At 73.2% G+C, this 56,388-nt stretch carries 48 protein-coding genes and 4 pseudogenes (1 of these 52 cut by a window edge); 18 read left to right on the top strand and 34 right to left on the bottom strand.

Annotated features, from left to right (window positions below):
- Positions 1 to 573 precede the first annotated feature (573 nt).
- The gene (locus Dsi01nite_RS00925) at positions 574 to 1,695 is read right to left on the bottom strand and encodes an FAD-dependent monooxygenase (RefSeq protein WP_203844029.1); all 1,122 of its coding nucleotides are present in this window, start codon (positions 1,693 to 1,695) and stop codon (positions 574 to 576) included.
- Between the two features lie 74 nt (positions 1,696 to 1,769).
- Here Dsi01nite_RS00925 and Dsi01nite_RS00930 point away from each other — a divergent pair, with 74 nt between their 5' ends.
- The gene (locus Dsi01nite_RS00930) at positions 1,770 to 2,378 is read left to right on the top strand and encodes a TetR/AcrR family transcriptional regulator (protein ID WP_239135596.1); all 609 of its coding nucleotides are present in this window, start codon (positions 1,770 to 1,772) and stop codon (positions 2,376 to 2,378) included.
- 222 nt (positions 2,379 to 2,600) lie between these two features.
- Positions 2,601 to 2,786, top strand: coding sequence for an antitoxin (locus Dsi01nite_RS00935; protein ID WP_203844031.1), 186 nt, complete (start codon positions 2,601 to 2,603; stop codon positions 2,784 to 2,786).
- Positions 2,787 to 2,909: 123 nt separating this feature from the next.
- Here Dsi01nite_RS00935 and Dsi01nite_RS00940 read toward each other — a convergent pair whose 3' ends face one another.
- A complete protein-coding gene (locus Dsi01nite_RS00940) occupies positions 2,910 to 3,416 on the bottom strand; it encodes a DUF1360 domain-containing protein (RefSeq protein WP_203844032.1) in 507 nt (168 codons plus the stop codon).
- A 140-nt stretch (positions 3,417 to 3,556) separates the two neighbouring features.
- Between Dsi01nite_RS00940 and Dsi01nite_RS57040 the strand changes: the two are divergent.
- Positions 3,557 to 4,999: pseudogene (locus tag Dsi01nite_RS57040) on the top strand (DEAD/DEAH box helicase); the annotation flags it as partial.
- A 742-nt stretch (positions 5,000 to 5,741) separates the two neighbouring features.
- Here Dsi01nite_RS57040 and Dsi01nite_RS00950 read toward each other — a convergent pair.
- Positions 5,742 to 6,143: a hypothetical protein gene (locus Dsi01nite_RS00950; RefSeq protein ID WP_203844034.1), complete on the bottom strand. Its 402-nt coding sequence runs from the start codon at positions 6,141 to 6,143 to the stop codon at positions 5,742 to 5,744.
- A 4-nt stretch (positions 6,144 to 6,147) separates the two neighbouring features.
- Complete coding sequence (locus Dsi01nite_RS00955) at positions 6,148 to 6,564, bottom strand: hypothetical protein (protein WP_203844035.1); 417 nt, start codon at positions 6,562 to 6,564, stop codon at positions 6,148 to 6,150.
- Between the two features lie 199 nt (positions 6,565 to 6,763).
- Between Dsi01nite_RS00955 and Dsi01nite_RS00960 the strand changes: the two genes are divergently transcribed.
- Complete coding sequence (locus Dsi01nite_RS00960) at positions 6,764 to 8,011, top strand: sensor domain-containing phosphodiesterase (protein ID WP_203844036.1); 1,248 nt, start codon at positions 6,764 to 6,766, stop codon at positions 8,009 to 8,011.
- Here Dsi01nite_RS00960 and Dsi01nite_RS58810 read toward each other — a convergent pair.
- Positions 7,933 to 8,532 (bottom strand): annotated as a pseudogene (locus Dsi01nite_RS58810) (cellulose-binding protein); the annotation flags it as partial. The gene Dsi01nite_RS00960 and the pseudogene Dsi01nite_RS58810 sit on opposite strands and share 79 nt — an antisense overlap.
- Before the next feature lie 165 nt (positions 8,533 to 8,697).
- Positions 8,698 to 9,798, bottom strand: a pseudogene (locus Dsi01nite_RS57045) (lytic polysaccharide monooxygenase); the annotation flags it as partial.
- 202 nt (positions 9,799 to 10,000) lie between these two features.
- Here Dsi01nite_RS57045 and Dsi01nite_RS00970 point away from each other — a divergent pair.
- On the top strand, positions 10,001 to 12,835 hold the full coding sequence (locus Dsi01nite_RS00970; protein WP_203844038.1) for a tetratricopeptide repeat protein: 2,835 nt from the start codon (positions 10,001 to 10,003) through the stop codon (positions 12,833 to 12,835).
- Positions 12,836 to 12,964: 129 nt separating this feature from the next.
- On the opposite strand, the gene Dsi01nite_RS00975 is transcribed toward Dsi01nite_RS00970, so the two are convergent.
- On the bottom strand, positions 12,965 to 15,910 hold the full coding sequence (locus tag Dsi01nite_RS00975; RefSeq protein ID WP_203844039.1) for a glycosyl hydrolase: 2,946 nt from the start codon (positions 15,908 to 15,910) through the stop codon (positions 12,965 to 12,967).
- A gap of 125 nt (positions 15,911 to 16,035) precedes the next feature.
- Positions 16,036 to 16,611: a TetR/AcrR family transcriptional regulator gene (locus tag Dsi01nite_RS00980; RefSeq protein WP_203844040.1), complete on the bottom strand. Its 576-nt coding sequence runs from the start codon at positions 16,609 to 16,611 to the stop codon at positions 16,036 to 16,038.
- 55 nt (positions 16,612 to 16,666) lie between these two features.
- Between Dsi01nite_RS00980 and Dsi01nite_RS00985 the strand changes: the two genes are divergently transcribed.
- Positions 16,667 to 17,164 (top strand): FBP domain-containing protein, encoded by a 498-nt coding sequence (locus Dsi01nite_RS00985; RefSeq protein ID WP_203844041.1) that lies wholly within the window; start codon positions 16,667 to 16,669, stop codon positions 17,162 to 17,164.
- A gap of 19 nt (positions 17,165 to 17,183) precedes the next feature.
- Here Dsi01nite_RS00985 and Dsi01nite_RS00990 read toward each other — a convergent pair whose 3' ends face one another.
- The 8 genes from Dsi01nite_RS00990 to Dsi01nite_RS01025 form a co-directional block, all read right to left on the bottom strand.
- Positions 17,184 to 18,170 (bottom strand): magnesium transporter CorA family protein, encoded by a 987-nt coding sequence (locus Dsi01nite_RS00990; RefSeq protein ID WP_203844042.1) that lies wholly within the window; start codon positions 18,168 to 18,170, stop codon positions 17,184 to 17,186.
- A gap of 165 nt (positions 18,171 to 18,335) precedes the next feature.
- Entirely contained in the window at positions 18,336 to 20,261 is a 1,926-nt protein-coding gene (locus Dsi01nite_RS00995) for a response regulator (RefSeq protein ID WP_203844043.1), read from the bottom strand.
- On the bottom strand, positions 20,243 to 21,289 hold the full coding sequence (cheB, locus tag Dsi01nite_RS01000) for a chemotaxis-specific protein-glutamate methyltransferase CheB (protein WP_203844044.1): 1,047 nt from the start codon (positions 21,287 to 21,289) through the stop codon (positions 20,243 to 20,245). The genes Dsi01nite_RS00995 and cheB overlap by 19 nt, the downstream gene beginning before the upstream one ends.
- On the bottom strand, positions 21,286 to 23,373 hold the full coding sequence (locus tag Dsi01nite_RS01005) for a hybrid sensor histidine kinase/response regulator (RefSeq protein ID WP_239135597.1): 2,088 nt from the start codon (positions 23,371 to 23,373) through the stop codon (positions 21,286 to 21,288). Before Dsi01nite_RS01005 ends, cheB begins: the two co-directional genes overlap by 4 nt.
- Complete coding sequence (locus tag Dsi01nite_RS01010) at positions 23,370 to 24,848, bottom strand: methyl-accepting chemotaxis protein (RefSeq protein ID WP_203844045.1); 1,479 nt, start codon at positions 24,846 to 24,848, stop codon at positions 23,370 to 23,372. Before Dsi01nite_RS01010 ends, Dsi01nite_RS01005 begins: the two co-directional genes overlap by 4 nt.
- Positions 24,845 to 25,468, bottom strand: coding sequence for a chemotaxis protein CheW (locus Dsi01nite_RS01015; protein ID WP_239135598.1), 624 nt, complete (start codon positions 25,466 to 25,468; stop codon positions 24,845 to 24,847). Before Dsi01nite_RS01015 ends, Dsi01nite_RS01010 begins: the two co-directional genes overlap by 4 nt.
- Entirely contained in the window at positions 25,465 to 26,838 is a 1,374-nt protein-coding gene (locus Dsi01nite_RS01020; protein WP_203844046.1) for a CheR family methyltransferase, read from the bottom strand. Before Dsi01nite_RS01020 ends, Dsi01nite_RS01015 begins: the two co-directional genes overlap by 4 nt.
- On the bottom strand, positions 26,828 to 27,256 hold the full coding sequence (locus Dsi01nite_RS01025) for a chemotaxis protein CheW (RefSeq protein ID WP_203844047.1): 429 nt from the start codon (positions 27,254 to 27,256) through the stop codon (positions 26,828 to 26,830). The genes Dsi01nite_RS01020 and Dsi01nite_RS01025 overlap by 11 nt, the downstream gene beginning before the upstream one ends.
- 76 nt (positions 27,257 to 27,332) lie before the next feature.
- On the opposite strand from Dsi01nite_RS01025, the gene Dsi01nite_RS01030 reads away from it, so the two are divergent.
- The gene (locus tag Dsi01nite_RS01030) at positions 27,333 to 28,475 is read left to right on the top strand and encodes a DNA polymerase III subunit beta (protein ID WP_203844048.1); all 1,143 of its coding nucleotides are present in this window, start codon (positions 27,333 to 27,335) and stop codon (positions 28,473 to 28,475) included.
- Between the two features lie 1,004 nt (positions 28,476 to 29,479).
- Here the strand turns inward: Dsi01nite_RS01030 and Dsi01nite_RS01035 are convergent.
- The 4 genes from Dsi01nite_RS01035 to Dsi01nite_RS58680 are packed head-to-tail and all read right to left on the bottom strand — an operon-like array spanning position 29,480 to position 33,396.
- On the bottom strand, positions 29,480 to 30,094 hold the full coding sequence (locus Dsi01nite_RS01035; RefSeq protein ID WP_203844049.1) for a TetR/AcrR family transcriptional regulator: 615 nt from the start codon (positions 30,092 to 30,094) through the stop codon (positions 29,480 to 29,482).
- A gap of 10 nt (positions 30,095 to 30,104) precedes the next feature.
- Positions 30,105 to 30,875, bottom strand: coding sequence for a D-Ala-D-Ala carboxypeptidase family metallohydrolase (locus Dsi01nite_RS01040; protein WP_203844050.1), 771 nt, complete (start codon positions 30,873 to 30,875; stop codon positions 30,105 to 30,107).
- Positions 30,863 to 32,905: a hypothetical protein gene (locus Dsi01nite_RS01045; RefSeq protein WP_203844051.1), complete on the bottom strand. Its 2,043-nt coding sequence runs from the start codon at positions 32,903 to 32,905 to the stop codon at positions 30,863 to 30,865. The genes Dsi01nite_RS01040 and Dsi01nite_RS01045 overlap by 13 nt, the downstream gene beginning before the upstream one ends.
- Positions 32,902 to 33,396: a PadR family transcriptional regulator gene (locus Dsi01nite_RS58680; protein WP_308441998.1), complete on the bottom strand. Its 495-nt coding sequence runs from the start codon at positions 33,394 to 33,396 to the stop codon at positions 32,902 to 32,904. Before Dsi01nite_RS58680 ends, Dsi01nite_RS01045 begins: the two co-directional genes overlap by 4 nt.
- A gap of 199 nt (positions 33,397 to 33,595) precedes the next feature.
- Here Dsi01nite_RS58680 and Dsi01nite_RS01055 point away from each other — a divergent pair, with 199 nt between their 5' ends.
- Together Dsi01nite_RS01055 and Dsi01nite_RS01060 are read left to right on the top strand one after the other, a co-directional pair.
- Entirely contained in the window at positions 33,596 to 34,972 is a 1,377-nt protein-coding gene (locus Dsi01nite_RS01055; protein ID WP_203844052.1) for a hypothetical protein, read from the top strand.
- Positions 34,969 to 36,099, top strand: coding sequence for an ARPP-2 domain-containing protein (locus Dsi01nite_RS01060; RefSeq protein WP_203844053.1), 1,131 nt, complete (start codon positions 34,969 to 34,971; stop codon positions 36,097 to 36,099). Before Dsi01nite_RS01055 ends, Dsi01nite_RS01060 begins: the two co-directional genes overlap by 4 nt.
- 361 nt (positions 36,100 to 36,460) lie before the next feature.
- On the opposite strand, the gene Dsi01nite_RS01065 is transcribed toward Dsi01nite_RS01060, so the two are convergent.
- From Dsi01nite_RS01065 to Dsi01nite_RS01075, 3 genes are read right to left on the bottom strand one after another with little or no spacing between them, the layout of a single operon-like run.
- Positions 36,461 to 36,772 (bottom strand): Dabb family protein, encoded by a 312-nt coding sequence (locus Dsi01nite_RS01065; protein ID WP_203844054.1) that lies wholly within the window; start codon positions 36,770 to 36,772, stop codon positions 36,461 to 36,463.
- A gap of 20 nt (positions 36,773 to 36,792) precedes the next feature.
- Positions 36,793 to 37,344 carry a GNAT family N-acetyltransferase gene (locus Dsi01nite_RS01070; RefSeq protein WP_203844055.1) on the bottom strand — a complete coding sequence of 184 codons (552 nt, stop codon included), beginning with the start codon at positions 37,342 to 37,344 and terminating at the stop codon, positions 36,793 to 36,795.
- Positions 37,344 to 37,850, bottom strand: a complete 507-nt coding sequence (locus tag Dsi01nite_RS01075; protein WP_203844056.1) for a MarR family winged helix-turn-helix transcriptional regulator — start codon at positions 37,848 to 37,850, stop codon at positions 37,344 to 37,346. Before Dsi01nite_RS01075 ends, Dsi01nite_RS01070 begins: the two co-directional genes overlap by 1 nt.
- A gap of 91 nt (positions 37,851 to 37,941) precedes the next feature.
- Between Dsi01nite_RS01075 and Dsi01nite_RS01080 the strand changes: the two genes are divergently transcribed.
- Entirely contained in the window at positions 37,942 to 38,388 is a 447-nt protein-coding gene (locus Dsi01nite_RS01080) for a response regulator (protein ID WP_203844057.1), read from the top strand.
- On the opposite strand, the gene Dsi01nite_RS01085 is transcribed toward Dsi01nite_RS01080, so the two are convergent.
- The 3 genes from Dsi01nite_RS01085 to Dsi01nite_RS01095 are packed head-to-tail and all read right to left on the bottom strand — an operon-like array spanning position 38,375 to position 40,949.
- Complete coding sequence (locus tag Dsi01nite_RS01085; protein WP_203844058.1) at positions 38,375 to 38,926, bottom strand: GerMN domain-containing protein; 552 nt, start codon at positions 38,924 to 38,926, stop codon at positions 38,375 to 38,377. The genes Dsi01nite_RS01080 and Dsi01nite_RS01085 overlap by 14 nt on opposite strands.
- Entirely contained in the window at positions 38,923 to 40,278 is a 1,356-nt protein-coding gene (locus Dsi01nite_RS01090) for a HAMP domain-containing sensor histidine kinase (RefSeq protein ID WP_203844059.1), read from the bottom strand. The genes Dsi01nite_RS01085 and Dsi01nite_RS01090 overlap by 4 nt, the downstream gene beginning before the upstream one ends.
- On the bottom strand, positions 40,275 to 40,949 hold the full coding sequence (locus Dsi01nite_RS01095) for a response regulator transcription factor (RefSeq protein ID WP_203844060.1): 675 nt from the start codon (positions 40,947 to 40,949) through the stop codon (positions 40,275 to 40,277). The genes Dsi01nite_RS01090 and Dsi01nite_RS01095 overlap by 4 nt, the downstream gene beginning before the upstream one ends.
- An 89-nt stretch (positions 40,950 to 41,038) precedes the next feature.
- On the opposite strand from Dsi01nite_RS01095, the gene Dsi01nite_RS01100 reads away from it, so the two are divergent.
- From Dsi01nite_RS01100 to Dsi01nite_RS01110, 3 genes are all read left to right on the top strand, one after another.
- Entirely contained in the window at positions 41,039 to 41,356 is a 318-nt protein-coding gene (locus Dsi01nite_RS01100; protein WP_203844061.1) for an STAS domain-containing protein, read from the top strand.
- Positions 41,357 to 41,420: 64 nt separating this feature from the next.
- The gene (locus Dsi01nite_RS01105; protein ID WP_203844062.1) at positions 41,421 to 42,113 is read left to right on the top strand and encodes an STAS domain-containing protein; all 693 of its coding nucleotides are present in this window, start codon (positions 41,421 to 41,423) and stop codon (positions 42,111 to 42,113) included.
- Between the two features lie 119 nt (positions 42,114 to 42,232).
- Positions 42,233 to 43,153: a sugar phosphate isomerase/epimerase family protein gene (locus Dsi01nite_RS01110; protein ID WP_203844063.1), complete on the top strand. Its 921-nt coding sequence runs from the start codon at positions 42,233 to 42,235 to the stop codon at positions 43,151 to 43,153.
- Between the two features lies 1 nt (position 43,154).
- Here the strand turns inward: Dsi01nite_RS01110 and Dsi01nite_RS01115 are convergent, their stop codons facing one another.
- Positions 43,155 to 43,895 carry a hypothetical protein gene (locus tag Dsi01nite_RS01115; RefSeq protein ID WP_203844064.1) on the bottom strand — a complete coding sequence of 247 codons (741 nt, stop codon included), beginning with the start codon at positions 43,893 to 43,895 and terminating at the stop codon, positions 43,155 to 43,157.
- Between the two features lie 99 nt (positions 43,896 to 43,994).
- Here Dsi01nite_RS01115 and Dsi01nite_RS01120 point away from each other — a divergent pair, with 99 nt between their 5' ends.
- The 3 genes from Dsi01nite_RS01120 to Dsi01nite_RS01130 are packed head-to-tail and all read left to right on the top strand — an operon-like array spanning position 43,995 to position 46,330.
- The gene (locus Dsi01nite_RS01120; RefSeq protein WP_203844065.1) at positions 43,995 to 44,435 is read left to right on the top strand and encodes a hypothetical protein; all 441 of its coding nucleotides are present in this window, start codon (positions 43,995 to 43,997) and stop codon (positions 44,433 to 44,435) included.
- A gap of 44 nt (positions 44,436 to 44,479) precedes the next feature.
- Complete coding sequence (gene ligD / locus Dsi01nite_RS01125) at positions 44,480 to 45,814, top strand: non-homologous end-joining DNA ligase LigD (protein ID WP_239135599.1); 1,335 nt, start codon at positions 44,480 to 44,482, stop codon at positions 45,812 to 45,814.
- 21 nt (positions 45,815 to 45,835) lie between these two features.
- The gene (locus Dsi01nite_RS01130; protein WP_203844066.1) at positions 45,836 to 46,330 is read left to right on the top strand and encodes a DinB family protein; all 495 of its coding nucleotides are present in this window, start codon (positions 45,836 to 45,838) and stop codon (positions 46,328 to 46,330) included.
- A gap of 9 nt (positions 46,331 to 46,339) precedes the next feature.
- Here the strand turns inward: Dsi01nite_RS01130 and Dsi01nite_RS01135 are convergent, their stop codons facing one another.
- Together Dsi01nite_RS01135 and Dsi01nite_RS01140 are read right to left on the bottom strand one after the other, a co-directional pair.
- Positions 46,340 to 47,248: an aminoglycoside phosphotransferase family protein gene (locus Dsi01nite_RS01135; protein ID WP_203844067.1), complete on the bottom strand. Its 909-nt coding sequence runs from the start codon at positions 47,246 to 47,248 to the stop codon at positions 46,340 to 46,342.
- Between the two features lie 173 nt (positions 47,249 to 47,421).
- Positions 47,422 to 49,062, bottom strand: coding sequence for an FAD-binding dehydrogenase (locus tag Dsi01nite_RS01140; RefSeq protein WP_203844068.1), 1,641 nt, complete (start codon positions 49,060 to 49,062; stop codon positions 47,422 to 47,424).
- Positions 49,063 to 49,180: 118 nt separating this feature from the next.
- Here Dsi01nite_RS01140 and Dsi01nite_RS59255 point away from each other — a divergent pair.
- A pseudogene (locus Dsi01nite_RS59255) lies at positions 49,181 to 49,633 on the top strand (RsbRD N-terminal domain-containing protein); the annotation flags it as partial.
- A gap of 393 nt (positions 49,634 to 50,026) precedes the next feature.
- On the top strand, positions 50,027 to 50,611 hold the full coding sequence (locus Dsi01nite_RS59260; protein ID WP_505661186.1) for a PucR family transcriptional regulator: 585 nt from the start codon (positions 50,027 to 50,029) through the stop codon (positions 50,609 to 50,611).
- Between the two features lie 57 nt (positions 50,612 to 50,668).
- Here Dsi01nite_RS59260 and Dsi01nite_RS01150 read toward each other — a convergent pair whose 3' ends face one another.
- The 5 genes from Dsi01nite_RS01150 to Dsi01nite_RS01170 form a co-directional block, all read right to left on the bottom strand.
- On the bottom strand, positions 50,669 to 52,123 hold the full coding sequence (locus tag Dsi01nite_RS01150; RefSeq protein ID WP_203844070.1) for an acyltransferase family protein: 1,455 nt from the start codon (positions 52,121 to 52,123) through the stop codon (positions 50,669 to 50,671).
- A gap of 83 nt (positions 52,124 to 52,206) precedes the next feature.
- Positions 52,207 to 52,476 carry an acylphosphatase gene (locus tag Dsi01nite_RS01155; RefSeq protein WP_203844071.1) on the bottom strand — a complete coding sequence of 90 codons (270 nt, stop codon included), beginning with the start codon at positions 52,474 to 52,476 and terminating at the stop codon, positions 52,207 to 52,209.
- A gap of 21 nt (positions 52,477 to 52,497) precedes the next feature.
- Entirely contained in the window at positions 52,498 to 54,135 is a 1,638-nt protein-coding gene (locus Dsi01nite_RS01160; protein WP_203844072.1) for a Na+/H+ antiporter, read from the bottom strand.
- A gap of 52 nt (positions 54,136 to 54,187) precedes the next feature.
- The gene (locus Dsi01nite_RS01165) at positions 54,188 to 55,378 is read right to left on the bottom strand and encodes an LCP family protein (protein ID WP_203844073.1); all 1,191 of its coding nucleotides are present in this window, start codon (positions 55,376 to 55,378) and stop codon (positions 54,188 to 54,190) included.
- A gap of 283 nt (positions 55,379 to 55,661) precedes the next feature.
- Positions 55,662 to 56,388: the 3' portion of an Acg family FMN-binding oxidoreductase gene (locus tag Dsi01nite_RS01170; RefSeq protein WP_203844074.1), read on the bottom strand. The gene runs 455 nt beyond the window's last position; the window shows 727 of its 1,182 coding nt (coding positions 456–1,182); its start codon lies off the right edge, out of view; its stop codon occupies positions 55,662 to 55,664.

Genomic DNA, 56,388 nt, shown 5'->3' on the forward strand with positions numbered 1-56,388 from the left:
GCCGCCCGGGGCGCCCGTCCACGCACGCCCGCCCACGCACGTCACTGCGGCGGTGGACCGGACGGTGCGGGCGCGAAACGCACGCCCGCCCAGGCCCGCCCACGCATGGCCCCCGCCCACGTACGGCCCGCCCACGCACGAACGCACGCCCGCCCAGGCCACTCACACACGCCTGCCCAGGGCCGCCCATGCACGGCCCCGCCCACGTACGGCCCGCCCACGCACGAACGCACGCCCGCCCAGGCCCGCCCAGGCCCACCCAGGCCACTCACACACGCCTGCCCAGGGCCGCCCATGCACGGCCCCGCCCACGCACGGCCCGCCCACACACGCCCAGGCCTGCCCAGGCCGCCCACGCACGGCCCGCCCACACACGCCCACGCACGGCCCCGCCCACGCACGCCCAGGCCTGCCCAGGCCGCTGACGCACGCCCGCCCAGGCCCGCCCACGCACGCCGCCCACGCACGCCGCCCGATTGCGCTGTCGACACGACGCCCGATCGCGCCGTCGAGGTGACGCCACCCGGGTCGTCCCGGGTGGGTCACCGTCGGACCCATCGCGGCGTGCGGTGGTCAGGCGTGCGCGAGCATGACACGGGCGGCGACGTTGCGGGTGGCGATGCCGAGCCTCGTCTTCGGGATCAGCATCGCCGTGGCCAGACCAACGGCGCGCTGCTTGGCGTCGGTGTGGGTGCGGTGGGCTGCCTCATACGCCATGAATGCCGACGTGTGGTCGGACCTGCTCGCGGCCAGAGCGGCGGCGAGCGTGTGCGCGCCGGCCATCGCGAGGCTGGAGCCGTCGCCGAACAGGGACACGCAGGAGGCCGCGTCGCCGAGCAGCGCCACCCGCCCGTGCGACCAGGACGGCAGGCGGACCTGACTGACCGAGTCGAAATAGAGGTCCGGGGTCGACCCCAACCGCTCGAGCAGCTCCGGCACTCGCCAGCCGGCACCGGCATAGGCCTGAGTGACGATGCGCTTGTGCTGGGCGGTGTCGCGGTGGTCGAAGCCGTCGACCATCGGACCGCGGAAGATGAAGGCGGCCATCGGCCGGCCCGTCGACGGGTGGATCGACACGAGGCGGCCCGGCGTGTTGTGCATCAGGACGTCGTGCGGATATTCGGCCGGACCGTCCAGTGGCATGGTCGCCACCCAGACGCCCATGTGCCGCACGAAGTCCCGCTCCGGGCCGAAGACGATCCTGCGCACGGCGGAGTGCAGCCCGTCGGCGCCGACGACGAGGTCGAAGCGGCGCGGTGCGGCCCGCTCGAACGTCACGTCGACGCCCCCGCGGTCCTGACTCACCGACGTGACGGTGTCGTCCCACAGCAGCTCGGCGTCGTCGCGGGCGACGGCCTGCAGGATCGCGGCCAGGTCACCGCGCGGCAGCTCGACCTCCTGGTTGCCGGCCGCGCTCTTCGAGGTCGGCATCGGCATCCGACCGGCTGGGCGGCCCTTGGCGTCGATGACGAGCATCGACGTGGCGTGGGTGGCCGCCGCGCGCAGCTGCGGCATGATGCCCAGCTCCTCGGCGACGGGCAGGGCCGGGCCGCGCACGTCGACCGGGTTGCCGCTGGAGCGCAGCCCACCGGCGCGCTCCACGATCGTGGGGCGGAACCCGTGGCGGGCCAGGAAGTAGGCGAGGGTCGGGCCGGCTACGCCGGCGCCGGAGATGAGGACGGTGGGAGGAGTCATGGGACGACCATAGCTGCATTGAGTGCAGAAATGCAATGAGTGCAAGACGACACTTGATGCGGTACGATGACCGCATGACCCTGCGTGACCGCAAGCGCGCCCGCATCCGGCAGTCCCTCGTCGACGCCGCGACGGAGCTGTTCGAGCGGGACGGCTATGAGGGCACGACGGTCGCCGACATCGCCGCGGCGGCGGACATCGGCACGCGCACCTTCTTCAGCTACTTCGCCAGCAAGGAAGAGCTGCTCTTTCCCGAAAGCGACCGCCGGGTCCAGGCGTGCGTCGACGCGATCGCGGCCCGCGGACCTGCCGACACCCCGGTCGAGGTGCTGGTCCGCGCCTTACATCTGACCGGCGCCGACAACGACGACCTGACCGACCGGCTGGCGGCGCTGCGGATGCGGCTGATCCGGGAGGTGCCGGCGGTGCGGGGGCGCGGGCTGCAGCTCCAGATGGACGCCCAGCAGCAGATCGCGGCGCACCTGGCCGAGGCGTTTCCCGAAGAGCTGGACAAGGTCAGAGCGGGCGCGCTGGTCGGAGCGTTCGTCGGCGCGGTGACCGGGGCGGTGCAAGTCGTGATTGAGGACTTACCGGCGCATCACGACCCGAAAGAACTTCGGTCGGCGGTCGAGGAGGCCACGAGCATGGCGCTGCAGCCCTGGATGGCACACCGGGCCCGCTGAAGGCACCACCTGGTGCGACACGCCCGCGACAGCGACCCGGGCCAGGGCCGGTGCGGCAGCGACCGTTCCGGCAGCGAGCGCTCATGCTCGCGGAGCAGCGGCAGCGAAGACCCCGGACGGGTGACCTGGCAGGAGCCGTCAGGCATGATCGTGGCAAGGTGGCAGGGACCCGCCGCGCGCACCGAAGCGCGTGGCGGCGGATCAGACAGAGGGGGACGAACCGTGAACAGCTTCTTCGATCGGGTGAAGGATCTCGCGGACCAGCACGACGACAAGGTCGACGCGGCGCTGGAGAAGGTCGGCGACTTCGTCGACGACAAGACCGGCGGGAAGCACTCCGAGCACATCGACAAGGCCGTCGACGCCGCCCAGCAGCACACCGGCGAGGGCGACACCACCAAGAACTAGGACCGAAGACCAAAGCCGAGGACCGAAGACCAAAGCCGAGGACCGAAGACCAAAGCCGAGGGCAGAAGCTCAGAGCCGAGGGCCAGAAGCCCAAAGCCAGGAGCCAGGAGCCGGAAAGCGGACCTACCCCGCGGCCTTCTTCGCCGCCGAGTACGCCAGGTGCAGGAAATCGGCACCGGCGACCGCGCTTGCCACGCCCATGCCGAAGCGGGTCAGTCGTGGGGCGAACACGAGGCCGGCGCCGAGGCCGGACGCGACCCACACCGCGGTGCAGAACGGGCAGGTCAGCAGCTCGCCGAGGGCGTGCTGGACGCCGTGGCCGCGGGGGCTCTCGTTGAGCTCCGCGGAGCCGGCCGGGCTCTCGAACTGGGTGACGGGGGCGCGCAGCGGGCTGGTGATCGTGTCCTTGGTGATGAGCCGGGACACCTTGTGCGTCGAGACCGCCAGCAACGCCAGGTCAAAGGCCGAGGGCCGCTCCGGGAGGTGCTTTCCGGTGAGTTTGGCAACACCTGCCGCGGCGGCCACGGCGGTGGTGAAGACGGCCATGACGGTGGCGTACCCGCGCAGGGGACGCTCATCGGTTGCCTTCCGCGCGTACGTGGACGCTGCCCGGGCATCGATGTCTGCCATAGGGCCCGGCCTACCCGAACCGTACGAGCGGCAAACCAGGTGATCGTCTCGGGTACGATGACTCTGCAACGTCGACCCCCGCGCCGCGACCACCACCGTCAGCGCCGGGCAGGACGACCCCTCAGACGTTCGGAGACTTCATGGCGGTCCGCCGCCTCATCCCTTCATCCTCCTCGGCGACCTTCGCCGATCTCGGCGTCCCCGCACCGCTCGTCGCGGTGCTCGCTGCCAACGGCGTAACCGAGCCGTTCCCGATCCAGACGGCCACGCTGCCCGATGCGATCGGCGGCCGGGACGTCCTCGGTCGGGGCCGCACCGGCTCCGGCAAGACGTATGCCTTCGTGCTGCCCGTGCTGATCCGGCTCGCCGCGAGCCGCACCCGCAACCCGCGCCGTCCCGGCCGGCCGCGGGCGCTGGTGCTCGTGCCGACCCGTGAGCTCGCGACGCAGGTCGAGGCCGCGATGGCGCCGCTCGCGCAGGCGTTGTCGCTGCGCACGCAGGTCGTGTTCGGTGGGGTCGGCGCCAACCCGCAGATCTCTGCGTTGCGCGCGGGCGTCGACGTGCTCGTCGCCTGCCCCGGCCGGCTCGACGACCACGTCCGGTCCGGTCACGCCCGCCTCGACGACATCGAGGTCACCGTCCTGGACGAGGCCGACCACATGGCCGACCTGGGCTTCCTCCCGGTGGTCCGCCGGCTGCTGGACGCGACGCCGTCCAACGCGCAGCGGCTGCTGTTCTCGGCGACCCTCGACGCCGGCGTGGACGTGCTCGTCCGCCGGTATCTGACCGACCCGGTGACGCACAGTGTCGACCCGGTGTCGGCGCCGCCGGTCGACATGACCCACCACGTGCTGCACCTGCGCGACGAGGACCGGTTCCCGGTGCTGGTCGAGCTGACCGCGGCGCCGGGGCGCACGGTCGTGTTCACCCGGACGAAGCGCGGTGCCAAGACCCTCGCCAAGAAGCTGGTCGCCGCCGGCGTCCCGGCCGTGGAGCTGCACGGCAACCTCGCGCAGAACGCGCGCGACCGCAACCTGACCGCGTTCTCCGACGGCAGCGCCCGCACGCTGGTCGCGACCGACATCGCCGCGCGTGGCATCCACGTCGACGACGTCGCGCTGGTCATCCACGCGGACCCGCCCGCGGAGCACAAGGCGTATCTGCACCGCTCGGGCCGCACGGCCAGGGCCGGCGCCAGCGGCACCGTGGTCACGCTGATGACCGACAAGCAGACCGGTGACGTGCGCCAGCTGGCCCGGGAGGCCGGCATCAAGCCGACGATCACCAAGCTGCGGCCCGGTGACTCGCTGCTGACCGAGCTCGCACCGGGTGTGCGCACCTTCCACGAGCCGCCCGCCGAGCCCGTCGCCGTGCCCCGTCAGGGTCGCGGCCGGGCCCGGGACGCGTTCGACGACGATGCCGCACCGCGCACCGCCGGCCGGCGCTCCGGTCGCCGCAGAGGCACCGCCGCAACCTCCGAAAGTGCCACAAGCACAAGCAGCGTTGGTACGACCAGCGCCTCCGACGCACGCGGCACCACCCGACGGACCACAGCGACCGCGACCGGTGAACGTACCGCTCGCGGCGGCCGCTCCGACAGCGGCGCCCGGCGGGGCCAGGCGGCCACCGAAGGCACCAGCCGACGCGGCACGGCCGAAACCACCGGCCGACGCGACAGCACCGGCCAGCGGGGCACGGCCGAAACCACCGGCCGGCGCGCCACGGGTGACGGCACCAGCCGACGCGGCACAGGTGACGCGGGCCGCTCCGGCAGCACCGCGGCACGCCGCGCCGGGGACGACATCGTGCACACCTCCGAGTCCGGCGGCGGGCGTCCACGCGGTCGCCGGCCGTCCAACCAGCGGGAAGGTCAGCGCCAGCCGTCCACGGCGACCGGCGCCGGGGCCACCGGCGGGGGCGCGGCGAAGACCGGCGGCACGGCGGCGGCAACGGGCCGACCGGCGGGCGCCGCGGCGTTCTCCTCGCAGACCAGGGTCGGCCGCCGCAGCGGACGGTGAGCGCCAACCGCAACGGACGGTGAACGACCGATCGCAACGGACGGTGAAAAGACCAACCGCAGCGGACAGTAAAGATCCACCGCAGCGGACGGTGAGAACCAACCGCAGCGGACGCCGACAAACCAACCGCAGCGGACGGTGAGCGCCAACCGCAACGGACGGCCACAGCACCGAAGGACCGTGACAAGCCACGGCGCCGGACGGTGACAGGCCACCCCAGCGGACAGCGACCGCAACCGACCACGGAAGTCGTGAACGACCCGGCGGACCCGCCGGGTCGTTCGCATATCAAGGGCAGAAGCCCGGATCAGACGGGCAGGCCCCAGCGGACCAGCACCCGCTCCGCGCGGTACGGATCCACCTTCACCGACACCCGCTGCCCGATCCCGGCCTGCGCCGAGGCGTGCAGCGGCAGCATCGTCTCGACGGTGACCGGGTAGGGCGGCTTCCCGGCGTGCTCGACGAGCAGGTTCAGCCGCACCAGCGGCACCATGTTGATCCGCGTGCCGGTGTCGACCAGCCCGAGGATCGTCGCCGCGCCGGGGGTGCCGGTCCGCTCGAGCTCCAGGTCCGCGGTCTGCGCCTGCATGCTGAGCTGCGCCTGCTGCATCTGCGCCATACCGGCCCGCATCTGGGCGGCCGGGTCGTGCGTGGCGTCGATCGCCCGCGCCTGCTGGTTCAGCTTGCGCAGGTCACCGAAGAGGCCCATGGGGTCAGACCTGGCCGAAGAGGTTGCCGTAGTGCACGGCGAGCTGGGTGTCGCCACGCATGCGGGCCGGCCAGCCGGTCGCGGCCTCGTTCCACGAGTCGGCGGGCACACCGAAGGACTGCGCCTTGAGGACCAGGCCGTCGGCGTTGAGGCCCTCCTGGGAGGCGGCCTTGGAGATGCGGGCGTACATGGTCAGGTCGACGCCGGCGATCGGGGTGAGCCGCGGGTCGTCGGCGGCGATGCCGGTCGCGACCGGGGCACCGTAGGCGTTGGCCGCGCCGTAGCCCTGCATGCCGTACGCGGCCTGCTGCTGCGCGGCGTAGGCCTGCGCGGCGGCGCTGGTCTGCTGCGCCTGGGCGACCATGCCCGGGGCGGCGGCGACGACGTTCTTCATATCCTTGAACTGCTTGAAAAGTCCCATGTCTCCCTCATCTGTCGTGCTGTCCCGCAAGACGGTAGGGATCCGGTTCAGCGCGCAGCGTCAGGAAAGCGATCAACGCACTGTCACCAACCCGCACAGTGCGCTGGACCACAAGCAAGCACAAAAGCGACCACGAAAGCGACCACGAAAGCGACCAACAAAGCTCAGGACGGGGCCCCGGCCGCCGAGGTTGGTTGGCATGGCACGGGAACGCACGGAGGCCGCCCGGCAGATCGCCGAGCTGCTCAAGACCGCCCGTGAGGCGCTCGGGCTGAGCCTGGCGTTCATGACCCGGCTGGACGACACGACCCAGCACCTGGAGGTGGTGGAGTCGGCGCTGCCGCTGCTGTTCCGCGACGGGGCGAAGCGCCCTCGGGCGAACTCGTTCTGCCAGAGCATCATGGACGGCAAGCTGCCCGCGGTGATCCCGGACGTCACGAAATTCCCCGAGGCGATGCAACTGCCGGCGGCCCGGATGCCGCGGATCCGCAGCTACGTGTCGGTGCCGGTGGTGCTCAGCGACGGCTCCGTCTACGGCACGTTCTGCGCCGCCGGGTTCGGCGCCGACAAGCAGCTGTCCAAGCGCGACAAGGCGCTGATGGAGGTGCTGTCCCAGGCGGCCGCGATGATCATCGAGCCGGACTTCCGCAAGCGGGAGCTGCACGCCGAGATCGGCCACCGGCTCGGCCCGGTCATCGACGCCGGCGGGCCGGTCGTCGTGCTGCAGCCGATCGTCGCCGTGGGGACCGGGCGGCGGATCGGGGCGGAGGCGTTGAGCCGCTTCCCGCGGGAGTGGGACCGCGCGCCGGACGTGTGCTTCGCCGAGGCGCACGAGATCGGCGCCGGCGACCGCCTGGAGATCCTTGCCCTGCAACGGGCGGCGGCGCACCTGCCGGAGGTCGACGGCTACGTCGCGATGAACGTCTCCCCGACGACCCTGCTCACCGCCGAGTGTCTCGACCTGCTGGGCCGCCTGCCGTTGGACCGGATCGTGCTCGAGCTCTCCGAACATCAGCAGGTCGAGGACTACGACCTGCTGAAGGCGGTCCTCGCCCCGCTGCGCGGCGGTGGGATGCGGCTGGCGATCGACGACGTCGGGGCCGGGTTCTCCTCGCTGCGGCACATCGTGCTGACCCAGCCGGACGTCATCAAGCTCGACCGCAGCATCGTCACCGGCGTCGGCGCGGACCCCGTGCTGCGGGTCCTCACCAAGTCACTGGTCGAGCTGGCGGCCGCGTGCGGCGCCTCGGTCGTCGCCGAGGGGGTGGAGACCGAGACCGACGCGCTCGCACTCGCCGGCCTCGGCGTCCATCATGGTCAGGGCTGGTTCTACGGACGCCCAGGTGCCGCGTCCGCGCTGCGGCCCAGTTACGCGCTCAGGCAGCCGATCCTGGACGCCCCGACGGCCACGTCGTCGAACCACAGGGTGTCGTCACCGACGCCGTAGCTCTCCCAGCCCAGCCGGAGGTCGGCCACCCGCGGTTGCCACGCCTTCGCCGACCACTGCTGGTCGATGTCGGCGGTCGGCACCCCGTCGACCTGCAGACCCGGCACGGCGGTGCCGTTCAGCCACGTCGACAGCAGCCCGCGACCGTCCACCATGAACTCCACGCAGTTCCACTGCCCGGTCGGCAGCGGCCGGCTCTGCGCGACGCCGGCCGGGCTCTGCGCCGGCAGGGTCGCGTCGTCGGACTCGCGGTTCCACTGCAGGGCGCTGTTCTGCCCGCCGAGGCGCAGGTCCTTGCCGTCCGTGGTGTCCTTCAGCGCCGCGAACGCCACGTGCGCGTCCGGCAGGGCGGTCGAGTGGCGCACGTACAGCCGGCCGTACCACACCGAACCCAGCCCACTGAGATCCTTCGTGGGCTTCACGTAGACGTGGTTGCAGTAGCCCGCCTTGCCGTCGATGCGCACCGACCTGGTGCCGCTGTGGACCACCGAGCTGTCCACTGTGGCCGTTCCGGTGCCCGAGCAGTTGGCGTTGCTGACCGTCCACGCACCGGCGACCGGGCCGCTGGTCTGGCTCTCGAAGCCGTCACAGAACGCCGCGCCGGTGCAGCCGGCGGGCGGCGGACCCGACGACGTGCTGGCGGACGGCGACGTCGGCGGCGACGAGGTCGGCGGTGTGGTCTGCCCGTTGGCGGTGCAGGTGACCTGCGGCGCCGGGCTGGGCACGGCCCCGTTGGCCAGGAAGCCCAGCGTGGTGCTGCCACCGCCAGGGACCGTGCCGTTCCAGGCCGCGTTCACCGCCGTGACGGCGGTGCCCGACTGGGTCAGCACCGAGTTCCAGCCCTGGCTGACCTGTTGACCGCCGGACCAGTTCCAGCCGACGCGCCAGCCGGTGACCGGTGCGGTGCCGGGGTTGGCGACCTTCACCTCGGCCTGGAAGCCTCCCTGCCAGTTTCCGGTCACCTGGAACGTGGCGGTGCAGCCCGCGTTGCCCGCCGGCGGCGGGCCGCTGGACGAGGGCGAGGCGGACGCGGACGCCGACCTGGACGGCGACGCCGAGGTGGACGGGCCGGGGTCGGTGGTGCCGACGCCGGTCACCTCGCCGTGGCCGCCGTCGAAGACCACGTCGGAGCAGCCGTAGAACGTCTCGGTGCTGTCCGACCGGGACCACACGGAGTAGATGATGTGCCGGCCGGACTTGCCCGCCGGCAACGCGCCGGTCCAGTAGTAGTGCCCGTCGTTGGTGCCGGGCGAGCCGACCTGCGGCGGGTTCGTCTTCTGCAGGAACGGCGTGGACTCCAGGTCGGACCAGGCGAACGGGCGCGTCGGGTCGAAGCCGTCCTTGGTGACGTACAGCGAGAACGTGCCCGGGTGCGCAGCCCAGTTACTGTAGTCGAACTCCATTGTGGAGCCCGACGTGAGGTGGGTTACCGGCCAGTCGGACCGGTTCAGGTCGAAGCCGGCGAAGTCGTAGACGGTCGCGCCGCCGCTGCACAGCTTGCCGTCCGGGATGAACCCGGCGGTGCGCCCGGCGCCGTCGGAGCGCAGCACCGCGAACCAGTTGTACAACGAGTTCGGTCCGCTCTGCCCGACCGCCGCGGCGCACGCCGGGTTCTTCGGCTGGATCGCGCCGGTGGCGTTCAGGCCGTCCTTCCAGCACAGATAGGTCCGGCTGCCCGGCACCATCATCGCGCCGTGCGCGGCCGCCGGGTCAGCGGCGATGACCACAGTGCCCGCCCCGACGGTCGCCGCCACGAGCCAGAGCGCGAGTCTGCGCCGTCGATGCAGTCGTCGATTCAATGGAACCCCTCTCCCAAGACATGCAACTTCGTGGATTGCACGGGGTGTGACGGGCCGCTGGCAACGAACCGGCGGGCAAAGGCCGCATCGACGCTGGAAGGCTGTGAAACATTCACCGAATGGTCGGATATTTCGATACTTCAGGTGAACCGCTCGCGCGAGACACGTGCGACCCTCGATGCTTACCGCCATGTCGAGCACTGGACCGGCAGCGGTCCTCGAAGCGGCGGAGCTCTGTCTTGCCGCCGGCGATCACGCCGAGGCCGCCCGCCTGCTGGCGGAGGCCCTGATCACGGGCCCCTCCGACCCGATCCTGCTGCGCGTGCTCGCCGACGCGCAGTTCGAGATCGGCTGGGACGGCTGCGCGCTCGCCCTGCTCGCCGAGGCTCAGCGCGTCGCACCCGACGACGGCGTCGTGGCGATCGACCGCAACTACCGGCTCCGCGAGCACGGCCGGTTCGCCGAGGCCCTCGCCGCGCTCGACAACCTGCCCCCAGACGCAGCGGTGACGCGGGCTCAACGCGCCGCGACCTACGCCGACATGAGCCTGCCGGTCCTGGCGCTGGAGACGTACCCGGCGGACCGCCGCGGGCTGTGGTGGCGCACCGGCGGCCCGGTCGCGGTGCTGCGCGGCGCCCGGCGGCGGGCGGAGCAGCGGGTGCTCGCCGAGCTGCTCGACGCGGCCGGCCACGCGCCGCCCGCCCCCGTGGACCTGCCCGCACTGCTCATCCGGATCGTCAACGGCACCGGCCAGGACCGCGACGCGCTCGCCGCCGTCCGCGCCGCCCAGGACCACCTCACCGATGACCGGCGGGCCCAGGCCGCGGCGGTTCTGGCCGACGCGCTGCGCCGCGACTCGACGCATCCGCTGCTGCTGCGGTTCGCGGCCCGCGTCGCGGAGACGCTGGACCGGCTCGGGCCGGCGCTCGCCCTGTACCGCCGGCTCGCCGTGGACCCGAGCCCGGTCGAGGTGCTCATCGACCAGGGCGACCTGTTGATCCGGATGCACCGGCTGCCGGAGGCCGTGCGGTTCGTCGAGAGCCTGCCGGCCGGGATGGCCCGCGCCGACGGCCTGCGCCGGGTCGTGGCGAACGCCTACCGCGAGGCCGGGCTGCCGACCGCGGTGGCCGGTGCCTACGACCGGCGCGGGATCGTGGCGGACTGGCACCGGGCGCTGTGGTGGCGCACCGGTGGCCCGCTGCCGTCGCTGCGCCGGCGGTTGCGCCACCGCGACGCGGAGACCGTCGCGGCCTGGACGGCTCTGCCGGTCGAGGACCTGCTCGGGCCCCTGCTCGCGGTCGACGCCGCGGACCTGATGGCCGCCGCCGCCCGCGCCGCGGCGGTCCTGGAGCAGGCCCGGCAGGCGGACGAGCGGCACGGCTCCGCGGCCGCGATCGACGTCCTCGCCGCCGCGGCCGCCACCGATCCGGATCAGCAGCTCGTCAAGGACCTGGCGAAGGAGCTGACCTACGACGACCGGGAGGAGGAGGCCCTCGCCTGGTTCGACCGGGCCGCAGCGGCAGACCCGGCCGACGTGGAGGTGGTCGAGGGACGGCTGCTGGCCCTGACCTGGCTGGACCGGACCAGGGACGCCCTGGACCTGTTGGAGACGCTGCCGCCCGCCGTCCGGGCCGCCGAGGCGATCCGCAGCCGGGAGTCCTGGCTGTATGAACGGCTCCGGCTCTGGACCCCGGCCCTGGACGCGCTCCGCCCGGTCGCGACCGTCCCGTCGTGGAACCGCTCGACCCACCGGCACCTCTGGTGGCGCACCGGAGGTCCGCTCTGGATGATCCGGCGGCGGATGCGCGACTCCGACAGCCACGCCACCTGGTCGTGGCGCTCCGTGAGCACGCCGCTGCTGTCCACGTTGGACAGTGTGGTGCCGTCCGCCACTCCCGCCATGCGGACCCTCGTGGACGGCAACCGGCTCAACCACGAGGTCCTCACGATGCTGTGGGAGCGGGCGAACGTCGCGGTCCGGATGACCGCCGGCTTCCTCGCGACGATCGCCGCGTGCGTCTTCCTCACCCGGACCGCCGCGACCACGGTCGACCTGCCGACCGGCTGGGCCGTCCTCGTCGGGGCCGGCACCACCGCCCTGGCCTACCTCGGCCTGCGACGCTGGCTGTTCCGGCACACCCGCGCCGACTCCGTCCGGCTGGTCCTCGACGAGGCGGCGCCGCGGATCGTCGGGCTGGCCCTCGCCGGGGCCGTGCTCTACCGGCTCCGCGACCACTACGGCGGCTGGCCGGCACTGGCCGGCGGCGCCCTCGTCGCGCTCGCCGTGATGGCGACGGCCCGGCTCGCCGCCGCGGCCGCGTGCCGGCTGGTCGCCGCGCGGGTGATGAGCCGGTTCGTGCGCCGGGAGCCGCGCGCCGCCGCGCTCACCGAGACGCTCACCCTGCTCAGCGAGCTGCGCCCGCGCGGGCGGCGCAACGACCTGTCGTGGCGGCGGGCCTGGCTGTGGCGGCTGGAGCGGATCGCCCAGGCCGTGGAGCACGACCTGCCGGCCACGTTCGGGCTGGTCGACCCCGACACGCAACGGCAGCTCACCGACGGCGGCCGGGGCGCCGCCCGGGCCGTGCGGCAGTTGAAGTTCCTCGTCGCGGCGCCGTCCTCACCGGACGCGTGGCGGCGGGTCGAGGACGTGCTGCGGCACAACGTGGGCGCCCTGGCGACCGGCGAGCTGGGGCGGTTGCGCCGGGCCGACCCCGCCGCGGTCCCGGCACCGGTCCGGCGCGGCCGCCGGGCGGTCGCCGGCGAGGTGCTGCGCACCGTCGTGTTCGCCGGGCTGCCGCTCGCCGTGGTGTACCTGGCCCAGCCGTGGCTGTCGTTCTCCGAGACGGTGCACGACTGGGCGAAGGTGGTCGGCCTGGGCTGGGCGCTGCTCTACGTCCTCATGACCCTCGACCCCACGCTGCAGGAGAAGCTCAGGACCGCGCTGTCGATGATCACCCTCGGCCAGACCGGCGACCCCGCTGCGGTGGCACGTTCCCGGGATTCGGGGCCGCCGCCACCTCCGTAGAGTTCTGGGTATCGCAAGACACCCCGCAGCGGTGCCGGTCAGCCTGAAAAACGGCGGGCCGGCATTGTCTCGTGGCACAGGACAACGGGCGGGCCTCCACGAGGAGACCCGCCCGTCTTGCCGGAACGGTCAGACGGTGTACGGAATCCGCAGCGTCGACTGGTTGCCGTTGGCGGCGGAGGCATCGATGCGCACCGTGGTGGCCGCGTTGCCGATGGCGTTCCAGACCTCCAACCGGACGCAGCCGTTGCTCATCGCGCCGAGGCTGCCGGTCGAGGAGGACAGGCCGACCGCCTGGGTGTAGTTCTCCACCCCCGGCACCGGGTCGGTGGCGAAGTACCGGTAGGTCTCCACCCGCTCGTAGCTGCCGTTGTTGGTGAGGTCGTAGGACACCCGGGCCTGGATGCCCTGTCCGACGGTGTTCGCGGCGTCGACGTAGAGCGAGAACGCCGTGGCGGTGCCGTTCGTCGAGCCGGTGATGCCGCACTTCGTGTAGGTGACCGGGTTGTGCGGCGTGCCGTCGTAGTTGCCGTTGGCGGCGCTGACCGTCTGCGTGCCCGCGGCCGTCCCGGCGGTCGTGTTGAGCGCCGGCCCGCTGCGCAGGTAGAACAGGTTCGACCCGACCGGGGGCTGGGACGACGGCGGCTGCGAGGACGGCGGCTGGGACGAGGGCGGCTGCGAGGACGGCGGGTTCGACGTCGGCGGCTGCGACGTCGGCGGGTTGCTGGTCCCGCCGCCGCCGACCCAGGTGTACGCCCCGGTTGTCGCGGTCTTGCCGGCGGGCACGGTCAGCGTCCGGCCGTCGGAGAACGTGACGTTGAGCGGCGAGCCGGTCAGGTTCGACGCCACGTAGGTCTTCGCGCCGTTCTTGGTGAACACCGCGTAGAGCGGGGTGTTCGCGGTGACCGACGTGTCGACCTGGCCGAGCGCGGCGAGGTTGCGCAGCCAGTGGAACGTGTGGGCCTTGCTCTCACCTTCCTCCGGCGTGTATCCGGTGTTGGCCCGGAAGTTCGCCAGAGCGGTGTCGCCGTTGCCGAGGGCCTGGAAGGACCACAGGACGTCCTGCCAGACGGTCGGCGGGCCGCCGTTGTTGGTGACCAGCTCGTTCCAGTTGACGCTGTTGTAGGCCGGCTTGTAGCCCATGTACAGCGAGCCGCCGGTGATCGGCAGCATGTTGATGCCCTGGATCATCTCCGGCTCGCCGGAGAACCAGGTGGCGTACGCGCCGCCGTCGCCCCAGACCATGCCGACGGTGTTGTGCGCGAAGGTGCTCGGGAAGTTCTGGTTGGACGAGTCGAACCAGTACTCCTGGATCGCCTGCGCCTGCGTGGTGTAGATGAACAGGCCGGCGTCGCGCACCGCGGTGTTGCCGGTCGCCTGGCCCCACTGGATGAGGGCGTTGGCGAAGTTCATGCCCTCCGAGGAGGACTCCTGGTTGTTGCCGGCGCCGAACGCCCCGTGCCCGGAGGCCCAGTCGTGGCCCGCGTAGATGTCGAAGTCCCGCAGGAACGGGAACATCGTGTCGTTGCGGTCGGGGTTGTTGGCGTCGCGGATGAGCAGGTTCACCATGCTGCCGTAGGCGTTGCTGGCGGCCCAGGCCGGGTCGAACTTCGCCAGGGTCGCGGCGGCGGCGATGTAGTAGCCGTAGTGGAAGTGGTGGTCGTTGAGCTCGCTGTCGGAGCCGTAGGAGGCGGGGTAGCCGATCAGGGTGCCCCAGTTGGCGTCGTACACGAACAGCCGGGTCGCCTCGCCGGGGCTGGCGGTGAGCCAGTTGGTGAGCCGGGTCCGGATCGCGTTGAGCAGCGAGTCGCGCTGGGCGGTGCGGCCGAGCTGGTCGGCGATCTCCGCGGCGCGGGCGGCGCGGCCGAGGCCCTTGCCCGTCCAGTACGTGTCGTCGCCGAAGCCCGCGAGGGGATCGCCGGTCGCGACCTGGTCGAGGTAGCCGCCGAGGGTGGTGAGGTCGGCGCCGCTGCTGTCGGCGACCGCGGGGATCTCCGGCAGGACACCCTGGTACTTCGTGCCGGTGGTGAACGACGAGACGCCGGTGAGCGTCTTCATCGCCCCACGGGCGGAGACGTAGGTCGGCGCGATCGGGGTGGCCCCGGTGAGCGCCTTCCACTGGTGCGGGTAGAGCGACACGACGGTGCCGGTGCCGCTGCCTTCACGGGCGGTGGTGGTGTACGTGTACGTCGCGTTGACCGTGCTCGTCGCGGCGCTGTACGCCCAGCTGATCCTCGTGTTGGTCACGTGGTTGTGCGCGTAGGTGCCGTAGGTGTCGGCCAGGGCGGTCCGGTCGGCGGCCGGCGTCGACGGGGTCGTCGGCAGCACCGCCACCGAGTAGTAGTCCTTGCCGGCCAGGGTCGAGGTGATGGTGCTGCCGCTGACGGTCCAGGTGGCCCCGGTCGGCGCGTAGGCGACGTAGTCGTGGCCGCGGACGGTGAAGCCGATCCGGGCGCCGCTGTTGCTCCACACCGCCGGTGCGCCACCGAACGTCAGCTGGGCGCTGCCGCCGCTGGTGCGGGCGTAGACGAACGGCAGGCCGTGGCCGATGGTGGCGCGCAGCGTGCGGGCGCCGTCGGACCAGTACGGGGTCACGGTCCAGTCGGTCCAGCCGTCGACCTTGGTGTCCGGGGAGTTGAGGCCGGCCACGCCGAGGGTGAACTCGGTGGTGTACGGGAAGTGGTACTCTCCCGGCCCGGTGGCGGTGCCGGAGATGGCGGCCTCGGTGGTGTAGCTGACGCCGAGCCCGTTGTTGGCGGGTTTGAACGCCAGCGGGTGCGCGTTCAGCGGCTCGGAGTAGGCGCAGTTGAACTTCTTGAACAGCAGCGACGACCACCAGTCGTTGGTGGGCACCGCGCCGGCGGGGGCGTTGGCGGTGACCCACTGGCGGGGGTTGGTGCCGATCGATCCGCAGCCGGCCGGCGGGGCCTGCCCGGCGGGTCGGGTCGTGGCGTAGCTGCCGGAGCCGAGGGTGTCGGCGGCGGCACTCTGCAGGGCGACGAAGGTGACGGCGGTGGCGACGAGCGCGAGGGCGGCGGCGCCCGCGAACAGGGGTCGGCCTCGGGTAAGGCGCATCGGGTGGGACTCCGATCAGAAGTTGGCGGCTTCTTGGGGTCCCTGGTGATTTTGGGCAACCGATCTGACCATTGTCAATGGTCAACATCAGAGAGCGCTCTCAAACAGCGCGCTGAGCTGCGCTTTTATGCTGAGAGCGCTTCCCGCCAGTGAGTGAGTAGGACGTCCAGCGCGGCCAGGACGCGGCGCCAGGACGCCTCGGTGTCGCGCGGGTCGTTGAAGCCGCCGCGGCACTCCAGGTCGACGAACCCGTGCAGCGTGCTGCGCAGCAGCCGCACCGCGTCGGTGGTGTCGGGCTCGTCCAGTCCGTAGCCGCGCAGCATCCCGTAGATCAGCTCGATCCCGCGCAGGGAGCCGGCCGGAGCGGAAACGGCCGGGTCGATCGGCTGCTGCATCGCCGCATAGCGCCCCGGATGCGCGCGGGCGTAGTCGCGGTAGGTGTCGGCGAACGCGACCAGTGCGTCCCGCCCGGACCGTCCGGCCACGGCCGGGGCGAGCAGGTCGGCGAACTCCGTGGCCGCGAGGAGCGCGATCCGGACGCGCAGGTCGCTCAGGCCGCGCACGTGGGAGTAGAGGCTGGCATCCTTGACCCCGAAGTGCCGCGCCACCGCGGACACGGTCACGCCGGCCAGACCCACCTCGTCCGCGAGGTCCGCGGCGGCCCGCGTCACCAGGTCGGCGGTCAGTCCCGCACGTCTCATCCTAGGCACAATAGTCGTTTGCCTAGGGTCATTAGGCATCGGTACCGTCGGCGCTGTGAAACCACTGACCGAGCCCGACATCCGCGCGTCCTTCGTCAACTGCTCCAAGGGCGAGGCGAAACGCCTGAGTCTGCCCCGGGACCTGGCCGAACGGCCCTGGGACGACCTCGACTTCCTCGGCTGGCGCGACCCCGGCGCCCCGGACCGCGCCTACCTGATCGCGCCGCACGGCGACGACGACCAGATCGTCGGCGTCACGCTGCGGCTGGCGTCCCAGCAGCGCGGCTTCCTGCACCGCAACATGTGCTCGCTGTGCCTGACCACGCACGGCGGCAACGGGGTGTCCCTGATGACGGGCCGCCGCGCGGGCGAGGCCGGCCGGCGGGGCGACTCGGTCGGCGCGTACATCTGCACCGACCTCGCGTGCTCGCTCTACGTCCGCGGCCGCAAGACCCCCGACACGGGCACCCGGCTCCGGGAGACCCTGACCGTCGAGGAGCAGGTGGAGCGGACCCGGGGCAAGCTGGCCGCGTTCCTGGCCCGGCTGCTGTAGCCGGTTCTGCCGACCAGCGTCACCACCAGCCCTGCCGCTTCGCCCAGGTCAGCAGGGTGCCGGACATGATGACCATGATGACCAGGGTGGCGGCGAGGTGCAGCCCGCGGGTGTGGTCGTTGACGATGAGGTTCATGCCGAGCACCGACGACAGCGCGGTGATCGGCAGGGTGACCGCGGCGATCACCGCGAGCCGCTCCGCCGCGATGGTCATCTTCGTCTCGGTCCGCGCCTGGTAGAACTCGATGACGCCCTGCAGGTACTCCCGCTCGCCGTCGGCGACCGACCGGACCCGGCTGAACTGGTCGACGACGTCGGCGATGTGGTGCTCGTCGCGCGGCCGGCGGGACAGGGTGGCCATCCGCCCGTAGATCTCGGCGCCGAGCGCGGCCATCGTGCGCACCGCGAGCAGGCCGTGCCGGGCCTGGAACAGCTCCTCCAGGAACTGTTCCGGGTTGCCGAGGTGCCCGGCGGTGACCCGCTGCTCGAGCCGCCACACGTCGGCGGTCATGTCCTCGACGAGCGTCTCCTGCAGCCGGCTGATGCCGGACACGATCGCGTAGGACAGCTCGAACGGCGTGGCCGGGGCGAGCTTGCCGGCCTCGATGCGGCGCAGCACGTCGCGGGTCTGCCGCAGCGGGATATCCGGCGGGACGGCCGGGTTGGTCGGCCCGTGCACCGTCACCAGGAACCACGCTCCGATGAACTGGTCCAGCTCGACGTAGTGGACGTGGCCGCGGGAACCGAGGTGGGGCGCGTGCAGCACCACGAACACATGGTCCTGGTAGGGGTGGATCTTCGGCACCCGGTTGCGCTGCGCGGCGTCGCGCAGGGCGAGCGGGTGGAAGCCGAACACCTCACCCAGCACCGTGACCGCCGCCGCGTCGCAGACGGGCACGTCGACCCACAGCAGGCCGTCACCGTCGGACAGCCCTCCCAACAACTCGGGCAGCTCCTCGACGGTGTGCGTGCTCACCACGCCTGACCGGATGATCCGGACGTCCATGCGGCCACGATCGCACACCCCGGCGGCGGCGTCACCGGTCCTTCGCGCCGGCCACGACGGTGCCGGCCGCGTCGGTGGCGACCCCCGGTGACCTTCGAGGTCTCCCGCGCCGGCACCCCGGGCGGGTTGCATGCATTCCATACTCCGCAGCGCGCCGAAAGGTTCTCACGCATCCGGAAGTGTGAAGGAGAACGTCGCGCCGTGACCCGGCTCGCTCTGTGCCCAGACCCGGCCGCCGTGGCGGTCCACGATGCGCTGCACGGTGGTCAGGCCGATGCCGGTGCCCGGGAAGTCGCTGCTGTCGTGCAGCCGGCCGAAGGGCCGGAAGAGCTGGTCGGCGCGGTCGGCGGGGAACCCGGCGCCGTTGTCGCGGATGTAGAACGCGGTCGGGCCGCAGCCGATGTCGATCCTGGGCGACGGGGTGCGGCCGGTGAACTTCCACGCGTTGCCGACCAGGTTGATCAGGACCGCGCGGACCAGCTCCCCGTCGCACGAGGCCCGCATGCCCGCCTCGACGGTGATGTCGACGTGCCGGGCCGGGTCGCGCTGGCGCAGCTCCTCCACGACGTCCGCGGCGAGCGCCGACAGGTCCACCTCGGTACGCTGGATCTGGCCCCGGTTGGCGCCGGCGAGCTGCAGCAGCGCGTCGATGAGCGCGTTCATCCGCACGGCCGCCTTGTGGATGCGCAGCACCAGGTCCGTGGGCTCCCGGCCGGTCTGCTCCTCCAGCAACAGCTCGCTGAAGCTCAGGATGGTCTGCAACGGCGAGCGCAGGTCGTGCGAGACGGAGCCGCTGAACGCCTCCAGCTCCCGGTTGCGCCACTCGAGCTCCTCGACCAGCTCGGCCCGGGTCTCGGCGACCTGCCGGGCGGCCCGTTCCTCGGCCGCCTCGAGCTCCCGGCGGACCAGCTCGTCGCGGATCCGCCGGTTCTGCTCGTGCAGCTGCTGCCGGCGGATGTGGGCCCGGATGTGGGCGCGCAGCGTGTTCGTGCCGTCGGTGCGGCGCACGTAGTCGTCGGCGCCGGCGGCCAGGCAGTCCAGCAGGGCGTCGCCGGCGCCGAGGCCGATGACCGGCATGTCCCGCAGCCCCGGCACCGACCGGATCCGCGAGCACAGCGCGAGGCCGTCCACGCCGGGCACGTCCACGGCGAGCACGACACAGCCGGCGGGCTGCACGGCGAGCATCGCCAGGGCGTCGTCGGCGTCGGGCGCGGCGACCGGCTCGTAGCCCTCCTCGCGCAGCAGCTCCGCGGCCTCGTCCAGAAACGCCCGGTCCGCGTCGACGAGGAGCACCTTGACCTGGCCGTGGAACGGGCCGGCGGCCGGCAGCGGCGTGTCGGTGCTCTTGCGCAGCACCGCGGCGAGCTTCGCCAGGACCACCGCCAGGTCCTCCTGCTTGCGCACGAAGGCGTCCGCGCCGGCGTCGAGGATCTGCAGCTCGGTCGCGTAGTCGTCGGCGGCGGTCAGCAGCAGGCACGGCACGTTGCGCAGCGTCGCGTCGAGCCGCACCCGCCGGATCACGGTGGCGCCGTCGATGCCGGGCAGGACCCCGTCGACGATGATGGCGCTCGGTGGGCGGGCGGCGGCGGAGCGCAGGCCCTCCTCGCCGCTGGCGGCGGTCTGCACCTCGTATCCGGCGGTGCTGAGCAGCAGCCGCAGCTCCTCGCGGAACGTGAGGCTGTCGTCGATGACCAGCACCGACCGTTCGGCCGGCCCGTCCCCGCCCCGCTGGAGCAGCTCCCGGCTGCGGGCCACGACCGCCTGCGCGTCGTAGGGCTTGCCCACGTAGTCGTCGGCACCGTGGCGCAGCCCGCGCAGGCGGTCGCTGACCTCGGCCTCGCTGGACAGCAGCAGCGCCACCACCCCGGCGTGGCGAGGGTGGACGCGCAGTTCACGCAGCAGCTCGACCCCGTCGGCGTCGGGCAGCAGCACGTCGAAGAGGGCGACGTCGAACTGTTCGGCCTCGAACGCCGTCCGCGCGTCGGCGCCGGACGCGCACAGCACCGTGCGGAAGCCGCCGTCCTCGAACGCCTCGTGGAGGTCCATCCGGACGGTCAGGCTGTCGTCGACGATCAGGACAGTGTTCGCCATCCGACCTTCTCCGCCAGGCTGCCCGCGATCTGGTCCGGTGCCAGGATCTCCACTGCCGCGTTGAGCGCCACGGCCTCCTTCGGCATGCCGTACACCACGCAGCTGCCCTGCTCCTGCGCGTAGGTGTGCGCGCCGGCCCGGCGCATGGCGAGCAGACCCTCCGCGCCGTCGCGGCCCATGCCGGTCAGCAGGACGCCGGTAGCGCCGGCGCCGAGCTCCGCGGCGATCGACTCGAACAGCACGTCGACCGACGGCCGGCACGAGTGTCGCGGCGGGCCGGAGCTCAGGTGCAGGTGCCCGCCACGCACCGTCAGGTGCCGGTCGGGTGGCGCCATGATCACCTTCCCGGCGACCGACTGCAGGCTCTCCCCGCCGCGGGCGTACCGCACGTCGTGCCCGGTCTGCTCGGCGAGCCAGCCGGTGAACGCCTGCGCGAAGGACTCGTTGGCCGACAGGTGCTGGACGTACAGCAGCGGCACCGTGAAGCCGCGCGGCACGCCCCGCAGCAACGTGACGATGGCTCCCGGGCCGCCCGTGGAGGCGCCGACCGCGACGAGTCGTCGGGCGATCCGGTTGGCGCGGGCACCCGCCGCGACAGTGGTGGCGCCGCCGGCGGCGGGACGGTGCCGGGTCACCACCCGGATCCGGGACACGACCTTGACCGCGGTGCGCAGCCGGGCGCCCCACGTGTCGTCGGACGCGTCGCCGCGCGGCTTCTCCAGCACGTCGACGGCGCCGGCGGCGAGCGCGTCGTAGGTGGTGAACAGCTCCTGCCGGGACGCGGAGCACACCACGAGGATCGGCGTCGGCTGGCTCGCCATGATCTGCTCCGTGGCGGCGAGGCCGCTCATGACCGGCAGCACCACGTCCATGGTGATGACGTCGGGCCGCAGCCGCCGGCACAGTTCCACCGCCTGCGCCCCGTCGACGGCCTCGCCGACGATGTCGAAGCCGTGCCGCTCGGTGAGCGCCTCGCGCAGGCAGCCGCGCACCGTCGAGGAGTCCTCGACCACCAGGACCTTGATCACGGCTCCCCCACCAGGTCGCGGATGTGGCCGAGCAGCTCCTCCTGGTTGAACTCGGACTTCACCATGTAGGCGCTCGCGCCGGCCTCCGCGCCGCGGCGCCGGTCCTCCGCGGACGCCCGCGAGCTGACGAGGATCGCCGGGGTCCCGCGCAGCACCGGGTCCTCGCGGGTCAGGGCGACGAACGTGAACCCGTCGATGCCGGGCATGTCGATGTCGACCAGGAACAACGCGTACCGGCGCAGCTTGACCCGCTCCAGGGCCTCCTCGGCGGAGGCGGCGAGCTCGACCCGGTAGCCGGCCGACTCCAGGATGCTGCGCTCCAGCATGCGGGTCGTCAGCGAGTCGTCGACGACGAGGATCGGGTCCTGTTCGTCGGCGGTGTCCTCGTCCGCGTTCTTCTGGGCGGCGGTGGCCGCGATCCGGCCGGCGGCCGAGGCGGCGAGGCCGTGCGGGTCGAGCACGACGCGCGGGTTGCCCTCCGCGTCGATCGACAGGCCGTTGACGACCGCGCTGGCCGGGGCGAGCTCCGGCAGCGGCCGCACGACCAGCGCCGAGGTGCCCAGCAGCCGGTCGACGCCGACGGCGACGGTGCGCTCGCCGGCGGCGAGAATGACCGCGACCGCGCCGCCGGCCGTGGCCTGCGGGGCGGTCAGCACCTTCGACAGCGGCAGGAACGGGATGACCTGCCCCTCGTGGGCGAGGGCGCCCGCGGCACCGGCGGCGGCGACCTCCACGGCGCCGAGCAGGACGCAGGTGCGCACCGCGTCCAGAGGCAGCGACGCGAGGGTCCCGGCGGCCTCGACGACCAGCCCGGACAGCGACACCAGCGACAGCGGCACGACCAGCTCGACGGTGGTGCCAAGGCCCGGGTCGGTGCTGACGTTGACCTCGCCGCCGAGCTGCTCGGCGACGTCGCGGACCGCGTCGAGGCCGATGCCGCGGCCCGAGATGCCGGTGACCTCGCCGGCCGTGCTGATCCCGCCGTGCATGAGCAGCCGCATCAGCTCCCGGACGTCGGCCTCGGCGCCGGGCGTGACCAGCCCGCGGGCCTGGGCCTGCTCGCGCACGGCGCCGAGGTCGAACCCGCGGCCGTCGTCGCGGCAGCGGAACGCGGCGTTCGTGCCGCGGCGGTGCACCTCGACGGTGACGTGCCCGGCGCCCGGCTTGCCGGCCGCGAGGCGTTCGGCTTCGGCCTCCACCCCGTGGGACACGGCGTTGCGGACCACGTGCAGCAGCGCGCCGGACGCGAGGCTCAGCACGTGCGGGTCCAGCCGCAGGTCGCCGCCGCGGCTGTCGAAGACGACCTTCTTGCCCTCGGTGCCGGCGGCGTCGTACGCGGCCCGGTGCAGCGTGGTCAGCACGGTGGCGACCGGCACCAGGCGGAGCCGTTCGGCCCGGCCGCGGATGTCGTCGAGCTCCCGCTCGACCTGCTCGACGGTCTCGGTGAGCTGCCGGCCCAGCGCGGTGAGGTCGGCGGCCAGCCGGGTCGCCATGGCCCCGGTGCGCCCGTCGACCCCGTCCTGCTGCGCGCCGCGGATCCGCAGCTGCTCGATGATCGCCTCGGCCGCGCGGCGGGCCCGGTCGACGGTCGCGACCTGCCGCCGCAGCGGCGCGAACCGGGCGTGTGCCTCGCCGACGGCGTCCAGCAGCTCGTCGATGTCGGCGCTGTCGCTGCGTACCGGCGGCGCTTCTCGTTCGGGTTGCTTCTCGGCCTGGATTTCGGCGGTCGCCGGCGGTTGCGGGGTCTCCAGCGCGGTGGCCAGCTCCGACATCCGGTCGGTCAGGGTGAGCAGCGTCCCGATCGTCTCCGGCGGGACCGGCCCGGCACCGTCGCGGTGCGGCACCAGCAGCTCCTCCAGCTGGTGCGCGGCGTCGGCGATCTCGCCCTGCCGCACCACCCGGGCGGCGCCCTTGAGGGTGTGCGCGTGCCGCAGCAGCCGTGCGACCGGCTCGCGGTCGTCGCCGGCCCGGTCGTCGCGGGTCAGGTCCAGCACGCCCTGGCTGAGCTGGTCGACCAGTTCCCTGGCCTCGATGCGGAAGTACCGCAGCGGATCCTTGGCCACCGCGGGCGCCGGCGCGCTCAATGCCGGTCGGTGCCTGCGGCGACCAGCCTGAGCAGCTCGTTGGAGAGCCCGGCGAGATGGGTCGCGGTCTGTCTGGTCTGCACGGCGCTGGACTCGCTCTCCTGAGTGACCCTGGCGGTGTCCGTCACCGCGACGTTGACCTGCTCGACCGCGGTCGTCTGCTGCTTGGTGGACAGCTCGATCTCCCGCGCCGACTCGGTCGTCGTGGCGACCAGGTCGGCGATCTGCTGGAACGACGCCGTGACCGCGCCGAACTGCCGGGTGCCGGCGTCGACGGCCTTCGCGCCGGTCTCGGTCGCCATGACCGTGGTGTTCACCGCGCCGCGGACGTCGTCGATGAGCGTCCGGATCTCCTTCGCCGAGCCGGCGGTCCGGTCGGCGAGCTTGCGGATCTCGTCGGCGACGACGGCGAACCGGCGGCCCCACTCCCCCGCGCCGGACGCCTCGATGGTGGCGTTGATGGCCAGGATGTTGGTCTGCTCGGCGAGCTCCGACACCAGGTCGACGACGCCGCCGATCTGCTGCGACCGCTGGCCGAGCTCCAGCATGTGCTGCACGATCAGGTCGACCTGCCGGCGGATCGCGGTGATCGACTCGCGGGCCTGCTCGATGGTCGCGTCGCCGGAGTGCGCGGCCACCGCGGTCTCCTCGGCGATCTTCGCCACCCGCTGCGAGCCCTCCGCGATCTGCCGCGACGTGATGAGCAGCTCCTCGATCGTCGTGTTGATCTCGCTCATCGCGGTCGCCTGCTCGCGGGCACCGGTCGCCTGCTGGCTGGCGGCGGCCTCCAGCTGCGCCGAGGAGCTCTGGATGTGCCCGACCGTGCCGGCGACCTGCCGGCCGAGGGCCCGGGTCAGCAGGATCGCGATCAGCACGCCGCACCCGATCGCGACGACCGCGATGACGATCACGGCCACGGTGGCCAGCTGCGCCGTGCTCGAGGCGGCGTCCCGCTGGTTCATGAGGTCCTCGCGCAGCAGCGCGGCGAGCGCGTCGATGTGCTCGTTGAGAGCCTCGCGCTGCGGCACCACGTCGGCCTCGAACGCGTCGGCGATCCGCTGCGCCGGGACCGTGCCGTCCTGCCGCAGCACCATCACCGTCTCGAGCGCGGTCTCGTGGTCCTGCTCGGCCCGCACGGCGAGGTCGAGCAGGTCACGCTCCCGCTGGGAGTCCGCGACGTCGCGCAGGAGCTGGATCGAACGGCTGAACGCGGCCCGCGCGTCGGTGATCTCGCCCCGGAACTTCTCGTCGCCGGTCAGCAGGAAACCGCGGGAGGCGCTGCTCTTCTCCTCGACCGCGACCCGCAGCTGCTGGGCCTCGACGAGGCCCTGCACGCCGATGTCGATCACGTGGTCCTTGCCGGAGACCACGGTGTCCAGCGCGCCGACCGTGACGCCGCCGGTGAGCAGGGTCAGCAGCACGACGACCGCGAAGCCCGCGGCGAGCTTGCGGCCGAACGTCCATTGTCGCCTCATCGTTCCCCGTCTTCTGTTCTGCTTTTTCCTGACAGGCTCTGGATCGCGGTGCGCACGGCGGGCACGTCGACGATCGGTCGGGCGCCGCCGTCGAGGGGGACGATGCCGCGCAGGCAGCCCCGCGGGCCGTGGCCGGTCGACTCCTCGACGATCAGGTCCCGCGGGACCCGCAGGTGCCCGTCCAGCTCCTCGAAGGCGAGCGCGACCGGTGGTTCGCCGGCGGCCAGGACCAGCCAGCGCGCTTCGGCGGCGGCCGGGTGGCCGAACACGGCACCGAGGTCGTAGACGGGCACGATCGAGCCGCGGAAGCTGGCGACGCCGAGCAGCGACGGCAGCGGGCCGGGCAGCCGCGTCACCGGCCGGTCCGGGAAGAGGCCGGCCGCCTGGGTGAGGCGCAGGGCGTACCGGTGGCCGCCGACCCGGATCGCCAGGAGGTCGTCGAAGCCGGCCACGTCCTCGCGGTGCGGGTCGGCGAACGAGCGGTCGAACGACTCGCGCAGCTCCGCCAGGCGCTGCTGCATGTCGCCGCTCTTGAGGTCGTCGCTTCTGAGGTCGTCGCTTCTGAGGTCGCTTTCGAGGTCGCTTTTGAGGTGGTCGCGCTCGTGCTGGGTCGTGCTCATCGGGTCGCGGCCAGTTCGGCGTGGCACAGCGCGATCAGGGCGCCGCGACCGAAGCCGCCGCCGAACAGCAGGATCCGCTCGTCGCTCTCGTGCCGCAGCAGGGTCACGGCCCGGTCGAGCTCGCGTTCGGCGGTCGGCCGGTCGCCGCGGCGCCGGGCGAGCAGGCCCAGCCGCAGCCGCGGCATCGCGAAGCCGGCGTCGAGGTGCGCGGCCATCCGGTGGTGCTCCAGCGCGGTGGCCGAGTCGCCGTCGCCCTCGAGGCACTCGGCGAGGAGGTGGTGCGCGTCCGGGTTGAGCGCGTCGCGGTCCAGCAGCTTCCGGCACAGGGCCGCCGCCCGGCCGGTGTGCCCGAGGTGGGCGAGGACCGCGCCGCGGACCAGCAGCACGTCGGGACGGTCCGCCTCGGCCGTGCCGATGTCGTCGAGGACCGCGAGGGCGTCACCGAAGCGCTCCTGCTCGACCAGGTGCAGGACCTGGTCCCGCTTGCGTTCCGGCCGTACTGACCGTTCCGGCCGTTTCAGCGGTTGGCGCTCGGGCGTCGGCTTCGCTGGGGGTACCGTGGCCGCCTTCTGGTAATAGAAGGTGCCGTGCGTGTGCTGGACGGTCAGGGCCGTCGGCCGGGTGCCGAGCGAGTCGGTGTGGCCGAGGAACAGGTAACCGCCCGGAGCGAGGGCACGGGTGATCCGGGCGACGGCGGCGGCGACCGTCGGCGGGGTCAGATACATCAGCAGGTTCCGGCAGAACACCACGTCGTAGGTGTCCGGGGCGAACAGCAGCGGGTCGTCGTTGGCGGCGTTGTACTCCAGGAACCGCACCCGTCCGCGGAGCCGCTCGTCGATCTCGACGCCGTCGGCGACGGTGCGGAACCAGCGGTGCTGCGCGGCGGCCGGCGTCTCCCGCAGTGACCAGCGGGAGTAGCGGCCGGCGGCGGCGACGCGCAGCGCGGCCCGGTTGACGTCGAGCCCGACGATCGACACGTCCCAGGCCGGATCGATCCGTTCCGCGGCGACCATCGCGAGGGTGTACGCCTCCTCGCCGGTGGAGCAACCGACCGACAGCAGCCGCAGCCGCCGCTCGCCGGACCGGGCCCGGACCCGCGCCGGCAGGACCACCTCAGCCAGCACGTTGAACTGTTCGATGTTGCGGAAGAAGTACGTCTCGTTGATGGTGACCGCCTCGGCGAGCGCGGCGAGCTCGTTGTTCCAGGCGGTGCCGAGGCGGTCGAGGTAGCCACGGCCGGTCAGGCCGTGCTGGGTGGCCCGCGCCTTCAGGACCTCGGCGAGCTGGGGGTCGCGCTTGTCGTCGAACGTCATGCCGAGGCGGGTCGACAGCAGTTCGCGCAGGCGCACGATGTCCTCGTCACGCGCCATCTCGCACCTGGCCTGTCTTCAGGAACAGCAACGGGCGGGAGTCCAGGACGCCCACCGCCACGACGAGGCGGTTCGCGGCGGCGGCGAGCGCCGGCGGGGGCGGGCGGGTCGGATCGGGTTCGACCGGCAGGACGCCGATGACGGGGCCGGTGGCGTACGCCTCGGTCCGGGTCGTGACGAACCGGCAGGGGCGCTCCACCCGGGCGCCGAGCAGCCTGGCCGTGTCGATGACCGGCACCGCGACGCCGCGGATCACGCTGACGCCGAGCAGGAAGTCGGAGGTGCCGGCGAGCGGCTGCACCGGCAGTGGCCGGATGGTCTCCACCACGTCGCGCAGCGCCAGCGCACACAACAGGTCTCCGACGCCGAAGACCAACGACAGTCCCGGCGGCGCCTCCGTGACAGCTGTGATCGCCACGTGATCATGATATGTGGCATTCGTCGGTTATTTACCGCTTTGCTTTTTTGTCGTACCCCGCCGGTAGGTTCCTGGCATGGACGTGACCGCACCTGTCGCCCGGCTCGCCACCGCCGCCGCCCTCCTGCTCCGGCTGCTGACGGCGCGGTCCCTGCAGCCCTCGCACGCCGGTGCCCTGCTGCGCGCCGACGACGAGGGCCTGCACCTCATCGCCACCGACGGCGAGGTCGTCGTGCACCTGCGCACCCCGGCGACGGTCCACACCCCCGGCGAGGTCGTCGTCCCCCGCCGCGCCGTCGCGGACACCCTGACCACCCTGGACGCGGCCGACGCCCGCCTCACCGTCCAGGGCGGCCGCCTGGCGATCCGGGTGCCCGGCGGCCGGTTCGCCCTGCCCAGCCTCCCGGACGCCGCACCGCGGCCCGGGCACCTGCCGCCGCCGCGCGGCACGGTCACCGGCGACGACCTGCGCACGGCGGCGGTCCCGGTCGCGGGCGCCGCCTCCCGCGAGCACGCCCTGCCGATGTTCACCGGGGTCCGCCTGCGCACGCACGACACGGCGCTGACCCTGTTCGCCACGGACCGCTTCCGCCTGGCCGCCGCCTCGATCCCCTGGCAGGGCGCGACCGCCGCCGGGTTCGACCCGGCGTCCGGCGGTGACGGCAGGATCGAGGCGCTCGTGCCGGCCGCCGTCCTGGCCCGCGCCGCCCAGCAGCTGAGCCGCGTCCCGGCCGTGCACGTCCATGCCGGCGACGACCTGTTCGCCCTGTCCTGGGACGGCGGCAGCATCACGACCGCCACCATCGGCGGCGGCTACCCGGACGCGCAGCTGTCCCGCCTGCTCGACGTCACCCCCGCGTGCACCGTGGAGGCCGACGCCGACGCCCTCGCCCACGCGGTCGACCGCGCCACGGCCTATGGCGGCCCGCACGGCCGCGTCACCCTCCAGGCGATCGACGGCGCCCTGCTCGTCCGCGCCGACGACCCGCTCACCGGCGAGTCCGAGCAGACCGTCAAGGCCACCGTCGACGGCGGCCACACGATCCGCTCGTTCCAGGGCCGCCTGCTCCTGGACGCGCTGCGCGCCTTCGCGCACCACACCGTGCGGCTGCGGTTCCAGGAGGGCATGCGGGCGACCGCCTGCACCGCCGACCTCCCCACCGCCACGCTGACCTACCTCGTCGTCCCCCTGCGCACCCCGCCCTCGACCGACACCTGACGCTGGTGCCGTCAGGCGCCGGCCGCTGGGGTGGTGTTCGTCGTCCGGCCTCGCCGCTGCACGGGTCGGGTGGGCCGCGCGGTTGTCGCGTTATCCCCCAAGAACCTGTTGGGAGCTGCCGGTTGAGGTCCTGGTGGGTAATCCGCTTGGAGCCTCGCTGGTGTCGGTCCTCGGGGCTCGGTGGTTCGCACGGCCTCCGGCCGCGCGGAGGGGTTGCTTTGGTCCCGGTCCGTGCCGTCGTGCGGTGATGCCAGCCAGGTCCGCCCTCACTTCCCCGTGATCCGGTAGAGCTTGTGCACCCAGGGGTACACGAGCCCTACCGGATCACGGGGAAGTTGCGTGGGTCGATGTGTAGACCGAGCAGTGCCAGCGCTGAAATGGCGATCTCCCGCATCTACTGTCGATCGAAGGAGCCCCGCGGCCGTGCGGGCAACCACCCGACGCCTTCGATCAAGCACGCAAGATCGAAAATCGGGGTGCGAGGCGTGCATGCGCCCGATCTGGGCGGTGTGTTCGAAGCTTTTGAGCCAACGGCGGTGTGGCACCACCGAATGATGACCTCGACGGCACTGGATCATGCGGGTGCGGACCCGGCTTGGGATCACCGCAAGACGGCACGGACCGGGACCACGCCACCCTGTTGCACGGACGCGCCAGCGTCCGGGCGGTGCCATAAAGTCCCCGCGCCTGGAGCTGAATATGTGAAGGTCATGACGACGACCACCACCCGCGAACCGCAACCACGACCGCCGAAACGGCGATCACCCACCCTCGCCCACTGGAAGCCAGCAGCGGCCCCGTCAAACGCCACACCACCGATACCTACAAGCCAACACCTCCACCAGTCGACAAACCCTTCACAGATCGAAGTCGCGGACCGATCGTCCGGACGCGGTCACGGGACGACCTCAATCCGGCCGTGAGCGAGCATCACGCAGCGGACACGACCCGAAACGTCCCGGCGCGTTGCGTCGCGGCCACGGCCGACGGCACGCGATTGGTGGTCACGGACTTTCGGCGGGACGTGGCGGCGGGGGGACGAGCAGAGTCGCTTCGGCGACGGCGGTGCAGTGGTCGGCGACGGTTTCCGTGGGTAGGCCGCGGCCGGTGTACAGGGTGTCGAACGTCTCGAACGCGGTGAGCAGCCAGAGGATGTCCACGGCGGTGGCGTGCGGCACCCGGAGCAGGCCGGCGGTGTGAAGCCTGTCGGCGAGGTGCCGCAGGCCGCCGAGGCGGGCCTCGCCGGCGCGTTGCATCGCGCCGTCGGTCTTCGCGGCATGCACCTGCAGGGCGGCGAGGGCGTCGCGTTGGGCGGCGTACATGCGGACGGTGGCGGTGATGCCGCCGCGCAGGTGCTCGCGGGGGTCGGTGGCGCGCACCGCGGCGAGCAGGTCGGCGAAGCCGCCGCGGTCCAGGACGTCCTGGGCGAGGGCGTCGAAGAGGCCGCCGCGCGAGCCGAACACCAGGTAGATCGTGGAGCGGGCGACGCCGGCCCGGCGGGCCACCGAGTCGACGCTGGGCAGGGCCGGCAGCTGGGCGTACATCGCGTCGAGGATCCGCCGGCGGGTCTCCTCGGCCGTGACCGCTCGCCGGCGCTGCTCGTACCGGCGAGTGGTCACACCGGAGAACTTAGTCGCCCAGGGGGTCGAGGCCACCGGTGAGGCTGGCGACGCCACAGTTGGGGGCGGACCAGAAGCGGCTGGGGCGGCCGTCGACGTGGGTGTGGTCGTTGTGGTCGGGGTAGCCGGGGCCGAGGATGCCGGCGAAGCCGTGGTTGCGGGCGGCCTGGGCGAGGGTGCACAGCGAGTGCGGGCCGGCGCCGAGGTCGGCGGCGTCGCCGTACAGGTGGCGGCTGGTCGAGGCGCCGCCGACGGCGTTGTTGCACGAGACGCTGCGGAAGCCGCTGGTGACGCGGATCTGCTGGTCGCCGAGGGCGTGCCGGAGGGCCTGCAGCTTCCACATCGTGACGAGGGCGTTGGCCTTGGCGGTCGCGGCGGAGACGTTGCCGCCGCTCCAGGTGCTGTTGCAGTCGTTGAGTTCGGCGTAACTGAAGTTGACCGGGGTGCAGTCGTCGTCCTGCAGGGCGTAGAGCTTGGCGAACGTGGCCGGGCCGGCGACGCCGTCGGCGGTGAGGCCGTAGGCCGCCTGGAACCGGGCCACCGCGGACTTCGTCGCGGGCCCGTACTGGCCGTCGAGTCCGAGGACGCCGCCGGTGCCGGGGTAGCCGGCGACCCGGATCTGCAGCTGCCGGACCGCCTCCCCGGAGGAGCCCTGGGCCAGGACGCCGCTCCACGTGTAGCAGGCGTCAGCGTGTGCCGGTGCGGCGGTGGCGAGGACCGTGCCGGCCGAGGCTCCGATCGCGAGCAGCGCGGCGGCGAACAGTCGAATCAGTTTTGACATAGATGCATAGAAGTGTCTGGATGCTGCGAAGTCAATGGATCCGGCCCGGGGCGGATCAGTGTGCGGGCCGCCGCGACGCCGGCGATCAGGGCCAGCACCACCGCGCCCGGGAGCAGGGACAGCCCGTCGGCCGCCCAGCTGCTGCCGGCCACGGCGAAGAGCAGGTTGGCCACGAACATCGACAGGATCAGGGCCGCGGCGCCGACCAGCGCGCTGAGCGCCGGGCTGGCCAGCACCAGCGTGATCCAGATCGCGGAGCGGGCGCGGCGGCCCCGCAGGATCCCGGCCGCCAGCACCATCATCGGCGCGCTGAGCAGGAGGCCCCCGCCGGTGACGTCGTTGGACACCCCGGCGCCCGTCAGGGCACCGCCGGCGCCGAGCAGCACCGCGGGAGCGACGGTGAGCACGGCCAGCCGCACCGGCGTCAGCGCCACCGGGCGGGCCGCGGCGGCGGCCTGCACCGCCACGACCGCGAACATCGCCGCGAGGGTTGCCGTCGCACCGGCGAGGCCGCTCGGCAGGAACGGATGGTTGACCGCCGGGGTGCCCTGGGCGAAGAGGATCGGCCCGCAGCAGGCGGCGGTGACCGCCGTCCAACCGAGGCGGCGCCGGGCGGCCAGCGCGTCCGCGCCGCCGCGGCGACCGGCGATCCCCCAGGACAGCGCCGCGGCGGCCGCCGCCACGGTCAGGGCGATGCGCAGCCCGTCCGGACCGGCGGCGTCCGCGCGGGCGAGGATCCCGTCGGCGACCAGCAGGACGACGGTCTGCATCGCCGCCGCGAGGGGTGCGGCCCGCCGGTCGGCCGCGGCGAGCACCAGGCTGAGGGCCCCGAGGGTGATGCCGGCCCAGCGCAGCTCGGCGCCCCACATGTACAGCTCGCCGTCGCCGCCGGGCATCGGGGCGCGCTGCCCGATCAGCGGCAGCTCCGGGGTGAGGACGGCGAGGGTGTACGCCCACGTGAGCACGCCCGCCAGCTGTGCGACGACGCCGGCCACGGCCGCCACCGGCAGCAGCCGCAGTGTGGCGTGGTCCGCAGCGGGCAGCGGCTCCGGGTGGCGGCGGCCCGGTCGCGCGGCGCCGAGTCCGTAGCCGACCGCGATCCCGGTGAGCAGCAGCAGGTACGCCGGGAACATGCTGGTCGCGTTGAACAGCGCCAGGGCGTCGGGGGTCAGCTGCCACGACCCGCTGTCGGCGGTGAAGGGCTGACCGGACACCAGCGACGGCGCCCAGCCCAGCGCCCGCGACGGGCCCGCACCGGAGGTGAGGATGCCGGGCAGCACGGCGGCGGCGATCGCGAGCTCCACGACCAGGGGCGTGCCGATCAGCGCCAGCGCCGCCGCGAGCCACCGCCACCGCGCCAGCCGCACGACGCCGACCGCGAGCGCCGCGGCGAGCAGGGTCCAGGCCGTCGCGCCGACGCAGAGGCTGACGGCGAGCGTGTTGCCGGGCGGCGCGAGGGCGCTCTGCACCCCGACCACCAGCACGACGAACGAGACCGCCAGGGCGACGGGGGCGACGGCGGCCGGGCCGGCGGTGCCGAGCCGCCGGAGCCCGGCCCACCGCACGGGCCGGCGGCGGCCGAGCCACCAGGCGAGGAGCGTGCCGATCAGCAGCGGCGGCAGTGACGTGGCCACGGTGACCGCGGTGCCGACCGGCCGGCGGACCTCCACGCCGCACAGGCCGAGGATCCATTCGCCGGCGGTGCGCAGGATGCTCCCACCGGGGCCGGCCATCAGAATCCCGAAGACCACCAGGACCGCCATCGGCTGCAGCGCGCGGCCCGCCCCGGGCAGGCCCTCGCGCCAGCCGCGCGGCACGCCGTCCTCGTCCTCGACCGGCGACGCGGCGGCGAGGCTGAGCGCGAACCGCAGCTGGCCGAGCGCCCGCCGCCCGGCGCCGGGGCCCGGCTCGGTGCGCAGTTCGTGCAGCTCCGCGGCCCACTCCCGGGCCTGCTCGGCGCGCACGTCAGCCGGCCACCGCCGCGCCGCCAGCCGCAGCAACCCCTCCGCGACCCGATCCACGGCGCTCACGCCGCACTCCCCGACGTGAAGGCCCGATCCCACGTGAAGTCCCGATCCCACGTGAACGCCCGATCCCACGTGCAGTCCCGATCCGACCTGGACGACCGATCCGACGTGGACGACCGATCCGACGTGGACGACCGATCCGACGTGACGGCCGGATCGAATCTGAAGGCCCAATCGAACGTGGCGGCCGGATCGACACCGCGCGCCAGTCGCGCGGCGAGCTCGGCCACGGCCGTCCGCGCGACCACCACCCCGTCGGGCGTCAGCCGGTAGCACCGCCGGGCCGGCCGGCCCGGGGCCGCGGGGTCGGCGTCCTCCCAGCGGGCGACGACCCAGCCGGCCCGCCGCAGGCGCAGCAGGATCGGATAGAGCGTGCCGCTGGAGTGCCCGGTGACCCGCATGAGGTCCAGGCCGTACCGGTCCGCGGCCGGGTCGGCGAGGAACGCCGACACCACCGTCGCCACCGCCGCCGTCATACGCAGCTCTGCCACCACGCCCAGCACTCTACATAGCTCAGCCGCATTTCTACATAGCCCCCGGAAACGCAGGCGCGGTGCGGCGGCGCCGGGACTATCCTGACTGCGGCCGGTCGCGGGACTGTCCGTGCGACTTCCGGAACCCGCCTCTGAAGCGATGCTTCGCAGTTCGCGCGTCGAATTCCCCGACCGGCCCCCAATCAGGAGGTGGAGCGCCGTGGACCTACAAGAGCGGGTCGCGTGCGAGGACGTCGTCATGTTCGTCAACGCCGCGGTCACGTCCACCGGGCAGCGGGAGTTCCACACCGGCGCCGCCGAGCAGCGGCTGTCGCTGGCGTTCCTGCACGAATACGTGCTCGTCAACTACCGTGAGCTCTACGCCGCGACGCTCGCGCTGGACGTCAACGACTTCAACGCCGGGCTCGTCGTGCTGAACCTGTTGCGCACGGCGCCGGCCGTACCGTTGCCGCGGCGGAAGCTGGAAGGCGCCCTGATCGCGGCGAAGCTGCGGGACCTGCCGCCGCAGCGCGTCTACCGCATCCTGCGCACCCTGCGGGCCGAGGGCATCAACAACCGGCGGACCCGCGCGATCGTGCGGGACTGGGTCGCGGGCCGGCCGGACATCGCCTTCGACGCCGTCAAGTATCGCCGCCACCTGGCCGGCGCCGCCCGCCACGCGCACGTGCGGCTGCCCGACGAGGTCGGCACGATGCTGTTCGACTGGCGGCGGCCCAAGCGCTACACCACGCCGATCCTCGAGACGTGGCGGCGGGCGCACTACGACCAGCGCGCCGTGTTCGACCTGCCCTACACGGTCGCGGAGGGCTTCGCCGCCAAGCACCGCATCAACCGGGCCCGGCTGCTGAACCAGAACGGCGGCCCGCGACTGACCGCCCTCGAGCGGCTGCGGCTGGAGGGCGACCCGCACCGGATCCCGCTGACCCGCCTCGCCGTCTACGCGCTGTCGCTGCCCCGGCCGGAGCGCGCCCGCCGCCGCGACGAGCTGACCGGGGCGCTGCGCGCGGCCGCCCGCCGGGCCGCCGGCCGCCGGGCGGGCACCTGGGGCACCGTCGTCGGCGTGCTCGACGACAGCTACTCCGCGTCCGGCTCCGGCGTGAAGCGGCGCCGGCCCCTCGCGGTCGCGCTCGCCATGCACTACCTGCTCGAGGCCCTCGCTACGCGGCACCACACGGTCTGGCTCACGCACACCGGCGACCCGCTGCTGGTGCACCCGATCGGGGCGACGCCGCTCGGTCAGCGGCTCCTCGACGGACTGCGGCTGCGCCCGGACCGGCTGGTCGTGGTCTCCGACGGCTGGGACAACGCCCCGCCCGGCCAGGCCGCGGAGGTGCTTCGGGTGTGGCGGGAGAAGCTGGACCCGACGGGCCGCACGTCGATCGTGCACCTGAACCCGGTGTACGACAGCGACGCCTTCGACGTGCGGCGTCTCGCACCGTCGGTGGCGACGGTCGGGGTCCGCGACGCCGAGGACGCCACGACCCTCGTCGAGCTGGCCCGGTTCTCCACCGGCACGGCGACCTTCGCGCAGCTGCGCGCGCACCTCGACGACCTGGTGGAAGGGTTCCTGCGATGATCACCGGCCTGCGCGCCGGCCCCGCACAGACGTGGGGCGCGGTGCGGCTCGTGCCGCTGCTGCGCGACGAGCCGATCGCCGACCTGCGGCTGCACGCCCGGCTGCACGACGAGGACGAGCTGTCCATCGTGGAGCTGTCGGCGAAGGAGTCCTACATCGCCTACGTGCCGCACGCGTTCGTCGCGACGTGGACGCCGGACGGCTCGCCGGCGGCGGCGTACGGCACCCAGCTGATCGACCCGCGGGAGCCGGGGCTGCCGCGGGCGATCGGGCTGCGGTTCCGCCGCCGCCTGGCCCGCCGGGAGGACCGCCACCGCCTGCGGTTCCTGCCGCTGCACCTGGCCCTGGAGGGCTTCCTGGACCTGCAGTTCGGCGGCCCGCCGATCGCCTGGCAGGAGTGGACCCACCGGGCCGTCACCCAGGGCCTGTCGCCGCGCGTCGAGGAGGCCTACGCGGGCGCCTCGATCACCGGCCTCGACGACGCCCTGCGGGTCTTCGAGATCCACCCCACGCAGTGCGGCGTGGTGCTGCACCTCGCCGACGCGCTCGCCGCGGTGTTCGTCGTGCCCCACCCGGCCGACTACCGGGCCCTGCACCCGACGCTGCTGCGGGACTTCTACGGCGAGCTGCTGTACCAGTACGCGTCGCTCTTCCCGGAGGTGCCGGACTTCCACCAGCCGATCGACGCGGCCGCGGTGTCCACAGTGGACGACCTGCAGGCCGAGCTGGACCGGGTCGCGGCGCAGTGGTCGGCGTTCCACGACGACACCATGTTCACGGTGGTGGCCGGGACGAGCCGGCCGGTGCACCGCATGGGCCGATTCACGCTGTCGCGGTTCCTGCCGCCGTTCGACCCCGCGCTGGACAACCACATCGGCGAGGTCATCACCGACGAGCGGGGCACCGTCGCGTACCTCAAGACGTTCCGGCTGTCCGCGGCCCAGGTCCGCCGCGGGCACCTGCTGTCCCGGCTCGCCGCGACCGGCTGGGACCTGGACGCGACCGCCGCCGCGCTGGGCACCGACCGGCCGGGCCTGGTGCTGCGGCTGGACCGGGCCGGGTTCGGGCACCTGCTGCGCCCCGACATCCTCGACGCCTGCCGCGCCGCCGCCCGCCGCCGCGACTGAAAAGCAGCGCGGCCGGGTCGCCGAGCTGGTAGATCCGTTCGCTGGGTTCGATGTTGTCGAGGAACTCCTGGTAGCGCACGGCGTACGCGAGCGGTGCGGCGACGCGCAGCGCCTCGGCCGGACGGGATCCGGGCGCCGCCGCGGTCCAGGCCGCGATCCAGGCGCCGGCCGCCGCGCCCGCCGTCGGCGCCGTCGACGGTCAGCAGCCGCAGGACGACGACCGGCGCACCCAGCGTCTCCTCCAGGTGCGCCACGACCGGCTCGACCTCGGCCCACCAGGGGTCGCCGACCTGGAATGGCCCGACGGTCCCGGCGCACGCACCCTCGTGCGTCACCACCGCGGTCACCGTCCGGCCCCGCGTCAACGCAAGAGCGCGGTGTCGACGTCGAAGACACGCACCTGCGACCACAGGGTGCCGCACCCGTCGCGGAACGCGTCGTGCACCGGGTCGCTCTGGTAGTCGTCGTGGGCGGCCCGGTCCGGGAAGCTGAGCACCAGGCCGTAGGAGTACCCACGGTCGATGACCGGCCGGTCGGTGTCCGCGGGCCGGCCCAGGCTGCCGCCGGCGACGGACCGGATGGTCAGCAGGGAACGGGCCCCGGCGAGGAACTGGTCATGCTCGGCCGGCGTGAGGTCGGGCCGCAGCGTGAAGTACACGGAGTGGATGAACACGTCGGCACGCTACAGCACCGTCACAGGTCCGCCGGGATCATGCTGTACATGACCAGGTCGTGGTGGCCGGAGCGGGAGACCGCGACGTTGCGCAGCACCCCCTCGGCCCGGAAGCCGGCCCGGACAGCCACGTGCCGCGAGGCCGCGTTGGCCGGCGCCGCCTGCAGGGCGATGCGGGCGAAACCCTGCACCGTCAGCGCCCACCGGGCCACCGCCGCGGCCGCCTCCGCCGCGACGCCACGGCCGCGCGCCCACGGCGCGGTCCAGTAGTGCATCTCCGCCGACATGGCGATCCAGTCGGCGCCGAACAGCGACACGTGCCCGACCAGGCGGCCGCCGTCGTGGGGCACCACCGCGAAGCCGATGCCTTTCCCCAAACGTCGGCGTTCCTCGATGCCGCTGGTGCACCACGCGAGCGCCGTCTCGTAGTCGGCGCCGGCGTACGCGTAGCCCAGCGGCGCCGAGTCGATGAACCGGCTGTCCTGCCAGACCGCGTGCACGTCCACCGCGTCGCCGGGTCCGAACGGGCGCAACAGGAAACGGTCGGTGGTCAGTGTGACGGAGGGCAGCATCAGGGCAGCATCACGCCGTCGACGGGGTCCGCGGAGATCTCCCAGCGCTCCCACCACACGGCGTCGGGCAGCTCCCCGGACGCCGCGACGATGCGGTCCAGCAGGTCGAGGCATTCCTGCGACGCGTCGACCTTCGCCTCGTGCACGATCGCCGACAGCTCCCGCTCGCGTTCGCGCATGACCACGCCGACCAGGTCCCGGCCGGCCGGGGTCAGCGCCAGCCAGGTCGAGCGGCGGTCGTTGTCGCGGTGGAAGCGCCGCACCAGGTGCTTGCGCTCCAACCGGTCGCACATGCGGGTCAGGGTGGACGGTGCCACGTCGAGCTCCTTGGCCAGTCCGGCGCTGCGTTGCGGGCCGGCCGTCGCCAGCAGCACCAGCGCCCGGTACTGCGGCAGCGTCACGTCGGCCTCCATCGCCGCCAGGTTGCGCGCCGCGACCGCGACCATGCTCCGGCTGACCGCCAACAGCGCGCGCACGAGCGCCTCGTGCTCCCCCGGCGTGGTCATCCGGACATCGTTGCACGGTGGATACCGTTCCCGGTGTGCACTAGTCTGTACCAGGAAGATTGCAGTAATACAACTTTCTTGAAGGAGGCAAATGAACGAGGACGGCCCGCTGGAGCTCGCCCGCATCCTCCTGGTCGAGGACGACAGCGGGGACGTGGCCTTCACCCTCGACGAGTTCCGCGAGCACCGCCTCCGCAACGAGGTCACCGTGATCGGCAACGGCCTGGACGCGATCGACTTCCTCGAGCACCGCGGTGCGCACGCCGACGCGCCGACGCCCGACATCGTCCTGCTCGACGTCAACCTCCCCGGCGTCGACGGCCGGGTCGTGCTCGACCGGATCCTCGGCAACCCCCGGCTCGCCGACCTCACCGTCGTGGTCCTCACCAGCTCGCCCCTCGAGGAGCAGATGCTGCGCGACTTCGGCGTCCCCTCCGAGCACTTCTTCCGCAAGCCGGTCGACTTCGCCCAGCTCGCGAAGCTCATCCACGGCATCGACCGCTACTACCTGGTGATCGACCGGCTCATCGGTCGGTGACCAGCGTCCGGTAGTCGGCGGCCGTCAACGGCAGCTCCGTGAGCGAGCCGTCCGCCCGGGGCACCTGGAGCAGCTGACCGTCCTGCAGGAACCGGACGGTGTCCACGTCGGTGAGCGCGTCCAGGGTGCACACGATCTGCGCGATCGCCAGGATGTCGTCGGTGCGCCCACCCACCTGTGGCCGGAACGACACCTCGGCGGTGCCGTTGACGAGCCGGGCCCCGGCGATGAGATCCGTCCCCGTCAGCGCACTGGACAGCCGGTCGTTGCGCTCCTTGTCCGTCGGGCCGATCACCAGCTCGTCGAGCAGCGCACCCACGTCGGTCGAGCCGACCCGCCGCTGCACCGCCACGAGCTGCTCGTCGCGCACCAGGTACAGCAGCTCGACCGCGGTGCCGGCGGAGTTCCCGGCGACCGGCGGCGGGCTGCCGATCACCAGCGACGGCTCGAGCGGCCGCGGCTCGTCCTCGTCCGGCACCCCGCAGCCGGACAGCGCCAGCAGTCCCGCGACCAGCAGGAGGACCGCGCCGCGCCTCACGGGACGACCCCGGGCAGCTCGACCCGGAAGCGGGCGCCGCCGCCCGGGCGGTCCAGGACCACGACCCTGCCCCCGTGCGCCTTGGCGTGCTGCGCCACCAGCGACAGGCCCAGCCCGGTGCCGTCGCCGCCGCCGCGGGCTCCCGCCGACCGCCCCCGCACGAACCGGTCGAAGATCACGGCTCGATCGGCCGGCCGCACCCCCGGGCCCTCGTCGTCGACCTCGACCCGGCCGGTGCCGGCCACGCAGGTCAACCGGACCGCGACCGGTCCGCCGCCGTGCCGGATCGCGTTGTCGAGGAGGTTGGCCAGGATCTGCTCGAGCCGCCGCCGGTCGACCAGCCACCGCGACGCGTCGTCGCCGGCCGGCTCCACCAGGCCGGGGTCGAGGCTCTGGCCCTCCGTCACCCGGCGGGCCAGGGCGTGCGGGTCGACGGGGGCCCGGCGGGCCGGCTGGTCGCTGCGGGCCAGCTCGAGCAGGTCGTCGACGAGGGACTGGAACCGCTCGATCTCCTCCACCACGAGGCCGGCCGCGAGCGCGGTCCGCTCGTCCAGGTGCTCCCGCCGCCGGTGCAGGACGCTCGCCGACGCGGCCAGGGTCTGCAGCGGGGAGCGCAGCTCGTGGCTCACGTCGGCGGCGAAGCGGCGGTCCCGCTCGTGCCGGCGCGCCAGCTGGTCGACCATGCCGTTGAACGACGCCGTCAGCCGGGCCAGGTCCGGCTCGGCCGCCGGGTCCAGGCGGGCGCTCAGGTCGCCGTCGGTGATGCCCTGCGCCGCGTCGGCGACCGAGCGCAGCGGCCGCAGCACATAGCGGGTCGCATACCAGCCGAGGCCCGCTCCGGCCGCCGCCACCGCGGCCGCGACGAGCCCCAGCACCCACGCCAGGGTCCGCAGCGTCTGGTCGAGCTCGCGCAGGTAGTCGATCTCGTACAGCGCCGTCGTCGGTGACAGGGACACCCCGATGACCAGGGCCGGGACGCCGTCGACGCGCACCCATTGGGCGCCCTGGCCGCCCTGTTCGACGAGCCGACGCAGTGCGGCCGGCACCGCGTCGGCGGCGCCGGGGTCGGTGTTGCGCGTGTACAGGACGCCGTCGCGGCGCACCAGCGTGCGCCGGTTGCCGCCGGTGTCCAGCGTCTTGAGCACGGCCAACACGTCGGGCCGGTCGCCGGCGAGGCTGGCGGTGATGATCCGCGCGTCATACGCGGTGGCCCGCATCGTGGCCCGTTCCCGGCCGGCGAGCAGCGAGCTGCGGGTCAGCTCGTAGGAGATGAACGCCATCGACGCCGACAGTGCCAGGGCACCGGCGGCGAAACCCGCGATGACCCGTGTGCGGAGCCCGGCCCGTCTCATCGGGCCAGCTTGTAGCCCATGCCGCGGACCGTCACCAGGCGCCGCGGCGCCCGCGAGTCGTCCTCGATCTTCTGCCGCAGCCGCCCGATGTGGACGTCGACGAGGCGCTCGTCGCCGACGTCGTACTCCCACACCCGCTGCAGCAGCTGCTGGCGGGTCAGCACGAGGCCGGGGTGCTCGGCGAGCTCGCACAGCAGCCGGAACTCGGTGCGGGTCAGCGCCACCGGCGCGCCCGCCACCCGCACCTCGCCGGCCTCGGGCAGGATCTCCAGGTCGCCGAAGACGAGCGTCGACACCGCCGACAGCACCGCGCGGCCCCGCCGGCGCAGCGCCCGCAGGCGCGCCGACAGCTCCTTCACCGCCACCGGCTTGACCAGGTAGTCGTCGGCGCCGGCCTCCAGTGCCGCGACGATGTCGTGGGTGTCGTCGCGGGCGCTGACGACCACGATCGGCACGTCGTCGTCGCGGCGCAGCTGGCGGATGCATTCGAACCCGTCGACGCCGGGCAGCATCAGGTCGACCAGCACCGTGTCCGCGGGCTCCGCACGCTGCGCGAGCAGGCCGTCCTCGGCACTGGACACGCCGCGCACCGAGTAGCCCTCGTCCTCCAGCGCGAGCATCAGCGACAGCCGGATCCGATCGTCGTCCTCGATGACCAGTACACCCGCCACCCATGCATCATGCCAGGTCGGATCGGTTGTCATACAACTGTCACAGTTCCGCGGAACGGCCGCCACATGCGCGACGGAGGCTCAGTCCCATGCGAACCGGCATCGACGCCCCTGGCACGCCCCTTGTCGAGATCATGGTCACCGAGGAGCTGGACGCCGGGTCGGAGCCCCGGGTGCGGGCCCTGCTCGAGGACGCCCTGACGCTGCACCCCGAGCAGTTGATCGTCGACCTGGCCGGCTGCCCGTTCATCGACGCCACCGCGATCGGCATGCTGCTGGACATCCACCGGCAGGTCTGGACATCCGGAGGAAGACTCACGTTGCGCGCCCCCTCACCCCGGGTGAGACGAACATTGCAAATCGCGCACGTAAATCACGTGTTACGTATGGTCCCGGAGGACGACTGACACGACATGATGGCGAAGACCGAGTGAACAGTTCGGACTCAGCTCAGTGAGAGGAGCGGCGACCGTGACCGCGGCGACGACACCTGACGGCACCGACTTCACCTTGATCTGCGACGCCTGCGGCCAGAGCGTGACCGGGCTCGGCGCGACCATGCACAACTGGGACCTCGTCTGGGCCCTGTTCCGCCGGCACGGCTGGACCGGCGCGCGCCTCGCCACCGGCCCGCACAGCTGCGGCCGCTGCTCACGGGTGCCGCTCGCCTCCGCCGACGCCGACCCGGTCGGCTGGCTCGCCGGGGACGCCCCGTCGACCGCGGCCGAGGTGCCCGAGACCGCCGACGACCCCGCCGCGGCGGTGCCGACCGACCCGCGGGTCAGCGGCGTCGTCGCCGACGAGGCCCTGGTGGTGACCCTCAGCGGCGACCTGGACATCGAGGTCGGTCCGGCGCTGCGGGCCGCGCTGTCGCCCGTGGGATACCGCCCGGGCCACCTGGTCCTGGACCTGAGCCGGGTCGGCACCCTCGACTCGTCGGTGCTGGGGCTGCTCGTCGCCGCCCGCCACCGCGCCGCGCAGGCCGGCGGCCACACCTGCCTGGTCGGGATCGCCCCGTTCATCCGGCGGATGATGCACACCCTGTGCCTGCTGCACCTGTTCGTCGTGCTGCCGGACCGGGCCACCGCCGTCGGCTGGCTGCGCGGCGACGACGCGGACCTGCCCCGCCAGCGCGACCTGCGCGGCGAGACCACGCCCGCCTGAGGCATCCCGCAGCAAAGGGGCACCCGTCCGGGTGCCCCTTTGTCGTGCCACGACGTGACAAACGTCGGATTCGAATATAGAAAGGGTCGAATATACGAAAGCACCGGAGGGAAGTGCACATGCCCAGCTCCCCCGTCAGCCGGCGCAACCTGCTCGGCGCCGCAGCGGCCGCCCCGCTGCTCGCCGCCCCGTTCATCGGCGCCACACCAGCGTCCGCCGCAGCTGAAACCGCGCACCGCCAGTCGCGGGTCCCGCTCGACCGGATCAGCGTCCAGCTCTACACGCTGCGCGACCAGCTCAGCGCCGACCTCGCCGCGAGCCTCGCCGAGCTGCGCGCCATCGGCTACACCAGGGTCGAGCACGCCGGGTTCGTCGGCCGGACCGCCGCCCAGTTCCGCGGCTTCCTCGACGCCGCCGGCCTGAAGGCCACCTCGGGCCACGTCGCGATCCCGCAGCCGTGGGACGCCACCGCGTGGCAGCGGGCCCTCGACGACGCCAACATCGTCGGCAACCACTTCATCGTCCACCCGTTCTTCGGCGTCGACGCCACCGGCCAGCCGATCCGCGACGGCGCCAGGTATCACGCCCTGGCCCGCGACCTCAACCGGGCCGGCGCGCTCGCCAAGCGGGCCGGTCTCGACTTCGGCTACCACAACCACCAGCTGGAGTTCGTCCGCCAGGACGGCGGCTCCCGCACCGGCTACGACATCCTCACCGCCGAGACCGACCCCGACCTCGTGCACCTGGAGGTCGACCTGTTCTGGGCCTGGCGGGGCACCGCCGACCCGGTCGACCTCATCCAGCGCCACCGCGGCCGCATCCGTCAGGTCCACGTGAAGGACATGGACACCGCGGCGGCGTTCACCGACCCGGGCGCCGGCCTCATCGACTTCGGCCGGATCTTCCAGCACGCCAGGGAGGCGGGCCTGGTCGAATACATCGTCGAACGCGACGACGCCGGCACCCCGCCGCGCACCCCGGCCGACGCGCTGACCACGGCCCGCAACGGCTACCGGTACCTGGCGGACCTGCGGTACTGACTCACCACTCGTGCGGCAGGCTGTAGCGCCAGTTCGCCGCGACGAACGCGCCCGCCGGGGTCCGGTAGCACGGCCACCCGGGCTCACCGGATCTCGGCAGGCCGCGACGCACCCGGCGGGCCTTCGCGCCGGCGTACTTCGTCTCCAGGTAGCGCCGGTCCGCGCCGACCTTCGGCACCGGCACGCCACCCGGCCACGGCCCGCACTCGTCGGGCTCGACGTCGAGGTGCACCGCGACCAGCAGCAGCGCGTCCGGTCGCCACGGCTCCCCGTCGGCACGCACCGCCCGGCGCAGGGTCTGGAGGTGGTCGTACAACTCGTGCAGCGCCCTGGGGAAGTCGCCCCACTCGTCGCCGTGGCCCCAACCGTCCAGGTGGGCGGTGAGGTAGTGCCCGTCGGTGGTGCGCACCCGCACCCGGTCGGAGGGCGCGTCCCTCGGCGGGTCGCGATCCGGCAGCCGGCGGACGTTCGCCCGGTTGCGCAGCACCGTGACCGCGTGGTCCTGCAGGTCGCGTGCCTGCGGGCCGGACAGGTAGCGGTGCGCGACCGCGTCGGCGTAGGCCTCGCCGTCACCGTAGACGGCGAGCAGCGGCGGCTCCATCACGCCGACGCCGGGCGAGAAGAACCCGCCGCGCTTCTCCCACTCGAACATCGGCCACTGCACCGCCGCGTGCGCGACCCCACCGCCCAGCAGGGACCCGGCGAACACCCCACCGGCCAGCAACAACGATCTGCGATCCACAGCGTCCAGCCTAATTGGACATTTCGACCATTGTTCGTGTTTCGCCGTTTGTCCGAGGTGTACGACCAGCGCCGGCGCTGCCCCGGCTACGTTGCACGGATGAGCCTTCTTGACGATGTGGCGGAGCGCGACGGCTGGCGATGCTGGGTGTGCGACGAGCCGGTCGACGCCGGCATGTCCGTGAACGACCCGCGCGGTCCCAGCGTCGACAGCCGCACCGCCGACCGGAAGGCCAAGGTCACCGAGCGGCTCGCCCACCGCGCCTGCAACACCCGCAAGGGCGCGGTGAAGGTGGTCATCGCCTGGCCGGACCGCCTGCACGTGGTGGAGCCCGCGCCGCTGATCACCGTCGCCGAGCGCCTGGAGCGCAAGGGCGGCCGGGAGCTGGTCGCCCGCTGCCCGAGCCGGACGGACGCCCAGGAGACGGCGGACTGGCTGGTGGACCGGTTCTCCCGGCTGGTGCCCGGCCTGCCGGTGACCGCGAGCGTCGACCCGGGCGGTGGCCAGTTCCTCGTCGCCCTGGTCGCCGGCCGCCGCTGACCGGACTCGCACCCGTCGATCGAGCAGCGTGCCACACTGGGATCGTGGCTGGTGAGCGGCGGTTCGTGGTGCAGCGGCACCGGGCGACCCGGCTGCACTACGACTTCCGGCTGGAGATCGACGGGGTCCTCGTGAGCTGGGCGGTGCCGAAGGGCCCGTCCCTGGACCCGAAGGTGCGGCGGGCCGCGTTCCACGTCGAGGACCACCCGATGGACTACGTCGACTTCGAGGGAGTCATCCCGGGCGGATACGGCGGCGGCGACGTCATCGTGTGGGACGCAGGGACGTGGGAGCCGTACAAGGACCCGGACCCGGCCGCCGCGGTCGCCGCCGGGGAGCTGCACGCCCGCCTGCACGGCGAGAAGCTGCGGGGCACGTTCGTGCTGATCCGGACCCGGCGGCAGGGGTCCGGCAAGGACGACTGGCTGATGCTGCACAAGCGGGACGAGCACGCCGTGGACGGCTGGGATCCGGAGGAGCATCCCCGATCCGTCCTCAGTGGACGGACGAGCGACGAGGTGCTCGCCGACCCCGACCGGCTGTGGGACTCGAAGACGGGTGCCCGGCCGTTGAAGGCGAGCCGGGAGGAGCTGCGCGAGCTCGACCGGCTCCGGGACGGTGACACGTGGCACGTCTTCGGCCGGGACCTGCGGGTGAGCGATCCGGACAAGGTGCTGTTCCCGCCGCTGCCGGGGCAGCAGCCCGTGACGCGGCGGGAGCTGCTGCGGTACACCACCCGGATGGCGCCGATCATCCTGCCGCACGTGGCCGGTCGGGCGCTCGCCCTGCGCCGGTTCCCGCGCGGCGCGGGCGGCACCGGGTCATGGCAGCGCCGGCCGCCGCGAACCGCGCCGCCCTGGCTCACCTCGCTGACCGTCACCGAGGCCGCCGCGCTGGTGTGGGCGGCGGGCGTCGACGCGCTGGAGTGGCACGTGCCCGCCACGACCGCCGCGGTGATCGAGCTGGGCGGCCTGCCGTGGGCGGACCAGCTGACCCTCGCGCGGCTGCACCGGACCGCGTTCGAACACCTCGGCGTCACCGCCCGCGCGAAGGTGTCGCGGCACATCGAGATCTGGGTGCCGGCGACCGGCGACGCGACCGGCTGGACCGCCGCCCTCGCCCGGTCGATCGCGGCGGTCGTGCCCGAACTGGCCCACCACGGCACGCCGGGCGGGCCGGTCGTCCTCGCGCCCTACAGCCCGATCGCCGCCCCGGGCGCGCCGGTGTCCACCCCGATCGGCTGGGACGAGCTGGACGACCCGGCGCTGACCCCGGACGCGTTCACGATCCGCACGGTCCCGGACCGTCGCGCCGACCTGTTCTCCGCCGTCCTCGACCCACCCCGGGCCCTGCCCGCACTGGATGCACCCTCCCAGTAGGACCCCTATATGGTCGGTGGCATGGCGGAGACCCAGCGGCGGCCGGTGCCGCGCAACGACGACGGCGAGCTGGACACGGCGCTCGCGTTTCTCACGTTCGCGCGGGAGTCGGTGCTCATCAAGACCGAGGGGCTGAGCGACGAGCAGCTGCGGCGGGTCCTCGTGGACACCGGCACCAACCTGCTGGGGCTCGTGCAGCACCTGACGGTGGCGGAGCGCTACTGGTTCGGCCACCACCTCGCCGACGTGGAACCGCCGCAGGACTGGGACTACGGCATGTCGGTGCCGGTCTCGCGAGGCACCGAGGAGGTGTTGGAGGGCTACCGCGCGGCCAGCCGGCGCAGCGACGAGCTCATCCGCGACCTCGGCGACCCGACCGCGCTCGCGGTCCGCCCGGTGGACGGCAAGCGGGTGACGCTGCGGTGGGTGCTGGCGCACATGACGAGCGAGACGGTCCGCCACGCCGGGCACGCCGACATCCTCCGCGAGCAGCTCGACGGCACGACCGGCCGCTGAGGTCGCCGCTCAGCACCCCGGGCGGTTGGGGAGCACACCGCAGGCGAGGATCTCGCCGAGGATGCGGGCCGAGTCGGCCGGCTCGTCACCGGCCAGGGTGACGAGGGTCTTCCACAGCGCCCAGCCGCGGCCGCGGGCCCAGGTCGCGTCGTCGACCGACAGCCGCTCCCGAAACGCCCGCCGGCCGTCGGCGGTCAGCAACGTCCACGCGACCGCCAGGTCGCACGCCGGGTCGCCGACGCCGCAGGTGCCGAAGTCGATGACCGCGGCGAGGTGGCCTCCGTCGAGCAGCAGGTTGCCCCGGGCCACGTCGCCGTGGAACCAGCGCACCGCGCCGTCCCAGCGGGCGTCCAGCGCGTGCCGCCAGATCTCGCGGGCCGGGCCGGTGTCGATGTGGCCGTCGAGGGTGGTGAGCGCGCGCTGCGCCAACCCGTCGAAGGTGCGCAGCGCCCCGCCCCGCCACCAGTTGTGCGTGCCGGGACCCGGGCCGCCGGTGGGGTCGACACCCTGCAGGGCCGCCAGGAACTCGGCCAGGTCGAGGGCGAACCGGACGGGGTCGGCGATCCGGTCGATCGTGGCGGTCTCGCCGTCGAGCCAGCGGTACACGGACCACGGGAACGGATAGCCCGCCGCCGGTTCGCCCTTCGCCAGTGGCACGGGGATCGGCAGCGGCAGCCGTGGCGCGAGCGCCGGCAGCCACCGGTGTTCCTTCTCCACCGCCAGGGCGTACTCGGCCGCGCTGGGCAGCCGGGCCGTCATCTCGTCGCCGAGGTGGAACGTCCGGTTGTCCCAGCCACCGTTGGCCACGGGCCGGACCGGCAGGTCGGCCCACTGCGGGAACTGGCCGGCGACCAGCTCCCGCACCTGTCCCGCGTCGACGGCGACGCGCTGCGGCGCCGGACCCAGCTGGGTGTCCATCTCCGTGAGGCTAGGCGACGGCGGCGGCCACCGCGCGCGAGATTTCCGGGGACGGCGGCCACTGCCCCCGCGAGACTTCCGGCGACGGCGGCCACTGCCCCTCGAGATTCAGGCGACGGCGGCCACTGCCCTCGCGAGACTTCCGGCGACGGCGGCCACTGCCCCCGCGAGATTCAGGCGACGGCGGCCGCCGCGGCCCGCCCGGCGACCCGGCCGGAGAACAGGCAGCCGCCGAGGAACGTGCCCTCCAGGGAGTTGTACCCGTGCATCCCACCGCCGCCGAAGCCGGCCGCCTCGCCGGCCGCGTACACGCCGGGCAGTGGGCTGCCGTCGGCCCGCAGGACCCGGGCGGACAGGTCGGTGTGCAGGCCGCCGAGCGTCTTGCGGGTCAGGATATTGAGGCGCACGGCGATGAGCGGGCCCGCCTTCGGGTCGAGCAGCCGGTGCGGGGTGGCGACCCGGATGAGCTTGTCGCCGCGGTACGCCCGAGCCCCCCGGATCGCGGTGATCTGCGCGTCCTTGCCGAACGGGTTGGTCAGCTGCCGGTCGCGCGCCTCGATGACGGCCCGCACGTCCGGCGCCGACAGCAGCTGATCGCCGGTGAGGGTGTTCATGCCGGCGACGAGCTCGTCCACAGTGGACGCCACGACGAAATCGGCGCCCTTCTGTTTGAACGCCTCGACCGGGGCGGGCGCGCCCGGGCGGACCCGCTGCAGCACCTGCCGGACGCTGCGGTTCGTCAGGTCCGGGTTCTGCTCCGACCCCGACAGCGCGAACTCCTTCTCAATGATCTTCTGGGTGAGCACGAACCAGCTGTAGTCGTACCCAGTCGACATCAGATGCTTCAAGGTGCCGAGGGTGTCGAAGCCCGGGAAACAGGGCGCCGGGAGGCGCTTGCCGGTCGCGTCCAGCCACAGCGACGACGGGCCCGGCAGGATGCGGATGCCGTGGTTGGGCCACACCGGGTCCCAGTTCTGCAGACCCTCGGTGTAGTGCCACATCCGGTCGGGGTTGATGATCTGCCCGCCGGCCGCCTCGGTGATGCCGAGCATCCGGCCGTCGACGTGTGCCGGCACGCCGGCGACCATCCGCTTCGGCGGGGTGCCGAGCCGGGCCGGCCACGCCTTGCGCACGAGGTCGTGGTCGCCGCCGATCCCGCCGGACGTGACGATGACGGCCTGCGCGGTCAGCTCGAACGTGCCGGTGACCTCGCGGGAGCTCGTCTGTCCACGCTGGACGTCGCTGGGCTCCAGTGTGGACCCGCTGACACCCGTGACCACACCGCCGGTCTTCACCAGGCCGTCGACGCGGTGCCGGAAGCGGATCTCGACGAGCGGGCTCGCCGCGACCCGGCGGGCGAACGGCTCGACGACGCCCGGCCCGGTGCCCCAAGTGATGTGGAACCGGGGCACCGAGTTGCCGTGCCCGTCGGCGGGGCCGCCGCCGCGCTCGGCCCAGCCGACGACGGGGAACACCCGGTGCCCCATGGCCCGCAGCCAGGCCCGCTTCTCGCCGGCGGCGAACTGCACGTAGGCCTCGGCCCAGCGGCGGGGCCACAGGTCCTCGTCCCGGTCGAACGCGGCGCTGCCGAGCCAGTCCTGCCAGGCCAGGTCGGCGGAGTCCTTGATGCCCATGCGGCGCTGCTCCGGCGAGTCGACCAGGAACAACCCGCCGAACGACCAGAACGCCTGCCCGCCGAGGCTCTGCGGCGGCTCCTGCTCCAGCAGGATCACCCGCTTGCCGGCGTCGGCGACCTCGGCCGCCGCGACCAGCCCGGCGAGTCCGGCCCCGACCACGATCACATCTGCATCCACGCCATCAGACTAGGCACCGGCGTGCGAGAATCGTGGTGCCAGGAGCAGAAGTTCGGCATCATTTTGTCACCGCGATGACAATTTCCGGAGGTGTACGGTCGATCTCAGCGTCGGGCTCCGCGACCGCCTGCGCGGGCTGCGCGGGCGCCTGCATGAGCAGACGCTGGCCACGGTCAGCGCGGCGATGCTCGCCCAGGGCCGGTCCCTGACCGGTGGGCAGGGGCGCGGCCTCACCGTCGGCGTGGAGACCGCCGTCGACGCGTTCGTCGACACGTTCGTCGCCGGTGGCGACCTGACCCGCACCCGGGCGGTGTTCCACGAGCTCGGCCGGACCGAATACCGCGAGGGTCACCGCATCGACGCGCTGCGCTCGGTGCTGACCGTCGGCGGCCGGGCGATCTGGTCCGCCGTCAGCGACCCGGACTCGACCCTCGACCGGGCCGACCTGTCCGCCGTGGCGCACGCCCTCTTCGGCTACGTCGACGTGCTCGCCGGTGCCGCCGCCGAGGGATACCTGGACGAGCAGCAGGAGGCCGCGCACGACTGGGCCCTGCTCCGGCGCCGCCTCATCACGCTGCTGGTGCAGCCGGACCCACCGGCGGACGCGGCCCTGCACGCCGCGGCCGAGGCGGCCCGGTGGACGCTGCCGGCGGCGGTGACCGTCGTCAGCGTCGAGGGCACCGACGCCGAGCACCTGGCCCGGGCCGTCGGCGGCGGCGCCATCGCCACCGTCATCGACGGCGCCACCAGCATCGTCGTGCCCACCTCCGGCCCGTCGCCCGCCGCCGGACCGGGCAGCGCGACGGGCACCGCGACGGGCACCGCGACGGGCACCGCGACGGGCAGCGGGACGGGTCCGACCGGCGCCGGGGCAAGCTCGGGAACGGGTGCGACCGGCGCGGGGGCGGGAACGGCCGGAATCGGGCTCGGTGCCGGGATGGGCCCAACTGGCGCTGGGGCGGGCATGACCAATCCCGGGGCGGGCGTGATCATCGCCGGGGCGGGCGGCACGACCCGCGCCGCGCCGGGGACGGGCACGACCGGGATCGGGGCCGGTGCCGGGATAGGCCTGACGGGGGCCGGGGCGGGTGCGCCCGGTGCTCGGGGCGCGTCGGGTGCCCTGGTGCGCGGGCTCACCGGCCGGCGGGCGGCCGTGGGACCGGAGCTGGACCTGCGGCGGGCCCGGACGTCGCACCGGCTGTCGCGGCGTGCCCTGCAGCTCCAGCAGGCGGGCACCCTGCCCGACGGCGTGATCAGCTGCGACGACCACCTGGTCGCCCTGGTCACCGCCTGGGAGCCGGGCGTCGCGGACCGCCTCACCGCCCGGGCCCTCGCCCCGCTTGCCACGGCGACCCCGGCGTCCCGGGAGGTGCTCGCCGAGACGCTGCTCGCCTGGCTCCGCTGCCAGGGCCAGGTCATCGCGACCGCCGAGGCGCTGCACACCCACCCGCAGACCGTCCGGTATCGCCTCCGCAAACTCCGCGACGCCTACGGCGCCCGGCTCGACGACCCCGACGAACGCCTGGCGCTGCACCTCGGGCTGCTCTGAAGCCTGCGCTGAAGACTGCGCTGAAGGCTGCTCTGCGGACCGCCGTGAAAGCCGCGCCTAGCCGCTGCGCGCCCCGGCGAGGCGGTCCGGTGCGGCTGGCTCCGGTGCGGCTCGTGGATCCGGTGCGGCTCGGTCCGGTGCGGCCGGCGAGGACGCCCGGAGCAGGCCGGCGCCCACCACGACGAGCAGCACCGACATCAGCGGGGTCACCGGCACGACGACGAGCGTGGCGGTGCGCCCGGCGAGCACGCCGCCGAACCCGACGGCCGAGACGCCGAGCACGCCCAGGGTGCACAGGAGCATGCCGGCCGCGGCGAGCGGGGTCCGGCGGCGGTGTGCCACGGTGCCGGCGGCGGGCACGCGGGCCGGCCGGGGGCGGTCCGCGCGGCGGAACAGCACCACCAGCGCCGCGGTCGGGACCAGCAGCACCGCGACCCACAGCGGCCGGGTCAGCCACCACGCCGCCGAGCCGGCCGGGGGCTGGGCGACGCCGAGGGTCAGGGTGACCGCGCTGACCATGAACAGGCCGGTGAGGTGCCACAGGAACGTGGTCATCGACAGGCCGTTGGCGGTGATCACGCCGCGCCAGACGGCGGGACGGCGCAGCCAGCGGGTCACCGGGCCGCGGGCGAGGAGCACCAGGCCGATCTGCAGCACCGCGCAGGCGAGGAGGGCGGCGGTGGGCGGTGACATGTTCGACACCCGTTCGCCGGGCACGCCGACCATCGAGGTCGGGTACCCGCCGAGCGTCGTCAACGCCACCGTGCCGGCCAGGCCCGCGAGGGTGAGACCCAGGGCCGGTATCGAAGTGGATGGCCGGGCTGCGGTGGACTCGGACCCCCACTTCGATACCGGCCCTGGTCCGCCCAGGAGGCCGTCGGCGTAGAGGAAGCCGACCTGGTGCACGGCGAGCCAGACGAACGCGACGTTGGCGAAACCGACGAACGGCACGTCATAACCGAACCGGGCCACGTCGACGGCCACCGCGGCCGCGCCGAGCGCCACCGGCACCAGCGCCGCGCGGCGCCCCGCCCACCGGTGCAGCCGGAGCATCGCCGGGGCGAGGGCGACCACGCCGAGGTACACCCCGATGAACCACAGCGGCTGGGCGACCACCCGGGTGGCGAGGCGCAGCACCCCGTGGTCCGCGCCGGCGAGTTCGATGCCGACGGCCAGGAGCAGCCACACCGCCGCGAACGCCGCCGTCGGGCGCAGCAGCCGGCCGGCCCGGGAGCGGACGAAGTCCGCATAGGTGCCGTTGCGCCGGCGTACCGACGACCACGCCACGGCGTGCGAGAACCCTCCGACGAGGAAGAACACCGGCATCACCTGCAACAGCCAGGTCGCCGGTCGCAGGGCCGGGACGACGGCGAGGACGTTGCCGGCGCGGGCCACTCCGTCGTCGCCGACCGCGACGACCGCCATCAGCCAGTGGCCCAGGACGACGACGCCGAGGGAGACGACCCGGAGCAGGTCGACGTAGCGGTCCCGGGTGGTCTGGTGCTCATGCATGCCGTCCAGCGTCGCGTCGCCGCCGGCCGCCGGGATCGGTGCTGCTGCTCAATCCGTCTAGGTAGCGGTACCCAGCCGCGGGGTCACGGCACGATGGCGAAGACCGCGAGGCCCTCCGGGGTCTCCTCGTGGACCTCGACATCGGTGACGGACGCCTCGGAGGGGCCGTGCCAGGTCCACGCGACGAGCCGCTCGACGGCCTCCGGCGGCCCCTCGAACACCGCCTCGACCCGGCCGTCGGCGAGGTTGCGCACCCAGCCGCCGACCCCTGCCCCGGCCGCGACCCGCCGGCACGTGTCGCGGTAGAACACGCCCTGGACCCGCCCCGACACCAGCACCCGCTTGCGCTCCATCCTGCGACGGTACCGCCGGGCTCAGGGCCGCCGGTCGGGCAGGAGCCGTTCCTCGTGATCGAGTTCCCGTTCCAGGACGCGCAGGCCCTCGTCGGGCAGGGTGCCGGCGTCCCGCCAGCGGAGCAGTTCCTCGCGCTGGGCGTCCATCGCGGCACGGCGGATCCGCAGCGCCGCCTCGTACCGTGGCGACACCGGCATCTCCAGGGACTCGGCGTTCTGCAACAGGTCGATGCGACCCTGATAGCGGGCCAGGCGCTGGCCGAGGAGGCCCCGCATGGTCTGGATCGCCTCGGCCTCGCTGGCGTCCTCCTCGAGGTCGCGGGCCGCGGGTTCCTCGCGCCGCTCCCGGTCGAGGTCGTCGAGGCGGTCGAGGGCGGCGCGGACCGACGCGGAGCGCGCCTCGTTGCGCAGGCGGGCCTCGTCGACCTCGTCGGCGCGCAGGCCGAGGCGGCGCACCAGCGGCGCGAACGTGAGCCCCTGCCCCACCAGGGTCACCAGCACCACGACCAGCGTGCAGAACAGCAGCAGGTCCCGGTCGGGGGTGACGCGGGGCAGCGTGAACACGGCGGCGAGGCTGATGACGCCGCGGGTCCCGGCCCAGCTCAGCGCGGTCACCTCCCGGCCGGTGAGCTTGTCGGAGTGCTGCCCGGTGCCGAGGCGTGAGTGCAGCGAACGGGGCAGCGACTGGGTCAGCAGCAGCCAGACCGGGCGGATCAGCAGCACCGCGCCGACCGACACGGCGACCGCGATGACGACGGTCGAGGTCTGGTACTGCCGCAGCCCCCGGATCACCTCCGGCAGCTGCTGGCCGATGAGCAGGAACACGAAGCCTTCGAGCAGGAAGTCCACGAGGCGCCACACGGCGTTGGTCTGCAGCCGGCTGGCGCCGGACGCGGCGCGCGGCGCGTGGTGGCCGACGACGAGCCCGGCGACGACGACCGCGAGGACGCCGGAGACGTGCAGGTGCTCGCCGAGCAGGTACGCGGCGAACGGGGTGGCGAGCGAGACCGCGTTGGCGGACATGGGGTCGCGGTTGAGCGGGCGCAGCAGGCGCACGACGTAGGCGACGGCGGCACCGGCCGCGGCACCGCCGACGGCCGCGACGACGAACCGGACGGCCGCCGCGGTCGGGGAGAACTCGCCGCCGATGACCGCGGCGGACGCGAAGCTCAGGATGGTCAGGGCGGTGGCGTCGTTGAGCAGGCCCTCGCCCTGGATGATGGTGACGAGCCGCGGCGGCAGGCCGACCTTGCGCCCGACCGCGAGGGCGGCGACCGGGTCCGGCGGGGCGACGGCCGCGCCGACCGCGATGCCGGCGGCGAGGGTCGCGCCCGCGACCAGGTGGTGGAAGCCGAACCCGATCACCAGGGCGGTGATGAGCACCAGGATCACCGACAGGCTCACGACGATCCGGACGTTGCGCCGGATGGCCAGCAGCGAGGAGTCCAGGGCCGCGCTGTACAGCAGCGGCGGCAGCACGAACGTGAGCACGATCTCCGGCTCGAGCACCACGTTGGGGCCGGGCAGCAGCGCGTAGGTGATGCCGATCACGGGCAGGATCGCCGCGGCCGGCAAACCGGTGCGCCCGGCGAGCCAGCGCACCGCGACCACCACCGCCACTGCGGCGAGGACGAACAGCAGCAGCGTCTCGGCAGTCACCTCACCATTGTCGGGGGTTTACCGGGTTTCGCTGGTTTACCGGGTTTCGGGGTTATCGGTTGGAGGCCTTCACGGACGGTGACTTCGTCGGCGTCGCGCCCGGGGCCGTGGCGGCCGTGTCGGCGTCGTTGTTCACCATCTCGGGGTGGGCCGCGACGAACGGCCCGACCTGGTCGCGGACGATCGCGGTCAGGAGCTCCTTGGCGGTCTCGTCGAGCGTCTCGTACGACTTCCCGTTGATCGTCTCGGAGTGGTAATCGCCGTTGTTGACCTTCAACGTGATCATCTGGTCGGGTTTGATGCCTTTGAGGGTGAAGATCCAGTCGGTGAGGTCGACCTTGTTGTTGTAGAACGAGACCGCGTCACCCAGGCTGTTGAGGATCTCGGTCATCTTGATCGGGTTGAGGATGACTCCCGCGGTGGTCGCCTTCTTCATCATCGCCTTGATGAACTGCTGCTGGTGGCGCTGCCGGCCGTAGTCGCCGTCGTTGTTGGCGAGCTTGTCGCGCTGCCGCACGTAGTCCAGGGCCTCCCAGGGCTCCATGTCGTAACAGCCGACCTCGTAGGTCTGCGCGCGCATGTTGGGCTTGAGGGTGGTGGGGAGGTCGTTGACGAAGTTGAACGGCACGCCCTCTTTGCCGGTCTTGGTGTTCCAGCCGGTGTGGATGGAGATGACCCGCTCGTCGACGCACATGTGCACGCCGCCCAGCGCCTTCACGAGGCCCTTGAAACCGTCGAAGTTGACGATGGCGGCGCCGTTGAACTTCAGGCCGCCGGCCAGGTTGCCGACGGTCTCCGCGAGCAGCTCCAACCCACCTTCACGACCGCCGCCGTTCTGGAAGCCACCCTGGAACGCGGCGTTGATCTTGTCGGTGCCGCCGGGGTACTTGGTGGCCGGGTGCGCCGGGATCCTGACCTTGGTGTCCCGCGGGATCGATGTGAGGTAGACACCGTCGTGGCTGGCCGGCACGTGCGCGATGATGATCGAGTCGGCGCGGACGCCCATCTCGGTGTTGTTGACGCGCTCATCGACGCCGACCAGCAGCAGGTTGATCGGCCCATCGATGTTCTTGCCCTCGGTGGCCGCCGCACCGAGTCCGCCGGGGTGGGTGATCTCGTCGCTGTAGTGGTCCAGCAGCAGCTTGCCGCCGATGATCCCACCGCCGCTGGCGACGAGCAGCAGCGCGCCGAGCCAGAGCAGCAGCTTCGCCCACAGCGGGTCTTTGCGCTTCTTCTTCGCCACCACACGCCCTTCCGACCGTCGAACTCATGCTGAAGACGGAACCGGGGCGTGCAACGTTGCAGTCTCGCTTCTCGGGTCGGCCGCCTCCGACGATAGCGCCGCCGAGTTTCCACTGTTCGCCGCCCATTCACCTGCTGTGCGGGGTTGGAGTGTGGCAATGGTCACCTGGGCGGCTCGCCGGTCACCTTGGCGACTCGCCGGTCACCTTGGCGACTCGCCGGTCACCTGGGGCCACTCGTCGGTCACCTGAGGCAGTTCGTCGGTCACCTGGGCAGTTCGTCGGTCACCTGGGCAATTCGTCGCCTCCACCGTCCACCGGCTCCGCCACCAGGTCGACGACCGACACCGACGGTCGCCGCGGCGTCACCGGCACCGGCGCGGCCCCGACCGGCCCCGCTGCCGCCGGCCCTGTGACCTCCGCCGGCCCTGTGGCCTCCTCCGCCTCCGCCCCCGCCGCCTCCGCCGCGACCTCCGCCTGGCCCGGGGCCTCCGCCGGCCCGTCGGCGCCCTGGCGGCCGGGCACACCGATCCGCACGACCATCGCCGGGTGGCCGATCTCCCCCAGCATCCGGCGCAGCATCGCCCGGGCCGGCGCGACCTCGACCAGGTCGCTCATCGGCGAGGCGCCGAGCCCGGCACCGACGGCGGCCAGCAGCACCGCGGACAGCGCCTCCCCCGCGGCGAGCCAGTCCCGTGCCAGGTCGCCTTCGGTGACCAGCACCGCGTAGCGGGCGTGGCGGTCGGCGATGTCGCCACCCGCGTAGATGCTGACCTGGCCGGCGGTGGTGCCGGTGAAGTCCCGGATCGGCACCGGACGCGGCCCGCCCGCCGCGGCGGTCGCCGGTGGCACCCCGTCCTCGGCGCCGTCGCGGACCCAGGCCGCGAGCTCCGCCCGGTACGCCGGGTCTTCCCGCTCGACCTCCGCCGCGTGACCGGCGGCCACGACGACGTCGACGAGGTCCTGCGGGCGCACCACGTGCAGGTCGGCGCCGGCGGCGATCGCGGCGGCC

Source organism: Dactylosporangium siamense, assembly GCF_016862795.1.
In the GTDB taxonomy this organism is placed as follows: Bacteria; Actinomycetota; Actinomycetes; order Mycobacteriales; family Micromonosporaceae; genus Dactylosporangium; species Dactylosporangium siamense.

What these genes read in the sequence shown, in the direction of transcription:
- Dsi01nite_RS00925 (WP_203844029.1), bottom strand. Translation starts at nt 1,695, where the DNA reads ATGACTCCTCCCACCGTCCTCATCTCCGGCGCCGGCGTAGCCGGCCCG.
- Dsi01nite_RS00930 (WP_239135596.1), top strand. Translation starts at nt 1,770, where the DNA reads ATGACCCTGCGTGACCGCAAGCGCGCCCGCATCCGGCAGTCCCTCGTC.
- Dsi01nite_RS00940 (WP_203844032.1), bottom strand. Translation starts at nt 3,416, where the DNA reads ATGGCAGACATCGATGCCCGGGCAGCGTCCACGTACGCGCGGAAGGCA.
- Dsi01nite_RS00950 (WP_203844034.1), bottom strand. Translation starts at nt 6,143, where the DNA reads ATGGGCCTCTTCGGTGACCTGCGCAAGCTGAACCAGCAGGCGCGGGCG.
- Dsi01nite_RS00955 (WP_203844035.1), bottom strand. Translation starts at nt 6,564, where the DNA reads ATGGGACTTTTCAAGCAGTTCAAGGATATGAAGAACGTCGTCGCCGCC.
- Dsi01nite_RS00960 (WP_203844036.1), top strand. Translation starts at nt 6,764, where the DNA reads ATGGCACGGGAACGCACGGAGGCCGCCCGGCAGATCGCCGAGCTGCTC.
- Dsi01nite_RS00970 (WP_203844038.1), top strand. Translation starts at nt 10,001, where the DNA reads ATGTCGAGCACTGGACCGGCAGCGGTCCTCGAAGCGGCGGAGCTCTGT.
- Dsi01nite_RS00975 (WP_203844039.1), bottom strand. Translation starts at nt 15,910, where the DNA reads ATGCGCCTTACCCGAGGCCGACCCCTGTTCGCGGGCGCCGCCGCCCTC.
- Dsi01nite_RS00980 (WP_203844040.1), bottom strand. Translation starts at nt 16,611, where the DNA reads ATGAGACGTGCGGGACTGACCGCCGACCTGGTGACGCGGGCCGCCGCG.
- Dsi01nite_RS00990 (WP_203844042.1), bottom strand. Translation starts at nt 18,170, where the DNA reads ATGGACGTCCGGATCATCCGGTCAGGCGTGGTGAGCACGCACACCGTC.
- Dsi01nite_RS00995 (WP_203844043.1), bottom strand. Translation starts at nt 20,261, where the DNA reads ATGGCGAACACTGTCCTGATCGTCGACGACAGCCTGACCGTCCGGATG.
- Dsi01nite_RS01010 (WP_203844045.1), bottom strand. Translation starts at nt 24,848, where the DNA reads ATGAGGCGACAATGGACGTTCGGCCGCAAGCTCGCCGCGGGCTTCGCG.
- Dsi01nite_RS01015 (WP_239135598.1), bottom strand. Translation starts at nt 25,468, where the DNA reads ATGAGCACGACCCAGCACGAGCGCGACCACCTCAAAAGCGACCTCGAA.
- Dsi01nite_RS01020 (WP_203844046.1), bottom strand. Translation starts at nt 26,838, where the DNA reads ATGGCGCGTGACGAGGACATCGTGCGCCTGCGCGAACTGCTGTCGACC.
- Dsi01nite_RS01030 (WP_203844048.1), top strand. Translation starts at nt 27,333, where the DNA reads ATGGACGTGACCGCACCTGTCGCCCGGCTCGCCACCGCCGCCGCCCTC.
- Dsi01nite_RS01040 (WP_203844050.1), bottom strand. Translation starts at nt 30,875, where the DNA reads ATGTCAAAACTGATTCGACTGTTCGCCGCCGCGCTGCTCGCGATCGGA.
- Dsi01nite_RS01060 (WP_203844053.1), top strand. Translation starts at nt 34,969, where the DNA reads ATGATCACCGGCCTGCGCGCCGGCCCCGCACAGACGTGGGGCGCGGTG.
- Dsi01nite_RS01070 (WP_203844055.1), bottom strand. Translation starts at nt 37,344, where the DNA reads ATGCTGCCCTCCGTCACACTGACCACCGACCGTTTCCTGTTGCGCCCG.
- Dsi01nite_RS01075 (WP_203844056.1), bottom strand. Translation starts at nt 37,850, where the DNA reads ATGACCACGCCGGGGGAGCACGAGGCGCTCGTGCGCGCGCTGTTGGCG.
- Dsi01nite_RS01080 (WP_203844057.1), top strand. Translation starts at nt 37,942, where the DNA reads ATGAACGAGGACGGCCCGCTGGAGCTCGCCCGCATCCTCCTGGTCGAG.
- Dsi01nite_RS01090 (WP_203844059.1), bottom strand. Translation starts at nt 40,278, where the DNA reads ATGAGACGGGCCGGGCTCCGCACACGGGTCATCGCGGGTTTCGCCGCC.
- Dsi01nite_RS01100 (WP_203844061.1), top strand. Translation starts at nt 41,039, where the DNA reads ATGCGAACCGGCATCGACGCCCCTGGCACGCCCCTTGTCGAGATCATG.
- Dsi01nite_RS01110 (WP_203844063.1), top strand. Translation starts at nt 42,233, where the DNA reads ATGCCCAGCTCCCCCGTCAGCCGGCGCAACCTGCTCGGCGCCGCAGCG.
- Dsi01nite_RS01120 (WP_203844065.1), top strand. Translation starts at nt 43,995, where the DNA reads ATGAGCCTTCTTGACGATGTGGCGGAGCGCGACGGCTGGCGATGCTGG.
- Dsi01nite_RS01130 (WP_203844066.1), top strand. Translation starts at nt 45,836, where the DNA reads ATGGCGGAGACCCAGCGGCGGCCGGTGCCGCGCAACGACGACGGCGAG.
- Dsi01nite_RS01135 (WP_203844067.1), bottom strand. Translation starts at nt 47,248, where the DNA reads ATGGACACCCAGCTGGGTCCGGCGCCGCAGCGCGTCGCCGTCGACGCG.
- Dsi01nite_RS59260 (WP_505661186.1), top strand. Translation starts at nt 50,027, where the DNA reads ATGACCAATCCCGGGGCGGGCGTGATCATCGCCGGGGCGGGCGGCACG.
- Dsi01nite_RS01150 (WP_203844070.1), bottom strand. Translation starts at nt 52,123, where the DNA reads ATGCATGAGCACCAGACCACCCGGGACCGCTACGTCGACCTGCTCCGG.
- Dsi01nite_RS01155 (WP_203844071.1), bottom strand. Translation starts at nt 52,476, where the DNA reads ATGGAGCGCAAGCGGGTGCTGGTGTCGGGGCGGGTCCAGGGCGTGTTC.